Source organism: Xanthomonas sp. WHRI 6108 (assembly GCF_040202385.2).
In the GTDB taxonomy this organism is placed as follows: domain Bacteria; phylum Pseudomonadota; class Gammaproteobacteria; order Xanthomonadales; family Xanthomonadaceae; genus Xanthomonas; species Xanthomonas arboricola.
Window position 1 is genome coordinate 397,968 of record NZ_CP168198.1, and the last position, 54,861, is coordinate 452,828.

Below are 54,861 nucleotides of genomic sequence, written 5' to 3' on the forward strand. Positions count from 1 at the left end.
ACGCCGACATGCGTGACGGGGTCACCCGCATGCAGGACGCCAGCGCCGCCGCACGCGCCATGGGCGACCATGCCGCGCAGCTGGAAGATGCAGTGAGTGCGTTTGTGGCGGAGATGCCGGCAAGCGCCGACGTCGTGAGCGAACGACGGGTTGCCTGATCCCGCGGGGCGCTGCTCTGGGCTTGCGCAAGCCATAGGCTTTGCCCTTGTCATCTCTGCAGCGCTACGCGTGATGTACTGCTGCAGGGGTGGGCTGCCGTCGGCGCGGTTGTGCCGCTAGGCCGTCCGCTATCGAGCATGGTCAGCCGGCCAGCGCCAAGCGAATGACTGAGTGCGTCGCCACACTCGCTCACAGCCAGCGTCGAACGCGCGCGCAGAATTCCGCATAGGCGCCAGGAAACCGGACAGCCAACTGCCGTTCCTCCGGCTTGATCTGAAAGCGCGTCACATACAGCACAAACAGCGGGACTGCCAGAAGTGCCACCGCATGGTGCAGATACAGCGTCCAGCCCAGCAGGATTACGGCGTGACCGACATACATTGGGTTACGGCTGTAGCGATATACACCGCCAGTGATCAGTTGCGTGGCCAGCGCAGGTCTCAGTGGATTGACCGTCGTGCCGGCGCGCTTGAACGCAAGCTTGGGAAGTCCATTGAGCGCAATGCCGACACACGCCAGTACACCCGCCACAGGTGCGCGCAATGGTAGTGAAAATGAAAATGCCGGCGTCAGACGCGCGAAAACAAACGCTGCAAGGCCTAGCAACACCATCGCGACCGGCGGCGGGATCTTCGTTTCAAGCCGATGCATCGCGCGGTTGATTGACATGTTCTCTCAACACAGCTGCTCTGAGCTACCAGACCAATCAGCGATGATGCTGAGTCAGCCCGCGCACCCGATGTGGACACCTCACTTGACGAGGTGCGGATTGCGCCCAGAAATCCAGATCCAACCTGCCACTGCACCAACAAGGGAGCCCAGCAGTTCACCGATCATCAAGCGTTGGCCACAAAAGTGCGCCACTGCCGCACCTGCGACAAAGCCGGCAAGGCCTAGCCCCGCAATTTTACGCTGCTCAATCAGCCACTGTGCCTCCTTGGCACGCTTGAGCCGCAAGGCGTACTCCTCTGCCGGATCCCGCGTCAGCATTGCTTGAGCAACCGCATCAGCCTGCGACGATTTCATGTCTGCCATTGATGGGGGATGAGCGAGTTAAATCGCAGTGAGGGGATGGGTAGGTGCACTGGATACCGTGTCATCGCGTCAAGGCTTGCTGCGCAGCTCCCGCAGCTTGCCAGTGAACCAGGATTGGCTGGATACCGGCGCAGCGTCGCCGCAACGCACCTGATACGGCTTGCCCGACATGCTGCTCTTGGTGGCAGCAAGCTCGATGAAGGATTCGGTAGACGTCACCAGCCCCTTCTTCTGCAAGTAGTCGTACTTGCGCTGCAAGTGTTCACTGGCTTTGGGCGCCGCGTACCACGCCCCATTGCGCGAAAACTCGCAGTTGGATTGCGCAAGGACCTTGAAAAGCTGATCGACCTCACGCGTGGTGGCGGGCGAAACCCCTTGGGCCGAGACCGATGCACAGGCACCGAGCAGGAACACTGCAAGACAAGATTTAACGTTCATCGACCGAATGGTAGCGCATGCCAGCGCCTTGCCGACCGGCATCGAGGAGCGGTACCGAGACAGCCGCGGATCCGCTGCCATGGCTGCATTTCACAGAGTTCACCAGGCGGTATCAACGTCGGCTCCGGCAGCACAGCACAGCGCAGTCGGCGAGCGACATACGCGTGTCGCCTCATGCCGGCGTCAGATGGCACCACGCCGACGCGCCCAGGCAATGCCGAACACGGAGCCAAGCGACAGCCCCAGGCCGAGGCCTTGCGGCAGGTTGCCCATTGCTGCCCCGAGGGCAGCCCCCACGGCTGCAAAGATGCCAATGCTGATGCCGACCAATTTGGAATAGAGCTTGGTATCTGCTGGTTTCAACATGAGCATTCCTTCGTTGATAGTTGAACCGATCCACCTAACGATTACATTGCGCAGGCGGGAACTGACGCGCACCACACGTCCTGATTCTAATGTCTTGGGCTCGCGTTGCAACTCCGGAACTCCGCGCTGCGTAGCGGAAGCGTGACATCGCGCCAACAAGCAAGGCTGATCTTCAGCCCATGAGACGGCAATGCATGCTTGCTCAAGCGCATTCGGACTCGTTATAAAAGCGTTGCTTTGCGAGCTCGCACAGACCAGCGGCAATGCAACAATGGAGTCATCAGGAAGAATGCTGAACATCGGGCGGCGCGTATCGCAACAGCGTTGAACCCTCGAAGTAATTCCCGTAGTACTCGCTCGCCCTCAGCCCCGGGTTCGCCTCAAAATCGATGTAAGGCTCGGAACAATGCGGGCAGCGAAAGGGATTGAGATAGGCGTAGCTGGACCCATCCGGCGCCAACGGCAGTGCGTCTTCCAGCGCAGCAAGCGCTTCGGCATCCGGCTCGGACAGCGCTGCGGGGCTGCCAGGCAGATGGCTATCGACGGTGATGGTGTATTTGCCGGACCCCGAGTAGAAGTATCCCGCGTTGCTAAAACCCGCGTGATAGGAGCGGATCAGGAATGACCGCTTGCAGTGGTCGCATTCACAAGAAAGCAGCACGTTGCCACCGGTGATTAATCCGCTGAAGTGCAGACCCCTTGCAAAAAGCCCCTTGCCTGCAAGTGCGGAACTGCTGACGCTGGCGCCCGGCAGAAAGAACGGCTGAAACCTGATCCCGGATGCTTGGCCATTCGCAAACGCATCTGGATCGAGCTGCTCGGTCTGCGAAATGACACAGTCTGCCTGGCCCCCGAGGTTGGGATGCACGCGAACGGAAAAGTGGAACCACCCCGTCGCAGCACCAAGTTCATGCCGATGCACCTCTCCCGCCGAGTCGGCAAACTCCAGGACGCTATTGGCCTTCAACCATGCGGAAGGCTTGAGCTCACACGGGACATCGCTCTCGGTAACGCGGCACAACTCTCGCCCATCGGCGCGAACGATCAATAACGGAGCGGCTTTCTTTTTGAAGATGGAGAACATGCTTTCCTTGGCGGTATGCTTGAGTAGTAGATCGGATCGCTGGGCGATTGGACAAATTTTAAGGCTTTAGCTCCGCTCGCGGCGAGTCAGGGACCATCCCCATGAAAGAAACAAGCAGACACCAAAGAGCGTAAACAAAAAGGTGGCAAGCCCGGCCCAGGATATGCCGAATAGCCAAAAGCCAGCATGACATGCGACCGGGTCTCTCGCGATGGAGGCCGAAGTGGCACAGCGCGAGAGAGTCCTGGTGTGATGCCACCAGGTGAGCGTGACGGAAATACCGAAGAACACGAGTAGCGCAGCGAATAGCCGAAGCGCGCGATAGCCAACTGACGTCTTTGTTGATTTCGAATGTGCGCGCATGGGCAGAGCGGCCTAACGCTTAAATGAAGTGTTGGGCCCTACCACCCCTGAGCTTGGGCAAATGACTCAAGGTGTCGCTGAAGTTTGGCAGCTAGCTCGGGTGACGTGTAGAACGCAAGGTCAGGAGCATCCACGTCATCCTTGAACGCAACGATCACCAAGCGCTCGTGCTTGCCATTCAAGTTGACCGAGAACTCCCAGTTTCCGCTTGTCTCAACCGGCAACGCATCGATTGCATTTGTGAGTGCGTCGGGGTCGAGATTGGTACTGACGGAGCTAGACAACTCATGCAGGAATGGCCCAACTCCGTCTTGATCGAAGTTCATGGAAGCCTCGGACAGGCCAGAGACGTCAACCGTCGGAGTGGATGCCGAGCAGGCTGCGCCTGATGCGAAGAGGAGAAAAGCAAAGGCTGCAACGATCTTTCTCATAGGGGCGAATACCTAGGTTAAGTCGACCGGCGAATCGGCTTCGGCTCGAATGAATTGTCAGGCCGCATGCTGATACGTCACGGCGGCAAATCCAATGATTGCTGCAAGGACAAGCATGACAATCCATCCTGACCTCTGATGGAACGGTACTGGGTTGCACCCAATCTGCGCTTCCGCCGCCGAAGCGTTAACTATCCAGCCGTGGGAGCAAACGGGGCAAATGAGCTGGTACTGCTTGGAGATAACCCATCCGAAAAGATGGTAGAAGTGTCCGTACGTGTACTTGAGACGCAGTGTAAAGACTTGCTCTTGCTCGCACCTCTGGCAGTGCTCATGCTCTGCCAGGTCGAAGGTCAGCACTCGCTCGCCCCATCCCCAAAGAATCATCTGTCTCTCTCTAAATATCCTTAGCGGTCCAGCAACTGGATTAAACAGAACCGCGAACTGGATCCGGCTTGAACGACTTGCCAAGCGTCGCCACTAGTCATTGCTCCCGGCACAGCCAGAGTCCCCCGCATCGCAACCGGGAAAACCAATGTCCTGACCACCCGATGCGCCACCATCGGATGACAGATAGAGTGGGTCACTTGTATCGGACGACGTGGAGCCAGCTGCCTGAGAAGAAGCAAATGCCGCACAAACCACCGCGCCAATGACTGGAACAAGCCAGATGAGGGCAAGTTGCAATGCGCGTTGTGATGGCGACAGCACCGAAACGCGAAGCACGGCAACCGATGCGACGATATTGCCAAGCGCAAGTACCACACCTAATAGAAGCATCAACTTCATCCAAACCTCCAAGTCGCCTGACTATTGCCGGGGCTGCCCGTGTGGCGTAAAAACGATCCTCGCCGAGTCGTCCATGGCCGTCAATCGCTGCAAGCCTTTGCAACAAACGCTCGTTATGCCAGCGCGGCTGCCCATGACCATGTGCTATGCCATAGTCAAGCTAATCTAACGTGAGATGCAGGACGACGGCTTGGTGCTCCATCTTTGTCCTGCGCGAGGAGCAGTGAGCGCGCAAGGTGTGATGCTAAACGCGTTGCGCTTGATGCGGGCGTTGGCGTGCATGCTGCGCGGCGCATCTGCTTAGTCCTTGGGTGCCACCCTGACGATCAGCTCGCCGCTGCGCATGCGGATGTTGAGTTTGCTGCCGATGGTGAAGCCCAGCTGCTCCAGCCAGCGTCCGCGCAGGCGCAGCGTGGGGATGCGTTGGTGGCTGTCGGGGTAGTAGCCGTAGCCGACGGTGCAGTGTTGCGGGGCACGCGGGTGGCCTGGGCGGCGCGGCTTGCCGGGATCGGGGCGGGGCTCGGGGATGGGTGTGCGCTCCAGGTAGCGCCGCGGCGTGATCGAGGGGTCGAGCGAGTGCCAGCCGATCTCGGTAGGCGGTGGCACCGTGGCGCGCTTGCGCGCTGAGGTGGGGCGGGACGTGGGTCGACGCATGGCAAAGCCCTCCTTGACGAACAGGCCCCGCCGCCGGGCGGCGACGGGATGTCGGGAGGTTAGAAACCGCTAACAGTCGGCGGGCGTATTTCCCCGGAGGGTGTTGTATTAGCCGCCCTCCCGACGCAGGCATCGCGTCGGTTGCCCCCGCAAGACTCTGCAGGCACAAAAAACCCACCGGTTTGACGGAGGTGGGTACCGCTGTTAGGGGAGTTTCTACGCTCCTTGCCGAGGAGACTGCTACGCGCTGCGTGACATGTCAACCGGTTGATGCTGACGCTCTTGATAGCGTTGATAGAAGATCTGCACGTTGGCGCTTTACTCGACCAAGTCAGAGCTGGGCATTGGACAAGAGCGGGTCGGCCAATGCGCATTCGCTACACTCCGACAAAGGATCTTCCAGCTGCACAAGCGGTGTTCCTGGATTTGTCCAAAGTCCAGTAGCTGCCTCGTGGGTGCCGGACGGCTGATGATAGGTCTTTGGTTTGCAGTCACTGAGACTCAGGCCGTACCGCAATCGCACGTCAGATTTCCCCTACCCCAATTAGCGGCATCCTATTTGTTTGCGATGACAGAGAGCAGCGGGTCGCTGTGGATGGTCGGGGTGTGATAGAAATTTTAATTGCGCTGTGCCAAAGTCCCTAAAAGCCTGCTTAAATTTTCACGAAACTTATGACGCAGCAGGTACCCTGGCATCGCAACCTTTGGCGTCGGTCCACGCGGATGCTCATGTCTCCGCAAAGCTGCCTTCCGGCAGGCCGTCCGCTCCCAACTCCAAACGCGCAGGGCACCGAGGTGGCATGAACGTATATTTCAAAACCAAGATTGTCGGATGTCTTTTCCTAGTCCTTTTGACAGGGTGCAACCCAATGAATGCTGCGTCTGAAAAGTACGAAAAAAACGGCGAGACCACGGCTGACGGAGATCCGGTCTATCGGAAAAATCAACATCCGACGGAAGCTTACAAGCTCACCATGACGATCGACGATGCGCCGGGTCCGTTTGAGTGGATATCGGGTACCGCCTTTTATCAAATGACGAACCATGAGCAATGCACGCCGATAGAGCCTATTGCGGGTGTTTGGAGTAAGTCAAAAGAAGATGGGATACCCATCAATTTTCAAAAAATAGATCCGACGACATATGTGGCGACGATCTATGCAGACGGCATGGTCGATGCGGATTATTACGGAAAGGGTGTGTGTAATTTTGAACTCAATGGTGTTGGTATCTCGCTAAAAGCAACCGGAAAACAAGCGGATACACGCTTTCAACCAGCGCTATTCAAGAGTGAAATACTAAGTTCTACCCCTAAGGTCACTTACTTTTGGAAGGGGCGCTATCCAAAAGAAGATATGGATAACTTTCCTGATGGTGGTAAGGCGAGTATTGATCAGTTCAACGATAGTGCACGCAACAACATATTCAAGATCATCTTAACAGCTGAGAAGGTGGCCCCATGAGCCTTACAAGTCAGCAATATGCATCGCTTGCGGATGATTCCTACAAGATGCCGCGTGAGACTGGGCCTGATAGTAGTCCTGTCGATATTGGTGGCGTCTCTTACAAACGTCTTGAGTATATGGATCGCCCATCTGGCTATCAGGGCATCATCTATCAGCGAGCGGATACGGGCGAAATTGTTGTCGCCCACCGTGGAACCGAGTTTGATCGTCAACCACAGCAGGATGGTCTCTACGCCGACGGCGGCATGGTTACGGGCAGACACAACAACCAGGCCGCCGATGCGGTTGAGCTAACTCAGCACGCGCTGAAATATGCCGAAAAATTCGGCAAGGACGGCAGGACACCGGAAGTAACCGTTACCGGTCATTCTCTGGGCGGCAACCTCGCCCAGGTCACTGCCCACCACTTCGGCCTCAAGGGAGAGACCTTTAACGCCTATGGTGCGGTCAGCCTGGACCGGCGCATTCCGGAAGGTGGCAACGACGTGATCAATCACGTGATGGCAGGTGATGCCGTGAGTGCTGCAAGTAAGCACTACGGGCAGGTGAAGCTATACGCCGTGTCGCATGAGATCACTGCGTTGGATAGGGCTGGTTACGCCAACGACAGCAGTCTTTTGGATGCACGCAATCCGATGGTCGCAAAGGAATTAGGAGATTCGCATCGGATCCACAACTTCCTGCCGTTGGACGCCAACGGCAAACCGGACCGCTCGGTGTTGGAAGACCCTCAAACGCAGCTGCTGGCCCGGCAACATGCGCCGATGATCGACAAGTATCGCGGCGATGTTGAGACGTTGAGGATGGGCGTGACCTTTAATGCGAGGGTCATTCAAGGGATGAGCTTGGCGGATGGCATCGATCACTTGCGCGATCCGCTTCCCCCAGGTGCTGGACGCACGGAAATGGCTGCGACACGGTGGCAGGAGGTGCAGCAGCGCATGCAAAGCGAGGATGTGCCAGCGTATGTGCCACCGGGCTGGAAGATGCCAATTGGTGGGTCGTTGGAGCGCTGCGTTGCGCCTGCACCTGCGATGGTCTCAAACGACCCTCTGTATCGATCGATTCACAGCAAGCTGCCAGAGGGCACCTCTGATGAGGTTGCAATGCACGCCACCGTCGAAGCCAAGCGTGCGGGCATCCTTCGTGACGATCAGCTACAGAGCGTGACCCTTCACCAAGGAAGCATTTTTATTCTTGGCCAGACGCCGGGCTTCCGGGCCAAGGTAGATCTGTCTGAGGCCGTGCCTCCACTGCAGGAAAGCGTCCGCCAGTCTCAAGCCTTGGATGCGCAGCGGTCGCACCAGGATACGGTTGAGCAAGTACCTACACGATCAATGTAAAAGTCGAGCCGCGAAGTGGCTTCGGCCTGAATGAATTGTTAGGCCCCACCCGTTTTACAGGCGCGACCAGGATTGCCGAAGACCGACGGCATGAACAATGCCAAACGCCAGACAGATGGCTGAGCTGACGTACCAAAATGTCGTGCTGTTGCCCGGGAAGTGTGCCATGAGAGGGACGAAGAAAAGACCGCGTAGCAGGTAAACACCGGTAATAGCTAGTAGAACCCAGCGGAGTAGAGGGAGTCGGCGAACAAGACCAGCGCCTGATAGGGCATAAAGGGACCACACCAACAGAATGCTGACGATCACCAATGTAACCACGGTCGGGTACCAGTGTCCGGCTGATGCCATTTGAGCCATGCCGTCGCCGGCGCCGAGAAGACGGTACCCGGCTGGACCGGCAGCGATGCAGCCGAGATGCAGTAGTGCAGCGAGCGCGTTCAGACCGGCAGCTACTAACAGAAATGGATTGTGCGTCGTAGCCATATTCCTCACGTGTGGTCTAACGCCTGAATTAAGCAATGCCGCGAAGCGGCGACCTCATGACAGTCTGTGCAGCCTATGCTTTTTTTTAGCGAAGTTTAGAGCCCACTGCGACTCCTCGCGAGTGTAGAGAAATCGCATAGCGTTGTAAGCCGAGCGACGATTAAGCTCTAGTACTGTCGAACGCTCGGTCGAAAAGTATTGCGGCCTGTTTGAGTTGGCTCGCCTTGCCCAAAAGCATATCTCTGAGCCAAGCGGCAGGCTTAGCTCGGCTTTATCGGCAGCAATACCTTCAGACTCAAAGAAGAACACCGGATTGTCGCAAGTTATGAAGTGCTCCCCAGTAGTGACCAGAAAACACCACTCCATGGACAATAGACTTTGGATTGTTCTTGGAGTGGCTCCAGATTTCAGTGTGTGATGCCAGAAGTAATCTGACGGATTTTTTTTGTAAGAAGAAATGATATGATTCACTTCCTCTTTTCGTTTTTCTGCTTTCTCCGCGAGGTCTGGCTCGGCGTTCGCAAGTGCGTCAAGTTGCTGTATGACCTGGACTCTGATGGTTTCGGCGAGCTTGGGAATATGGCCTGCTACCCGACTACGTCCAGCGGGGACACGCTCCCACATGGCAATGACGTAGCTTGCGAAAAGCTCGCGATCTCCACTTCTTAGAGGAATTCGATTGCGGATGCGGTCAATCACGTCTTGAGCGGGCCCCTCCACAACATTCGCTAGGTGGCTTTCAAGCTCTTCCGTGTACATCTCTGTTTCGTTCGCAACGGATTTGACCTGGGTCGGAAAGGACCGGCCCGCTATCAGGTCATGACCCCATAACTTCTTTCCATCTGCAAAGCCCAGCAAATAATGCTGCGGAAGATAGTGATGTCCCATAGCTGCCTAACGTTCAAGCTCAGCGGGCGGCGAAGCCGTCCGCTGGAGCGAAGGGTTAGAAACCACTAGCTGAGTTGCTTGCATAGAGACCACAGTTTCGCGACAAGCACCCACATGTAGGTCGCCAACACGGCGGACAGCACTGTGACGAAGCAGTATGCCGTTCGAACGGCGTCATAGTTCCCGAGCGCCGCGATGCCACTCTGCTTGAAGGCGAGAGTTGATTCCTTCGCGAGCTTGAAGGCATCTGGTATGAAGGTAAGAGCAACCGCCAGTGCCATCAGTGCAACGGGCAGGGCTTTGCTGACAAGTACGGACGTTACCGCCTTCTTTGCAGCCACGTTATCTTCTTTGTGCGTCTTGGGTGATGTTTCAAGCGCCTTTGCAATTTCCGCATACCAAAGACTAAAAAGAATTGCGGCTATCGCCATCAAGAGGCTTGATGCGGAAAGTAAATCACTCATTGGAATCAAGGGTTCGGTTGGACACCAAACTTCGCACAAAGTCGATTGTACGAAGATGGCGATATTTCGTAGATGGAAACGCTCCCCTTCTTCTTCGCAACAGGCGACAGGCTTCCGTCGATGTCAGCGAGCGCCTTGTTCAGTTCGTCTACTACGTTCTGACTGTTGATCACAACTGAGTAGTCTTGGGCGTTGTTTTGTCGATTCGCGGCAGTCAGTGCGGCTCTCAGAGTCCGTTCAACATGTGGCTTCAGTTGGTACTGATACTTGGAGATTACAGCCCGAATGAGCGAGCGACTTTCAGTCAATGTTGTTTGAAAGAGACTACTGACTGTTCTCTCATCTGGGATCACACCGTTGAATGCTGTTTCTACGAGGAGCAGTAAGCGGTATTCGAGCATGTCGCTGCCACGTTTGAAAACCTTCTGCCCGCGGAACATGGACAGATATTCACTTATAGATGCGCCAAGCACCGAGTTAAGTCGGGCGTTTAGATCCGGGTCGCTGCAGCCAAGGATCGCGCATATCTCGACTCTCTCTGCAGCGCTGAGGTTGAGAGTGGTAGTGATCTGCAATGTTGTCTCCCTGTGGTGTCTAACACCTGAATTAAGCCGCGTCGATAAGCGGCGTCGGCATGGACGAATTGTTAGCGCCTATCCGGGAGGGCGATATATGAGTCGCTTGGTCGTTTCGCTTTGAGAAACCGCCGGACCTCGTGAAGCACGGAAAAATCTCTTGCGTGCAGCCTTTCCAAGCGTGTGCGAGCTTCCGCGATAGTCTGGTAGTGCTCCTTGGCGAACGCAATGGCTGCCACCGTGTCGGATGGGCATTGATAGAGAAGCCGATTGAGCTTGAGGGTTTCGTCTACAAGCTCGTCAGTGAGCCACATTGACTGGGCAGAGATAAGGAAGAGAGCTTTATGCGCCCGGCTGACATCCCCCTCTGCAAAGAGAAAGTGATAGACCTTGCGGTCTTGATCGTCAGCTAGGCTGGTCTTTAACTGCGTGATCAGATCTTCAACGTGCTCATATGCGTCGACTCGCTTTTTGAGCACAAGCTTGTAGTAGTCGTTGATGTACTGGTTGCGCGCGACGCGCAGCGTGACCAAGCCGCCTAGCAGGCCGCCAGTCACAGCCGTAATGACGCTGCTTGTCATTATCGAAGTCCACGTTATGTCTGGCATAGGCGCTAACCACTATTGGGCCGCCGAAACGCGGTGTTGTGGCGAGTATCTTCGATCGCGAGCGCCTTGTGAATGGGGTAACTCTTATCCCCAGTCAAGGGATCGCATGATAGTAAGCGGGCGCGACAATGCGGATGCTTGTTGCGTTATCCAGTAAGGACGCAGGCGTATGAAATATACCTATAAAAAAGAAGGCGTAACAGCGTGTCCACCGGTCCGGCTGCTCGATCAGCTGCGCGACCGCCTGCGCGTAAAGCACTACAGCCAGCGCACCGAGCAGGCGTACGTAAGTTGGATCCGGCGTTTCATCCTGGCTAACGGCTAACGGCTAACGGCATCCGGCGAAGATGGAGCAGACGGAGGTTGAGGCCTTCCTGACCCGGCTGGCGACCGACGGGTAGGTGTCTGCGGGGACGCAGAACCAAGCATTGGCAGCGCTGTTATCTCTTTATGGCGAGGTTCTGCGCACCGAGCTGCCGTGGATGGAAGCTCTAGTGCATGCCAAGCGACCGAGGCGTATTCCTGTGCTGCTCTCGCACGAAGAAGCGCATGCCTCGCCACGTCGCATTTGCTGGCCCTAGCCGTCCAACAACGCCTTGTCCCGCACCGCACCCTTGTCCGCACTGGTCGCCAGCAGCGCATACGCCTTCAACGCCGTGGTGACCTTGCGTGGGCGCACCTCGACCGGCTTCCAGCCCTTGGCATCCTGCTCTGCGCGACGAAGAGCAAGTTCCTCGTCCGAGATCAGCAGATTGATCGAGCGGTTGGGGATGTCGATCAGGATCTTGTCGCCGTCGCGTACCAGCCCGATCGCGCCGCCCGCCGCCGCTTCCGGTGAGGCGTGGCCGATCGACAGGCCCGAGGTGCCGCCGGAGAAGCGGCCGTCGGTGAGCAGGGCGCATTGCTTGCCCAGGCCCTTGGATTTGAGATAGCTGGTGGGGTAGAGCATTTCCTGCATGCCGGGGCCACCCTTGGGGCCTTCGTAGCGGATCACCACGATGTCGCCGGCTTTCACTTCGTCGGCCAGGATGCCCTTGACTGCCGAATCCTGGCTCTCAAAGACGCGCACATTGCCTTCGAAGACGTGGATGGATTCGTCCACGCCTGCGGTCTTCACCACGCAGCCGTCGCGGGCGATATTGCCGTACAGCACGGCCAGGCCGCCCTCCTGCGAGAACGCATGCGCGACATCGCGGATGCAGCCTTCGCTGCGATCGGTGTCCAGGCTGTCCCAGCGGGTGGCCTGGCTGAAGGCAATCTGGGTGGGGATGCCGGCCGGGCCGGCCTTGTAGAACGTGTGCACGGTCTCTGCGTCGGTCTGGGTGACGTCCCACTGCGCGATGGCATCGGCCAGCGTGCGTGCGTGCACCGTGGCCGCGTTGGTATGCAGCAGGCCGCCACGCGCCAGCTCGCCGAGGATGGCCATGATGCCGCCGGCGCGGTGCACGTCTTCGATGTGGTACTTCGGCGTGTTCGGGGCGACCTTGCACAGCTGCGGCACGCGCTTGGACAGGCGGTCGATATCGCGCATGCCGAATGGCACGTCGCCTTCCTGCGCGGCGGCGAGCAGATGCAGGATGGTGTTGGTCGAGCCGCCCATGGCGATATCCAGCGTCATCGCATTCTCGAACGCTTCGAACGTGGCGATGCCGCGTGGCAGGGCGGTGGGATCTTCGCCGCCGTACCAGCGGTGGCACAGCTCCACCGCCACGCGCCCGGCGCGCAAAAACAATTGCTCGCGGTCGGCGTGCGTGGCCACCACGGTGCCGTTGCCAGGCAGCGACAGGCCCAGCGCTTCGGTCAGGCAGTTCATCGAGTTGGCGGTGAACATGCCCGAGCACGAGCCGCAGGTGGGGCAGGCACTGCGTTCGAACTCGGCCACCTTTTCGTCGGAGGCGCTGTCGTCGGCGGCGATGACCATCGCGTCGATCAGATCGAGCTTGTGTTCGGCCAGCTTGGTCTTGCCGGCTTCCATCGGCCCGCCGGAGACGAACACGGTGGGGATGTTGAGCCGCAATGCGGCCATCAACATGCCGGGGGTGATCTTGTCGCAGTTGGAAATGCACACCAGCGCGTCGGCGCAATGCGCGTTGACCATGTATTCGACCGAGTCGGCGATGATCTCGCGGCTGGGCAGCGAATACAGCATGCCGTCGTGACCCATGGCGATGCCGTCGTCCACGGCGATGGTGTCGAACTCCTTGGCCACGCCGCCGACGCGTTCGATCTCGCGCGCGACCAGCTGGCCGAGATCCTTCAGATGCACGTGCCCGGGCACAAACTGCGTGAACGAGTTGGCGATGGCGATGATGGGCTTGTGGAAGTCCCCATCCTTCATGCCGGTGGCGCGCCACAGCGCGCGGGCGCCGGCCATGTTGCGGCCGTGGGTGGAGGTCTTGGAGCGGTACTCGGGCATGGCGAATTCGACGGCTGATTGGCGAGCGGTGGCTGGCAATTAGACCGCGTCGTGACTGTTGCTGCTGCAACGGTCGCGGCGCACTCCGGTGATCCGGCACGGTAGCACGCGGGCCAGGGCACGCCGTGGCGGTGGTGGAGGGCGCGGGCCGCGCGCATCGCACAGGCGGCGCCGGAGCTTCGCCGGCACGGCGCGCGAACACGCGCCTCCCGCACGCGGCGCCCGCGGGTCGGCGTGGCATGTAATGCGATGTAAACGTATGCGGGACTGCATGCAGTGCCCGGAGTGCAAACCGGAGCGCAGATTGCGCCGTTGCCACACCGGCATCATCGCCTTCAGACCGGTGCGGCAGAGGGGAGCACCACCGCCAAGGATCTCCACCAACGGCACCGCAGGAGGCGCCCATGTCCGACCATCCACACCCACGCCGCACGGCGGCGGCAGCCCCGCATCCCATCGACCAGACACCGGCAGCAACAGCCGGCATCACCCGCCGTCGCGTGCTGCAGGGCGCAGCCGGCGCGGTGGCACTGGCCGGCCTCGGGTGGGGCGGTCGCGCGGCTGCGCAGAGCGCCACCCTGCCGTTTGCGGGCCTGAACCTGTCGGGCTTGGCCTCCAACAGCTATGTGGAGAATGCGGAGATCGGCACGCACTATCGCGCCATTACCGCACAGCACGTGGCCGCCGCCGGGGCCTGCCCGTTGTTCCGGCTGCCGACCACCGCCGCGCGCTTCACGCGGGGGCAGGGCCTGGCCTTGAACGAGACCTACTGCAGCCAGGTCCAGGATGCGCTGGACCACATCGCCGCCCGCGGCAAGCGCGCCATCGTGGAACTGCATGACTATATGCGCCTGCCGCAGCGGGTGGCCGTCAAGTCGGGCTATCGGCGCGACGCCAGCGGCACGCTTGTGGATGCGCGCGGCAACCGTATCGACGACCCGGCGGCCGCCGCGGTCTGGGCCGACACCTATCCGCTGCGCAATTTCGGCTACCAGGGCTATTTCGATCGCCGCGACGGGCTGCTCAAGCTGTACGAATACCGCGTGATCGGCACGCCGGGGTGCACGCTCTACAACGCGTCCGGCCTGCCCGACCTGTGGGCACGCATCGTCAACCGGTTCCGGCAGCACCCGGCGGTGTTCGGCTGGGGCGTGATGAACGAGCCCTATCAGGGCGACGAGCGCGCCGCCGACGGCAGCGTGCTGTCGATGGCAACGCACTGGCAGAACACTGCCACTGCGTGCTGCAAGACCATCATCGATCGCGACCGCGACCACTTCGTGTTCGTGTGCGGCAACGGCTATGCCAGTGCCCGGCTCTGGCAGAAGGATTCGATGGGCCTGTTCGACATCCCCGATCCCTACAACCGCATCGTCTACGAAGCGCACAACTATCTGGACAGCAAGGGGGCTGGCGGCGGTAACTGGATCGGACCGGGCGGGCGCAACGAAGTGATCCAGCCCGATACCGGCATCATGATGGTGACGCCCTTCATCGACGCCCTGCGGGATGCCGGCAAGCGCGGTTATCTCGGCGAGCACGGCTACCCGGCCGGCAACCGCAGCGCGGAGGTCGCCACCACGCGCATGCTGGCCCATCTGCAGGCGAACAATATTCCCAGCACGCAATGGTGCTTCGGCCCCGGTTGGCCGGATGACGACGTGCTCGGCATGAGCCGCGACGTGGGCGCGGACATCCAGGCCAAGAGCAATCTCGCTGCCGTGCAGGCCTTCTTCGACGTGCGCCTGTCCAGCTACATCCCGCCGCGCTAGCCACGCCGCCGCTGCCGGCAGGTGGCGGCGGTTTACACTGGCGGCATGCGCAAGAACATCCCGTGCCGCGCCGGCTGCGCGGCCTGCTGCATCGCGCCGTCGATCAGTTCGGCCATCCCCGGCATGCCGCAAGGCAAGCCGGCGGGTGTGCCCTGCGTGCAGCTCGACGGCCAGGGCCGTTGTCGCCTGTTCGGGTTGCCGACGCGGCCGGCGGTGTGCGCCAGCCTGCGTCCGTCCGAGGACATGTGCGGCGCATCGCGCGCGCAGGCGCTGGCCACGTTGACGGCACTGGAGCACGCCACGCGGCCGTGAGCCGCGGCACGCCTCAGCTGCCGGTGCCCTGCGCCTTGCGGGAGAAGACCCGCTTGATGCCCGTACCCACCGCAAACACGCCCAACAGCACCAGCTTCCAGCCCTTGGCCAGCAACAGGCCCAGCTTGGCGAACAGCCCGGCCTTGGCCGCCAGGCCACCGCCGATCAGGCCGGCCAGGCCATAGCTGGCGATTTTGTCGGTGGACGGGTTGTGGTCGGCGTAGCGCGCGCCCTGGTCGAATTCGGTCATCGGCAGCAATTGCTGCATGCCCTGGCGGACCTGTTCGAGCTGGTCCATGCCGGCGACGGCATTGAGGCTGAGGTAGCCGCTGCGGCCCAGCACGCGGATATCGTAGTTGAGCGTGTGCTGCTGGGCGCCATCGAAGCGCAGTTCCTTGGCCCAATAGAGCTTCTTGCTGCCGGGGTCGTACCGCGGCGGCACCGCCCAGCCGAGCAAGTCGACGGTGCCGTAGCCCTGCTCACGGCGGGCGGCGTTGTCTTCGGCGGTGCCCTTCTGCATGTCGGCCAGCAGCTCGCTGTAATCGATCTTGGCGGCATCCTGGTCGGACACATAACCGTCGTCGGCATAGGTCACCACCACTGCCCAGCCACCCGGCGCATCCAGCGCGGGTGTGCGCGGCACGATCATGCCCAGCACGCTGTCGTCGAGCGGGTTGCCCCACAGCTGCTCGAGCACGCGGCGCGTGTCGGCCTTGTCCAGGTAGTGGAATGCCGGGTCCAGGTCGAAGTGCGCCTTGGCTTGCGGCACGTCGATGTGGCCGTCGCGGTACTGCAGGGCAGACAGCACCTGCGCTTCGTCGACGGCGTCGGCTGGAATGGCCAGCAGCGACTGGCTTGCGATCAGCAGGCAGGCGGCCAGCAGGCTGCCCAGGGCAAAACGCGTATGCATCGGGTCGAATCCATTCGAGGGCAGCGTCCCCACGCCGCAGGGCGCCGATCTTGCCATGCCTGCGTAGGGCGGACAACGGTTCAGCCGGTGCCGACGGTGCCCAGGTACTGGTCCTTGAGCCGCACATAATGCTGTGCGGAGTAATGCAGGCTTTCGATTTCCTTGTCGCTGAGCGTGCGGGCCAGCCGTGCGGGATTGCCCAGCCACAATTCACCTTCGCCGACGATCTTGCCGGGGCCGACGACCGCCCCGGCGCCGACAAAACCGTAGCGCTTGACGGTGGCGCCGTCGAGCACGCAGGCGCCCATGCCGATCAGGCACAGGTCTTCGATGGTGCAGGCATGCAGGATGGTGCCGTGGCCGACCGTGACGTCGGCGCCGATCACTGTCGGGTAGCCGGCCTTGTTGAACGGGCTGTGGTGGCTGACGTGGATGATGGTGCCGTCCTGCACGTTGGTGCGTGCGCCGATCTGTACATGATTGACGTCGCCGCGAATCACCGTGCCCGGCCACACCGACACGTCATCGCCCAGGCTCACCTTGCCGATGATGGTGCAGGCAGGATCGACATAGACGCGTGCGCCCAGTTGCGGGGTGTGTTCCAGGAACGAGCGAATCGGGGTCACGATGATCTCCGGCATGTCGGCGTGCCGCCCGGTGCGGGCGCGGCCTGCATGATAGCGGGCGAGCGTCGGCATGCGGAAAGCGCTGGTGCGGCAGTGGATCGATTTGGCTGCGGACGTGCCTGATGCAGCGGCGCAGCGTGTTGGAACAGCTGGCGCCAGAGCGTGTGAGGCCGCGCCTGCACATTCGCTGCCGCTTCGAACGGATCGAGGTATGTGTGGTGGTGAGCAGTCATGCATATGTCGCGTCGTTCAACCTCGCTGCCAGCAGCGTTGCATCCATGCCTGCATCACGAGTGCGGCGTTGCGCTTTGCAATCCTGATCGGGCGAGCGTGAGGGTTGCCCGGTCTGATCGCACTCGAGTCACGCGCTGCAGCGCCGCATGCGAGGTCGATCGTTTCCGTGCAGGCAAGGCGCACCCTGCAGATGCCGCTGCGCAGACAGCTCAACGAATGCGTGGAGGGGCAAGCAAAGCGCGCTGCCGGCTCGTTCGATAAGCGCACACCCGTGCAGGCCGCTGTCTTGAACGCGCCCTGCGATCGGCCTAGCGTGCCGGTGACGTTGCAGCACCCCGACTGTCGTTGCCGCGTTGCAGTACCGCTGCGCTGTCGAAGGCCGTCGCAGCGTCCAGCGTGCTTGCGTCTTCGTCGTGGCGGCGCTGCGTGAGCGCATGGCCACGCGTGAGGTTGCCAATGCAGCTGCACTCCCTAACCAGGATCACCCGATGACCCAGAGCGCCGCGACACCTGCACCCTTCGTACTGCAACGCATGACGCGGTTTCAGTGGAGGGCGGTGGCGGTGTGCGTGTTGCTGACCATGCTCGATGGCTTCGATGTGATGGCGATGGCCTTCACCGCCCCGCAGGTGTCGGCGCAGTGGCAGTTGTCGGGCAAGCTGCTCGGGGCCTTGTTCAGTGCCGGCCTGGTCGGCATGGCGGTGGGGTCGTTGCTGTTGGCGCCGCTGGCCGACCGCATCGGGCGGCGCGCGACGATCCTGGCATGCCTGGCGATCTTGACCGTGGGCATGGGCGCCTCGGCGCTGGCCACCGGGGTGTGGCAACTCGGCGCGTTGCGGGCATTTACCGGGATCGGCATCGGCGGCATGCTGGCCTGCGTTGCGGTCATCGCTGCCGAATATTCCACCGCCCAGTGGCGCAGCACGGCACTGGCGCTGCAGGCCACCGGTTATCCGATCGGCGCGACGCTGGGCGGCGCGATCGCAGCACTGCTGTTGCAGCACTGGTCCTGGCACGCGGTGTTCGTGCTCGGCGCGCTCGGGTCGCTGCTGTGTGTGCCCTTGGTGCTGGCGTTTTTGCCCGAGTCGTTGGAATTTCTGATCGCGCGTCGCCCACCCAACGCAGGCGCACGCTTCAACGCGGTGCTTGCGCGCATGGGCATGCCGCCGCAGGCGGTACTGCCGTCACCGCCGCCGCATGGCTCCGATCGGGCGCGGGGCTATGCGGCCCTGTTCGTGCCGGCATTGCGGCGGCAGTCGCTGTTGATCGCGCTGGCGTTCTTTCTGCTGATGTTTGCGTTCTATTTCGTGCTCAGCTGGACCCCGAAGCTGCTGGTCGTGGCCGGCCTGTCGGCAGAGCAGGGCGTGACCGGTGGCGTGCTGTTGAACCTGGGCGGCATCGCCGGTGGTGCGATCTTCAGCGCGCTGGCCGCGCGTGCGCGGCTGTCGTGGCTGACCGCCGGTGTGCTGGGGCTGTCGGCGCTGGCGCTGCTGTCCTTTGGCTGGTACAGCACGGTGCTGGGTTGGGCGTTCGTCATTGCGGTGCTGAGCGGCGCGGTGCTGTTTGCCGCCATCGCCGGGCTGTATGCGGTGGCGCCGGTGGTCTTCACGGCGGCGGTGCGTTCCACCGGCATGGGCTGGGCGATCGGGGTGGGCCGCTTCGATGCGATCGCCTCGCCGCTGTGCGTGGGCGTGCTGGTGGATGCGGGTTGGTCGCCGGCGGCCCTGTACCTGGCCTGCAGCGTGCCGCTGCTGCTCGCGGCCATTGCCGTGCTGGGCATGCGCCTGCCGGCGCACTGAACTGCTCAGCCAGCGGTCGCCGCGCGGCGCGAGCGAGTTCTACCGGACCAAAGAAATCCTGCGCACTGCCGATAACCCGACAGACCCTCCATCGTCGTGGCGGGCTCTTCCGCGGACCATTTGCAGATCAGCGCCGGCATGCTCAGAACCATCGATTCAGACCAACTCCGCCCCGGCATGTATGTCTACAAGCTGCTGGGCGCGTGGGTGCACCACCCGTTCTGGAAGACCTCGTTCCTGGTCGATTCGGACGACGTGGAGAAGATCCATGGCAGCCGGATCGAGCAACTGGTGATCGATACCGCGCGTGGCCTGGACCTGGACACGGCGGCGCCGGACGCGCCCGATCCGCAGCCTGAGCCGGAGCAACCGCCGCCGCCAGTACCGGAACCCCCCGAGCCGGCCACTACCACGCGCACCGCGCGGACCAATAGCGTCACCGCGCAGGTCGGCATCGAGTCCGAAGTGGTGCGCGCACGCAAGATCTTCGAAGACGGCCGCGATACGGTCGAGGCGATGTTCCGCGATGTGCGGCTTGGCCGCACCGTCGACACCGAGGCGGCGATGCCGCTGGTGGAGGCCATCAACGATTCGGTCCTGCGGCATCCGCAGGCCTTGATCAGCGTGGCAAGGCTGAAGACCGCCGACGACTACACCTATCTGCATTCGATGGCGGTAGCCGGCCTGATGAGCGGGCTGGCGCGCCAGCTCGGTCTGCCCGAAGGGCAGGTCGTCGAGGCGGCCATGGGCGGCCTGCTGCACGACATGGGCAAGGCGGTGACGCCGCTGGACATCCTCAACAAGCCCGGCAAGCTCACCGACGAAGAGATGGCGATCATGCGCCAGCACCCGCTGGACGGTCATCGCCTGCTGGTGGCCGGCGGGGTGCAGAACGCGGTGGTGCTGGAGATCGCGTTGCACCACCACGAGAAAATGGACGGCAGCGGCTACCCGAACCGCTTGGCGGGCGAGAACATCGCGCTGATGTCGCGGATGGGCGCGGTGTGCGATGTTTACGATGCCATCAGCTCGGACCGCCCCTACAAGCGCGGCTGGGATCCGGCCGAATCGCTCAAGCGCATGGCGTCGTGGCAGGGGCACTTCGACCCGGTGGTGTTCCAGGCCTTCGTGCGCCGGCTGGGGATTTATCCGGTCGGCTCGTTGGTGCGGCTGGAGTCGCAGAAACTGGCAGTGGTGATCGAGCAGACCCCCGATGCGCTGCTCAAGCCCAAGGTGCGCGTGTTCTATTCGGCCAAGCTGCGCAGCCATGTGCTGGTGCAGGACATCGACCTGTCGCGCCCGGACTGCCAGGACCGCATCGCGCAGATGGAAAGCCCCTCGGACTGGGGCTTCCGCGATCTCGAGAAGCTCTGGTTGCCGTAACCCGTAACCCGTAATCCGCTGGCCACAGGCCGCGCGTGTGCACGCGGCCTACCTGGCGCGGAGATGCGCCGGGCGAGTGGGCTGGGTCCGCAGGCGTCGTCCGGCGACGGCCGCAGCCTTGCCGTCGTGATTGCCACCACCGCTGCCAGGCCCGGCATGCCGCGCGCACCTGTGCCCGGCGTGCCTGTCGCGGGCGGTTGCCACCACGCGCGCCAGGCCCATTGGCCCGCCTAGTCAACCTGGCGAGCGCGACCATGCTGCGCTGCAGCTTGGCAATGTAGTTATGATCCATAACTATTCCGGAACGCAATCACTTGCCGACCCCGGATCCCATGTCGCAGCCGTGCCTGGATGACCGTCGCTTCCCACACCTGCGTGCCGCCGCATGCGGCCGTCATGTGCTGGCGCTGGACTGGCACCAGCCTGTGGCGACCTGCCTGCACGGCGGTGCCACGCGCTCGGCGGCCACGCCCACATCGGCATGCCTGCGCGCGTCTACAATGCAGCTCACGCCGCGGATCGGCGTTGCGGGCGGTGAGCGTTGCGCGCACCGGTCCGCCTGTCGTCTTCGCTGCGAGAACCGTCATGTCCGTCACTGCCACTGCCGTACCGCTGCCGGATGCCGTCACCACGGTGGATCAGGCACGCCTGCTGCGGCTGCTGGGCTACCGCATCACCCGCACCGAGTTGCTGGTGCGGCGGATGTTTCAGGACTGCGTGGCTGCGTTCGACCTCAAGCCGGTCGACTTCTCGCTGCTGATGCTGGTGGACGGCAACCCGGGCATCAACCAGCGCCAGATCGGCGACGTGCTGCACGTGTCGGCGCCCAACCTGGCGATCGTGGTGGCACGCCTGGTCAAGCGCCGCCTGCTGCGGCAGGTGCGGGGACGCCAGGACCGCCGCATGCAGCATCTGTCGCTGACCAGCGCCGGCGTGACCCTGCTGAGCGCTGCCGAGGCCGAAGTGCTGCGCATGGAGCAGCAGCTCAGCGTGGTGCTGGGCAGCAGCGAGGCGCCGTTGTTGCGCGCACTCGACCGGCTGGACCGTCTGGACACCGTGTAATCCGCCGCTGCCGTGCAGGCGCACGGCCAGCTTTCCTGTTGACCTGCGCACGCGCCGTTGCCGGCGTGTCGATCGCGCCTGCCTGACCGTTGTCCCGCCGCAGTTCCCGCTGTCCCTCCCAATGCTGGAGATGTTCGCAGTGAGCTATCGATCGGTCCTGTCTGGGTTGTCTTCCCGCGCGTCGGCACTGCGCCGCGCAGCGCTTGGCATGCTGTCGCTGCTTGCTGCCGGCACGGCCGGCGCACAGAGCCTGCCGCAGAGTACGACGCTGACCAACGGCATCAATACCGGCGGCACCAGCTATCTGGACGGTTTCACCCGCACCACGCCCGGCTGGGCGGTGGTCACCTATCTGCGTCAGAGCTCACTGGACGCGATCAAGGATTCGCGCGGCAACGACGTGCCGGTGTTCGACCGCCCACGCATCGATTCGACCCTGCTGCTGACCCAGGTCGCCTATGTCACCCCGTACACGCTCTTCGGCGGCGCAGTGGGCATCAACACGCTGCTGCCGCTGATCAATCTGGATGCCTCGTTCGGGCGCAACAGCATTGCCAGCTTGCGCGACAACGGCGCCGGCGTGGGTGACCTGACCTTCGGCCCGTACCTGCAGATGCTGCCGGTGATCCGCAATGGCAGGCCGGTGTTTTCGCAGCGCTTCGAAATCGATGCGATCGCGCCGATCGGCAAGTTCGACCGCGATCGCGACCTCAATCAGGGCGCCGGCTACTGGTCGCTGGTGCCGCAATATGCGTTCACCGTGTTCCCGACCCCCAACTGGGAAGTCAGCGCACGCATCAACTACATCTACAACTTCCGCAGCGAGCGCCGCCCGAACCTGCCACCGGGCTTCGAGTTCCGCAACGGCCAGGCCGGCGACGCGGGCTGGATCAACTTCGCCACCTCCTGGGAAGTGGTACCCGACATCCGGCTTGGCGTGAATGCCTATTACCTCACCCAGTTCCGCGACAACCGCACCAATGGGCAGCGCGTGGCCGATACCCGCCAGAGCGTGTTCTATGCCGGCCCCGGTGGCGTGTGGCGGATGGATGCCAACAACATGCTGTTTGCCAATGTGTATCTGCCGGTGGAGGTCAAGAACGCCGCCTCCGGCAATAACGTCAACCTGCAGTACGTCCATGTGTTCTAGCGCCGGCACGGCCGGCCTCTTCGGAGAGTGGCAATGAATTTGCAGAACAAGACCATCGTGGTCACTGGCGTGGCATCGGGCATCGGTGCCGAAGTCGCGCGTCTGGCCCGTTTCCATGGCGCCACGGTGATCGGCGTCGATCGCACGCCGGTGCAGATGTCGCTGCACGGGTTCCACCAGGCCGATCTCGGTGATCCGGCGTCCATCGATGCGCTGGTGCAGGCCTTGCCGGCGCGTATCGATGCGCTGGCCAATGTGGCTGGCGTCCCCGGTACCGCGCCGCTGGAGGTGGTGGCGCGCGTCAACTATCTGGGCCTGCGCCATTTGAGTCAGGCGCTGCTGCCGCGCCTCACGCCCGGCGGTTCCATCATCAATGTGGCTTCCATCCTGGGCGCCGAGTGGCCGCAGCGCCTGGAACTGCACAAACAACTGGCCGCCACCGACAGCTTTACATCTGGCGATGCATGGCTGCAGGCGCATCCGGTGGCACACGACACCTGCTACCAGTACTTCAAGGAAGCCCTGATCGTCTGGACGCTGCTGCAGTCGCGGCCCTGGTTCGCCGAGCACGGCGTGCGCGTCAATAACGTTTCGCCGGGGCCGGTGTTTACGCCGATTCTTGGCGATTTCGTCACCATGCTCGGCGAGGAGCGCGTCAAGGAAGATGCCAAGCGCATGACGCGGCCGGCCTATGCCGACGAGGTGGCGGAGGCCATCGTGTTTCTCGCCTCCGATGCGGCGCGCTGGATCAACGGCATCACCCTGCCGGTCGATGGCGGCCTGGCGTCCACCACTCTGTAACACCACCCCCCTCAGCAGGAGGCTAGACCATGAACGCTCTCCCCAATACCGCCATTGCCGCAAGCGCCGCTCCGGCCTGGCATGGCTGCATCTTCAATGGCGACTGGGTGCCCGGCAACGACGGCACCGCGCAGATCATCGAACCGGCCACCGGCACGCTGCTGCACGAAGTCGGCAAGGCCGACCTGGCCGATGTCGCCGCCGCCGTGGCGCTGGCCAAGAAAGCGCAGCGTGCCTGGGCGGCCACTGCGCCGCGCGAGCGCGCTGCGGTGTTTCACCGTGCCGCGCAGCTGATGGAAGCGCGCAGTGCCGAAGCGGCACTGCTGATCGCGCGCGAAACCGGCGGCATCCTGCCCAAGGCCCAGCGCGAAGTGAACGAGTCGGTGGTGATCTACCAGCAGTCTGCGGCACTGCCGCTGCAGGCGGTCGGCCAGGTGCTGCCGACGGGCGCGGGTCAGCTCAGCCTGGCGCGGCACCTCCCGCTGGGCGTGATCGCAGTGATCTCCCCGTTCAATTTCCCGTTGATCCTGTCGCTGCGCTCGGTCGCCCCGGCGCTGGCGATGGGCAATGCGGTGGTGCTCAAGCCCGACCCGCGCACGCCGTATACCGGTGGCGTGGTCATCGCCCAGGTGCTGGAAGAAGCGGGCCTGCCGAAGGGACTGCTGCATGTACTGCATGGCGATGCCGCCATCGGGCAGGCGCTGGTCGAATCGCCGGATATCCCGATGATTGCCTTCACCGGCTCCACCGCGGCCGGGCGGCGCATCGGCGAGATCGCCGGCCGGCATTTGAAGAAGGTGTCGCTGGAGTTGGGCGGCAACAACGCAGTGATCGTGCTCGACGACGCCGATCTGGACAAGGCCGCCGCTGCAGTGGCATTCGGCGCCTACATGCATCAGGGACAGATCTGCATGGCCACCGGCCGCGTGCTGGTCCAGCGCGGGATCGCCGATGCATTCACGCAGCGGCTGGCCGAAAAAGCCAGGCATCTGCCGGTTGGCGATCCGGTCAGCGGCACTGTGGCACTGGGCCCGATCATCGACCAGCGCCAGCTGCAGCGGGTGATCGATATCGTGGACGACAGCATCGCCGCCGGTGCGGTGGTGGAGGCCGGCGCCAGCAACGAAGGCCTGTTCTATGCACCGACAGTGCTGTCCAACGTGCGTCCGGGCATGCGTGCATTCGACGAAGAAGTCTTTGGCCCGGTGATCAACATCACCGTGTTCGATACCGACGACGAAGCCGCAGAACTTGCCAACCATGGCGAGTACGGTCTGGCTGCGGGCATCCTGTCGGCGTCGGTGTCGCGCGCGATGCGCCTGGGCGACAAGCTGCACACCGGCCTGTTGCACATCAACGATCAGACCGTGGCCGATGAAGTCATCAATCCCTTCGGCGGGACCGGCGCGTCGGGCAACGGCACCAGTGTCGGCGGACCGGCCGATTGGGAGCAGTACACCCACTGGCAATGGCTGACGATCAAGAACGAAGTGCCGCAGTACCCGTTCTGACCGGCGCGGCGCAACCGACCGGGGGGGCGAGGCTGCAGGCGAGCCGTGGATCAGCCGCTTTGGGGCTTATCTATCTGCGTTGTCCAAGCGCACCGCTCTTAACCTTGCCCACCGACCCTCTCAACTGGGCCTTGCTCGCACGCCGTCGCGGGACCTTACGCGGCATGGATGCCGCGTACAGGGATGTACTTGCGGCGTGTCCTGCGATGATGGGCGGGCAAGGGCCCTGCAGCAAAGCTGCAGATCAACCGCTCTACGATTGAGCTATCGCAAGGGCTCGGCAGCCAAGCTCCAGACCAGCCGCTCTTACTCGCCAGCGCGGAATTGCGTCGGCGAGCAGCCGGCATGGCGTGCGAAGTAGCGGCTGAAGTATGCAGCGTCGAAAAATCCAAGGCTGGCGGCGATCTGCTGCACGCTCAGACTGGTGTAGCGCAGGCTGCGGCGTGCTTCGAGCATGATCCGGCGCTGCAGTAACTGCAGTGCCGAGGCGCCGGCCAGTCGCTGGCATAACGCGTTGAGATGGCCCGGAGTCAGACCCAGCTGCTCGGCATAGCGGGAGATCGGCCAGTGCGCGCGATAGTGCTGGTCAATCAGGGCCTGATAACCACGCAGATGGCGCAGTGCCGGGTCGGCGTACGGGCTCACCGCAGCCGCATCCTGCGCGTGCTCCAGCGCCGTGCGGGCGGTCCAGATCAACAGCTGCGCTGCGGCGGCGTGCAATGCGGCCTCGTGGCCGATGCGCCGGTACGCGTGATCGCCGGCAATACTGGCGAACAGCACGTCGAGCAATCCGCGTGCGCGGCGTGCGTGCAGCACCTGCGGGACCGTCAGTGCGCCCTGCAATACTGGCGCGGCACTCAAGGCATTGCGTACCAATGGCATGCACACGGTGATGATGTGGCCGCGTACCTGTGGATCGAATTTGAAGCCATGCACGCATAGCGGTGGTAGCCAGATCACGCTTGCGCCACGCACGCGCTGGCTGCGGCCATCCAGCTGCAGCGTCGCCGGTCCGCGTTGCACGTACAGCAGTTGTGCCAGGTCTTCGTGCCGGTGCGGGGCGATGCGCCAGTCATGCAGCCGGCTGCGTGCGGCAATCGACTCCCAGTGCAACAGCTCGGGCGTGTCGGCATGCTGCTCGCCATACAGGCCGAAGGCGGGAACCGCGGTAGCTGCGGCAGTGGTTTGCGCGTGTGTGGGCATCGTCGAAAAGTCCAAGCACTGCACGCAATCATCCCTTCAAAGCATGTGCTTGGCTACCCACACTGGCTTGCATCCGTCGGCTGAGGCAGGAGCATTGCATGCGAACCCAGATCGCGATCATCGGCGCTGGCCCCTCCGGCCTGTTGCTGGGCGAGCTGTTGCTGCGGGCCGGTATTGATACCGTGGTGATCGAGCGGCAGACCCCGGAGCATGTGCTGGGGCGTATCCGTGCCGGCGTGCTGGAACAGGGCAGCGTGGCGCTGTTGCAGCGGGCAGGCGTTGGCGCACGCGTGCAACGCGAAGGCTTGCCGCATCACGGCTTCGAACTGTCGCTGGATGGCCGGCGCGAGCGTATCGATCTGCTGCGCGGCTGCGGACGCAGCGTGACCGTCTACGGCCAGACCGAGGTCACTGCCGACCTGATGCAGGCCCGTGCGCGCAGCGCTGCGCCAACGTATTACAGCGCGCAGGACGTGACACTGTGCGGAGTGGACAGCGACGCGCCTGCGGTGGAATTCACCCACGATGGCCAGCGCCTGCGTATCGACTGCGACTATATCGTCGGCTGCGACGGCTTCCATGGCATCAGCCGCGCCAGCATCCCGCCGGAGCGACTGCGCCTGTTCGAGCGGGTGTATCCGTTCGGGTGGCTTGGCGTGCTTGCCGACACCCCACCGGTCAACGACGAGTTGATCTACGCGCAGCACCCACGCGGCTTTGCCTTGTGTTCGATGCGCTCGCCGACGCGCTCGCGCTATTACGTGCAGGTGCCGGCCGATGCGCGGGTGGAGGCATGGAGCGATCAGGCGTTCTGGGATGAGTTGCGTGCGCGTCTGCCAGACGCCTTGTCTGCGCAACTGGTCACCGGGCCGTCGATCGAGAAGAGCATTGCACCGTTGCGTAGCTTCGTCGCCGAACCCATGCAGCACGGGCGCCTGTTCCTGGCCGGCGATGCGGCGCATATCGTGCCGCCCACGGGCGCCAAGGGCCTGAATCTGGCGCTGGCCGATGTCGGCTTGCTAGCGCAATTGTTCGAGCGCTGGAACGCGCGTGGCGATACCACGGTGCTGCAGCAGTATTCGGCGCTGGCGCTGCAGCGGGTATGGAAGGCCGAACGGTTTTCATGGTGGATGACCACCTTGCTGCATACGTTCGACGACCAGGACGCATTCACCGCACGCATTCATGCCGCAGAGCGGGATTATCTGCTGGGCAGTGAGGCCGGGCGCGCCACCCTGGCCGAAAACTATGCGGGGTTGCCGTTGGTGGAGCTGCCGGATTGAGCGTAGCGGTGGCCGCCGTCGAGATGCCTCGTACGCGCGCGCGAGAAAACCGACTACGGTGGTTATCTTCTGATTACCACCAATACCGCAGGTGCCCTGGTGCACTCCAGGGCGGCTAGCGGGCGAGCGGACGCGGCCGTTAGGCTGGCGGCGACGCGTGGAAAACCCTGTGTGCCAAGGCGCGTCGTCCCCCAATCAACGGTGCACCGTGTTGGCACCCGGCCGGCACAGCGCCCGTCTCCACATAAGGAGTCTTCCATGAATAAGCTGTTCTCACGCGCCTTGCTGCTGGTCATGCTGGTGGCACCGGTGGCTGCGTTCGCGCAGACCGCAGTGACGGAAAATCCCAACCACCAGAAGATGCTGCTTGGCTCCACCTGGTATGAAACCGCCAACAAGCGGCTGGTCTACGATTTCTGGCGCATCGTGTTCGAAGCCGGCCAGGTGCAGTATGCGCCGATGTACATGGACAAGAACTACATCCAGCACAACCCGAATGTGGCCAATGGCCGCGATGCCTTCATCGCCTTCCTGACCGCCTTCGTGAAGCCGACGCCGGTGCAGCCGCGCGTGCAGCTGCCGCTGGTGGCCATCACTGCCGACGGCGATCTGGTCACGCTGGTGTCGGTGCGCACCTTGCCCAATCCGAACAAACCGGGCACCACCTACACCACTACCTGGTTCGACATGTTCCGCATCGAAAAAGGCCTGATCAAGGAGCATTGGGATCCGGACACCATTGCCGGCCGCGCCAATAGCGGCGGCCAGTAATCGCTGCTGCATTGCAGGGCTGCAACGTGCAGCCCTGCAATGCGTGATCCATGCAGGTCGTCAGCAACCATGCTAGTTGTTGACGGAAACGACAACGCCCGCCTGATGGCGGGCGTTGTTTTTTTGAGCGCAGCGGTCAGCTGATGCGGAAGCCCATCGTCGCTTCCACTGCCTGCTGCCAGCCGGCATAGAGTTGTTCGCGCTTGTCGTCGGCCATGGTCGGCTCGAAGCGGCGATCCACCGCCCACTGCTTGGCGATCTCTTCGCGGCTGCTCCAGAATCCGGTCGCCAGACCGGCCAGGTAGGCCGCGCCAAGCGCGGTGGTTTCGGCCACTTCCGGGCGCAGCACCGGCACGTTGAGCATGTCGCTCTGGAACTGCGCCATGAAGTCGTTGGCGATCGCGCCACCGTCGGCGCGCAGTTCCTTCAGCTCGATGCCCGAATCGGCCTGCATCGCAGTCAACACGTCGCGGGTCTGGTAGGCCATCGATTCCACCGCCGCACGCACGAAATGTTCCTTGGTGGTGCCGCGGGTCAACCCGAACACCGCGCCGCGGATATCGCTGCGCCAATACGGTGCGCCCAGGCCAACGAAGGCCGGCACCAGATAGACCCCGTCGTTGTCGCCGGCGCGTTCGGCATAGGCCTGCGAGTCGCTGGCCTTGCCGAGCATGCGCAGGCCGTCGCGCAGCCACTGCACCACCGAGCCGGCGACGAAGATCGAACCTTCCAACGCGTATTCGACCTTGCCGTCGATGCCCCAGGCGATCGTGGTCAACAGACCGGCCTTGGACGCAACCGCCTTGTCGCCGGTATTCATCAACGCAAAGCAGCCGGTGCCATAGGTGTTCTTGGCCATGCCCGGCTCGAAGCAGGCCTGCCCGAACAGCGCCGCCTGCTGGTCGCCGGCGATCCCGGCGATCGGCACCTGCTCGCCGTAGAAATACTGGGTCTGGGTCATGCCGTAGATTTCGCTGGACGAGCGCACCTCCGGCAGCATTTCCTTCGGCACGTCGAGCATGGCCAGCAGCTCGGCGTCCCACTCCAGCGTGTGGATGTTGTACATCAGCGTGCGCGAGGCATTGGTGTAGTCGGTGACATGCACCTTGCCGCCGGTGAGATTCCAGATCAGCCAGCTGTCGATGGTGCCGAAGGCCAGCTCGCCGTTACGCGCGCGCTCGCGGGCGCCGTCGACGTGGTCGAGGATCCATTTGACCTTGGTGCCGGAAAAATACGCATCGATCAGCAGGCCGGTCTTGTCGCGCACCATCTGCTCGTGCCCGGCCTCCTTGAGCTGCGTGCAGATGTCCTTGGTCTGCCGCGATTGCCAGACGATGGCGTTGTAGATCGGCTGGCCGGTGGCCTTGTCCCACACCACCGCGGTCTCGCGCTGGTTAGTGATGCCGATACCGGCGATCGAGCGCGCATCGATCTGCGCGTTGTTGAGCAGCTCGGTGATCGTGGTGTAGACGCTGGTCATGATCTCGCGCGGGTTGTGTTCCACCCAGCCCGGCTGCGGAAAGATCTGGCCGAACTCGCGCTGCGCCACGCCGGCCACCTTGCCGTTGCGATCGAACAACATCGCCCGTGAGCTGGTGGTGCCTTGATCGATCGCAAGGACGTATTGCTTTTCCATCGGAGATTCCTCAAACAATGCCGGCGCTGACGCACGGCGAGAAAGGGGCAGTGCACGCCGCTGCGCGAAAGGCCGATAAAACCCGGCCTGTCTGGCGGCGGCGCTGTGCTGTCAGTCGTGCAGCAGGGCGATCAGCGCGGATCGAGCGGTTTGCCGCCCTGCAGATGGCGCACGCGTGCCGGCAGGAACGGCAGGATCAGCCACTGGTAGGCGAGCGCGCCGATCGGGCCGCCGATCAACGGCCCGACAATGGGGATCCACCAGTAATTGTCCTTGGCCGGCAATGCGGCCTCGCCCCAGCCGGCAAGGTAGGCGAACAGGCGCGGGCCGAAATCGCGCGCCGGATTCATCGCCCAGGCTTCTAGATAGCCCATCGACGCGCCCAGCGTCGCCACCAGCAGGCCGATCATCAGCGCGCCAGAGTTGGCGGTCGGCGCGGCTTCGTTGAATTGTTCGGTGATGGCGAAGATGCCGAAGATCAGGAACGCGGTGATGATGATCTGGTCGACCAGCGCATGCATCGGCGTGACTGCAAGGCCGGGAGCGGTAAAGAACACCCCGGCGGCGCCACCGGCTTCGCGGGTGAGTTGCTGCACCTGGTTGTAGTGGTCGATGACCGGGCCGTACAACTGGTAGACGATGGCCGCGCCCAGGAATGCACCGATCACCTGCGCTCCCCAGTACGGCAGCACCTTCTTCCAGGAGAAACCGCGGAACAGCGCCAGCGCCAGCGTCACCGCCGGGTTGGCATGCGTGCCGGACACCGAGCCGGTGACATAGATCGCCAGCGTCACCGCCAGGCCCCAGGCGATGCACACGCCCCAATAGGCGTTCTGGTACGGGCTGGGGTCGTAGAGGACGTACATCGCCGCGACCGAATCGCCGAGCGCAATGATGATGAACATCGCCACCGCTTCGGAGATCAACTCACCCACGAGTTGGCGACTCATGCGCGCGTCCTCGCGCCGATGGCGATGATGCAGGCAGGGTGGTGCGATGCGCGCATTGGCGCGCAGGGGTCTACGGTGATGCTCATCAGGGTGCCCTCCACGTGACTCAGGATGATGCCGGCGAATGCGCCAGGATACGTTGCCGCGCGACCCGTCCTCGCCGGCAACGTGGTTCGATCAGGCCGGCACGCCGTCCGCCTGCCGGACCGAGTGTGTCTGCAGGTACGCCTCCAGGCGTTCGCGCCCGGCCGCGTCGATGCGCAGGCCGAGTTTGCTGCGACGCCACAGGATGTCGTCGGCAGTGACGGCCCATTCGTGGGCACGCAGGTAATCCACCTCGGCCTGGTAGAGATCTGCACCGAAGTGTGTGCCCAAGGCGGCGATGTCCTGCGCCTGGCCCAGCAGCTGCTCCGCACAGGTGCCGTAGTTGCGTACCAGCCGCTGCGCGGTCGGCGCCGGCAGCCACGGGTATGCGTTGCGCACGCGCTCGAGCAGGCTGGCGATATCGCGTTGTTCGCCGCCGGGCAATGCATCGCCGCGCGCGGTCCATGCCGGCTTGCGGGCACCCAGCGCCTGGGTGAGGCGGTCGACCGCCTCTTCGGCCAGCTTGCGATAGGTGGTGAGCTTGCCGCCGAACACGTTGAGCAACGGTGCGCCGTCGGTAAGTACTTCCAGCTGGTAATCGCGGGTGACTTCGGCAGCGTTGTCCTCGGCGTCGTCCAGCAGCGGACGCACGCCGCTATAGCTCCACACCACATCGCTGGGGGCGATCTGCTGCTGGAAATACAGGTTCACCGCATCGCACAGGTACTGCACTTCGGCCGCATCGATGCTGGGCGCAGCGGGGTCGGCCTGGTAATCCACGTCGGTGGTGCCGATCAGGGTGAAGTCGTGCTCGTACGGAATGGCGAACACGATGCGCCGATCCGGTTGCTGGAAGATGTACGCGTGGTCGTGGTCGAACAACTTGGGCACCACGATGTGGCTGCCCTTGACCAGGCGCAGTGCGTGCTTGTGCGGCACTGCGGCGACCTTGTCCAGGAACGACACCGCCCACGGCCCGGCCGCATTGGCCAGCGCACGCGCCTGCACGGTGCGGCGGCGGCCGTCGCGGTCTTCCAGCTCGGCATACCAGAAGCCTGCATCGCGCCAGGCACCGACGCAGCGTGTGCGGGTGCGGATCTGTGCGCCACGCCTGGCGGCGTCCATCGCATTGAGCACCACCAGCCGCGCATCCTGCACCCAGGCATCGGAGTACACGAAGCCGGTGCGCAGCGATTCCTGCAGCGGCTGGCCAACCGGGTGCGTGCGCAGCGACAGCCGGCGCGAGCGCGGCAGGCTGCGCTTGCTGCCGCCGAGATGGTCGTACAGGAACAGCCCGGCGCGGATCATCCAGGCCGGGCGCAGATGCGGTTGATGCGGCAGCAGGAAGCGCAGCGGCCAGATGATGTGCGGGGCCAGCCGCAGCAACACCTCGCGTTCGGCCAGCGCCTTGCCGACCAGCGCGAACTCGTACTGCTCCAGGTAGCGCAGGCCACCGTGAATGAGCTTGGTGCTGGCGCTGCTGGTATGCGCGGCCAGATCGTCCTGTTCGCACAGGCACACCGACAGGCCGCGCCCGGCCGCATCGCGGGCGATGCCGACCCCGTTGATGCCGCCGCCTATCACCAGAAGATCGTATGTCTCGCCCATCGGTGTCTCCGTCCGGGCGCGCCAGTAGCGAACCCAAGTTGTCATGTTCGAACATATTCGAACATCAAATCTTTTCGGGACGTGAAGAGCCGTGAGGCCTGGGAGATAGGCGAATAAAGAGTGAATTGGCCTATCGAAGCCGGAATTTCGATAGCCAGAGCGGATCATTAGGGCGATCAGATCGGCACGCCGCACCGAAAACGCACAAAAACGAACAATTGGCTCAGCCGGCGTCGCCAGGCGAGGCCAAATGCACACGGGTGCCGGCCTCGGCCAGCACGGCGGCCAGTTCCTGCGGCGGCGGCCGGTCGGTGAACCAGTCGTGCACCTGGGCGATCGCGCCCAGTCGCACCATGGCGTTGCGGCCGAACTTGCTGTGGTCGGCGGCCAGCAGCACCTGCCGCGAGTGCTCGATGATGGCCTGGGCCACGCGCACTTCCTGGTAGTCGAAATCCAGCAGGGTGCCGTCCAGATCGATGCCGGAAATGCCGATCACCCCGAAGTCAACCTTGAACTGCCGGACCAGCTCCACCGTCGCCTCGCCAGTCACGCCCTGGTCGCGCCCGCGCACCACGCCACCGGCCACGATCACCTCGAAGCTGGGGTTGGCGCTGAGCATCACCGCCACGTTGAGGTTGTTGGTGATCACGCGCAGGCCGCGGTGCTGCAGCAAGGCGCGCGCGACCTCTTCGTTGGTGGTGCCCAGGTTGATGAACAACGAGGCATCGTCGGGAATGAAGCGGGCGACCTGCGCGGCGATGTGCTGTTTCTCGCGCGCCTGCAGCGCCTTGCGCGCGGTGTAGGCCAGGTTTTCCACGCTCGAGGGCATGCTGACGCCACCGTGATAGCGGCGCAGCACGCCGGCATCGCACAGCAGGGTCAGATCGCGACGGATGGTCTGCGGCGTCACCTCGAAGCGCGTCGCCAGCCCTTCCACCTCGGCAAAGCCCTGCTGCCGCACCAATGCCACCAATTGTTCCTGGCGCGGGTTGAGTGCCGGCGCCGGGACCGTCCTGTAGTGAGTCGACTCCATGCGCAGATGATCGCGCATGCGCGTGAGGATGCAAACACGCGCTGCGCGAGCGCCGGCGTGTGGATGGCTGCGCTCAGCCCAGCTCGCCGCGGTAGCCGGTATCGATGCTGATGCTGCCGCCCACCGCGCGCGACACGCAGGCGCACAGCTTGCGGTTCTCGCGGCGCTGTTCGTCGCTGAAGAACACATCGCGGTGATCGATATCGGCCGCGCTGTCCAGCACCTCGACCGCGCACAGCCCGCATTCGCCGCGCCGGCATTCGGCGATCAGCTCGACTCCGGCATCGGCCAGCGCATCCAGCATCGATTCGTTCTCGGCCACCGGCACTTCCAGGCCGAGCCCGGGCAGCTTGACCACGAACGCCTGCGCCGGCACCCGCCCGCTGTTGCCGAAGGTTTCGAAGTGCAGCCGCGCGCGCGGACGCCCGGCGGCGTGCCAGTGCTGGCGCACCGCCTCGAGCATGCCGAGCGGGCCGCACACGTACACCTCGGCATTGGGCGACAGCCGCGCCAGCTCGGCAGCAAGATCCGCCGGGCCGGCGCCGTCGTCGCATTGCAGCTGCAGGCGCTCGCCCAGCAGCGCTTCCAGTTCGTCGACATAGGCCATCGCACGGCGCGTGCGCCCGGCATACAGCAGGCGGAACGCGCGATGGCGGCGCGCCAGCCGCTGCGCCATGCCGATGATCGGGGTGATGCCGATCCCGCCGGCGATCAGCAGGATCTCCTCGCCGCCCTCGTCCAGCGCAAAGTTGTTGCTGGGCGGGGAGATCTCCACCTCATCGCCGGGCTGCAGCGTCCACATGTGCCGCGAGCCGCCGCGGCTGTCGGGCATCTGCCGTACCGCGATCTGGTAGTGGCCATCGGCACGCGGCTCGCCCACCAGCGAGTATGAGCGCACGTCGGCGCGGCCAAGCAGCTGCACGCGAAAATCCAGATGGCTGCCGACCTCGAAGCCGCGCGCCGCGGTCCCCGGATCGAGCACGATTTCGCGCACGCCCTCGCAGGCGTCGGCAATGCTGACCACATGGGCGCGGTGCCACTGGGTGTCTTTACGCATGGGGAACTCCAGGCAGAGGGGTGGGCCGGCTGCTGCCGGCAGTGGCGGGATGGACGCGGCCGATCAATGCGCCGCCGCGCACCTGGGTGATCGCCGCCGGGGTCTGCAGCACGTGGCGCAGATTGCGATGGGCCAGCCGTGCGTGTTCGCGCATCAGCGCTTCGGCGCGCGCGCCCTGGCGGTCTTCGATGGCGGCCAGGACTTCGCGGTGCTGGTCCTGCGCCAGGGTCAGGATCAGCCGCGCCTCGGCGCTGGTGGTCTGCGCCATGACCAGGCTGTTGGGCGAGGCGAACGGCAGCTGCAGCACGCGGGTGAGCTCGCGGCCCAGCACATCGCTGCCGGCCATGGCCACCAGCAACGCATGGAACTGCGCATTGGCCTGCACGTACGCGCTGAAGTCGATGGCGTGCAACGGCGAGCCGACGATGCGGTCGAGCGTGTCCAGCAGCTGACGTGCCTGGGCCAGCGCCGCGACCGATGCTCCGCGCTCGGCCGCCATGCGCGCGGCCAGGCCTTCGAGCGTACCGCGCAGTTCGATCGCATCGTGCACATCGCGTTCGCTGAAGGCCTGCACCGCATAGCCGCCGCCGGGCAGTGCGCTGGCCAGGCCTTCTTCGCACAGCCGCTGCAACGCGGCGCGCACCGGCGTGCGCGACATGCCCAGCCGCTGCACCACCGCCAGCTCGGACAGGCGCGTTCCGGCCGGCAGGGTGCCGTCGAGGATCAGTTCGCGTAGCGACAGCAGTGCGCGCGTGGTCTGCGCGGCACTGCTGCGAAACGGGGTGGCGGGTGACATGGAAACCTCCGGTGCGGTGCTCAGCCCACCATGCGCAGCGACAGTTCCTGCGCGCGCTGCTCCTGGGCGATCAGCCGATCGATCACGCGGCGCGCCCACATCCCGCCGGCATCGACGTTGAGGTTGTAGAAGGTGTGATCCGGATGCGCGTCGATGGCGCGTTGCTGCGCTTCCAGCACCGCCTCGTCCTCGCCGAACACGCCGGTGACGCCTGCACGGGTCAGCGTGGTCAGCGATTGGTCGTGCAGCGCGTAGTTGCGCATGAACGCCCAGAAGTAATGGCAGGTGGTGTCGGTTTCCGGCGTGATGGTATTGAGCACATAGCCGTTGACACCCTGGCTGCGGTCGCCCTCCGGCGCACCGGTGCCGGCGATGGCCACGCCGACGTCGATGGCGATGGTGCCGGGCGCTTCGAAGCGGATGATCTGCCAGCGGTCGACCTTGCCGCGGTAATCCAGATGGCGCGCGATCTGGCTGGCCCAGAATGGCGGCGCGTCGATGTTGCGCATCCAGCGCGACACCACCACCGAGCGGTCGCCATGCATCACCTCGAACGGCGCTTCGGCGATCTCGTCCTGGCCGATGCTGGAGCCATGCACGAAGGTCTCGTGGGTCAGGTCCATCAGGTTGTCCAGCACCAGCCGGTAGTCGCACTTGGCATAGATGGTGCGGCCATCGCCGGCCCAGGCCGGATCGTGCGCCCAGTGCAGGTCGGGAATCAGGCGGGTGTCGGCCTGCGCCGGGTCGCCCGGCCAGATCCACACATAGCGATGCTTCTCGGCCACCGGAAAACTGCGCACGCACGCGGAGGGATTGATGGTCTCCTGCGAGGGCATGTGCACGCAGCGGCCCTGGCTGTTGTAGACCAGCCCGTGGTAACCGCACACCACATCGTCGCCGCGCAGCTTGCCCATCGACAGCGGCACCAGGCGATGCCAACACGCATCCTCGAGCGCGATCACCGCCCCGGCAGTGGTGCGATAGACCACCACATCCAGGTTGCAGACCTTGCGCGGGGTCAGCGCGTGCTTGATCTCGTGGTCCCAGGCGACGGCGTACCACGCATTGAGGGGAAACAGCTGCTTGGACTGGGACATGACCGTGGCTCCTGGGGTTTGTATACAACCTGGGTTGCGGATCGGCAGCGGTGCGCCGGCTGGCGACCAGTTGACGCGCATGCCGGCGCTGGCGTCTGCTTGCAAGCGAAGTTATGTATACACCGGAGACAATGTTGGAGCGTCGGTTGTTCGCCGAAATTGTGCGATTATCGAATTGATGCACCGATAATCGCATTGACCGGGCCGTGCAGCTGCGCCTAACGTGACCACACGCTCGCTGCGCAGGACCGAAGCAATGGCCCAGATCGTCCCCCTTTCAGAAGCGGTGTCCCAGCTGATCGCCGATGGCGACTGCGTGGCGATGGAAGGTTTCACCCATCTGATTCCGCATGCGGCCGGCCACGAGGTGATCCGCCAGCGCAAGCGCGACCTGCACCTGGTGCGCATGACGCCGGACCTGATCTACGACCAGTTGATCGGCGCCGGTTGTGCATCGGCATTGCGGTTCTCGTGGGGCGGCAATCCCGGCGTCGGTTCGCTGCACCGGCTGCGCGATGCGGTCGAACATGCGTGGCCGCAGCCGCTGCAGATCCGCGAACACAGCCATGCCGACATGGCCAACGCGTATGTGGCCGGTGCTTCGGGCCTGCCGTTCGCGGTGCTGCGCGGCTATGTCGGCTCGGACCTGCCGCGCGTCAACGACAGCATCAAGTTCCTGCAATGCCCGTACACCGGCGAGACGCTGGCCACCACGCCGGCGGTCAAGCCCGATGTCACCGTGATCCATGCGCAGCAGGCCGACCGCCGCGGCAACGTGCTGCTGTGGGGCATCCTGGGCGTGCAGAAGGAAGCTGCGCTGGCGGCGCGCAAGGTGATCGTCACGGTGGAAGAGATCGTCGACACGCTGGATGCGCCGCCCAATGCCTGCATCCTGCCGCGCTGGGTGGTCGATGCGGTCTGCCACGTGCCCGGCGGTGCGGCACCGTCGTACGCGCACGGTTATTACGCCCGCGACAACCGCTTCTACCTGGCCTGGGATGCGATTGCGCGCGACCGCGCCCGCTTCCAGGCCTGGATCCAGACGCACATTCTCGACACCGAGGACTTTGCCGCGTTCCAGCGCGTGTACGCGCAATCGCTGCTGCAGGTGGCCGCATGAGCGACTACAGCACCAACGAGATGATGACCGTGGCGGCGGCGCGGCGCCTGCCCGATGGCGCGGTGTGCTTTGTCGGCATCGGCCTGCCGTCCACCGCCGCCAACCTGGCGCGGCTGACGCATGCGCCGGATGTCACCCTGATCTACGAATCCGGCCCGATCGGCGCGCGCCCGGAGGTGCTGCCGTTGTCGATCGGCGACGGCGAGCTGGCCGAAACCGCCGACACCGTGGTCTCCACGCCAGAAATCTTCCGCTACTGGCTGCAGGGCGGGCGCGTGGACGTGGGCTTCCTGGGCGCGGCGCAGATCGATCGCCATGCCAACCTCAACACCACGGTGATCGGCCCGTACGACGCGCCCAAGACACGGCTGCCCGGCGCGGGCGGCGCGCCGGAGATCGCGGCCAGCGCCAAACAGGTGTTCATCATCATTCGCCAATCCAGACGCAGCTTCGTGCCTGCGCTGGACTTCATCACAACGGTCGGGCATCTGGACGGTGGCGATGCGCGGCAGCGTGCCGGACTGCCCGGCGCCGGCCCCACCGTGGTGGTCACCGACCTGTGCGTGATGGAGCCCGATCCCGTGACCCGCGAACTCACCGTCACCGCGCTGCATCCCGGCAGCACCCGCGAGCAGGTGAGCGCGGCCACCGGCTGGCCGATCCGCTTCGCCGCCGATCTGGCGCAGACCACCCCACCCAGTGCTGCGGAACTGCAGGCGCTGCGCGCGCTGCAGGCACGCACCGACGCCGCGCATGGCAAGCAGGCAGCCGGAGCCGAGGCATGAGCGAGGTCTATCTGATCGATGGCATCCGCACGCCGATCGGCCGCTACGGCGGCGCCCTGGCCGGCGTGCGCGCCGACGACCTGGGCGCGATACCGATCGCCGCGTTGATGGCACGCAATCCGCAACTGGAACCGGCACTGATCGACGATGTGTACCTGGGCTGCGCAAATCAGGCCGGCGAGGACAATCGCAATGTCGCGCGCATGAGTCTGTTGCTGGCGGGCTTGCCCAGCTCGGTGCCGGGCAGCACGCTCAATCGCCTGTGCGGCTCGGGGCTGGATGCGGTCGGCACGGTGGCGCGCGGCATCCGTGCCGGCGAGCTGGAGTTGGCGATCGCCGGCGGGGTCGAATCGATGACCCGCGCGCCGTGGGTCATGGGCAAGGCCGAGAGCGCGTTCGCGCGCACGCAACAGCTGGAAGACACCACCATGGGCTGGCGGTTCATCAATCCGCGCCTGCAGGGCGCTTATGGCGTGGAGCTGATGGGCGAGACCGCGGAGAACGTGGCACAGCGCCATGCCATCGCGCGCGAAGACCAGGACGCGTTTGCGCTGCGCAGCCAGCAGCGCGCCGCCGCCGCACAGGCGGCCGGTTTCTTCGATGCAGAAATCACTCCGGTGCCGGTGGCCGCACGCAAAGGGGGCGAGGCAAGCGCGGTCGATCGCGACGAGCATCCGCGCCCGAACACCACCGCCGAGATGCTGGCCAAGCTCAAGCCGGTGTTCCGCCAGCCCGGCACGGTGACGGCCGGCAATGCGGCCGGTCTCAACGATGGCGCTGCCGCCCTGCTGCTGGCGTCTGCGCAGGCCGTGCACGCGCATGGGCTGACCCCGCGGGCACGCGTGCTCGGCTTCGCCTCGGCGGGCGTGGAGCCTGCCTACATGGGCATCGGCCCGGTACCGGCCACGCAGCGCCTGCTGGCGCGCCTGGGCCTGCGCATCGAGCAGTTCGATGCAATCGAGTTCAATGAAGCCTTCGCCGCGCAAGTGCTGGCCTGCACGCGCGCGTTCGGCCTGGCCGACGATGCCGCGCACGTCAACGCCAATGGCGGCGCCATCGCGCTGGGTCATCCGCTGGGCATGAGCGGTGCGCGACTGGCATTGACCTTGTTGCGGCAACTGGAGGCGGGCAATGGGCGGTTTGGGCTGGCCAGCATGTGCATCGGGGTCGGGCAGGGCGTGGCGCTGGCGATCGAGCGCGTGTAGTGCGCCGATTGCAACCGCCGCCGCCAAGACCGCACACCCACGTTTTGATCCTGCCGTAGCGCAACCGATGGAGATCCCGCATGCGCGACCCCAGCTCTGACACGTCGATCGATCCGCTGCTCGGCTATCGCCGGCCGCGGATCGGCACGCAGCCGGCCTACCTGCATCTGCCCTACGCATCCACCGCATTGCGCGGCCCCACGCGTGCGCCCATCGATATCCCGGCCACGCTGTCGGAAGTCACCGGCCCGCAATTGAATCGGCTCACCCTGGGTGAGCATGCCGCCGACCTCACCGCCGGCTTTGCGGGCGAGCCATTGGGCGAGCGCATCATCGTGTCCGGCCGCGTGCTCGACGAAAACGGCAAGCCGGTGCGCAACAGCGTGGTCGAGGTGTGGCAATGCAATGCCGCCGGCCGCTATCAACATGCCGGCGACCGGCATGACGCACCGCTGGATCCCAACTTCCGCGGCACCGGCCAGGTGCTCACCGACGACCATGGCCGCTACGCGTTCAAGACCATCAAGCCGGGCGCGTATCCGTGGCGCAATCACTACAACGCCTGGCGGCCGGCGCATATCCATTTTTCGCTGCATGGCGATGGCATCGGGCAGCGGCTGATCACCCAGATGTACTTCCCCGGCGACCCGTTGCTGGCGCACGACCCGATCTACAACTGCGTGGACGATGCGCAGGCGCGCGAACGCATGGTGTCCAGCTTCGACTGGGAAAACGCGGTGAGTGAATACGCGCTGGCCTACCGTTTCGACATCGTGTTGCGCGGCCGCAAGCAAACGGTCTGGGAGTGAATCGATGAGCCTGCACACCACCCCGTCGCAAACCGTTGGCCCGTATTACCGGCTCGGGCTGGAGCCGCTGTATCGCGCGCAACTCGCGCCTGCGCAGGCCGTGGGTACACACGTGCAGGTCAGTGGTTGCGTGTTCGATGGAGCCGGCGTCCCGGTGGCCGACGCAGTGCTGGAGCTGTGGCAGGCCGATGCGGCCGGCATCTATGCGCATGCCGCCGATACGCGCTGCCAGGCGCACGATCCCGGCTTCGATGGCTGGGGCCGCGTGCCGACCGACGCGCAGGGGCGTTTTTCCTTCAGCACCGTCAAGCCGGGCCAGGTCGCCGGGCCGGACGGCAAGCTGCAGGCAGCGCATCTGAGCGTGCTGGTCTTCATGCGCGGGCTGTTGCGCGGCGTGTCGACGCGGCTGTACTTCGCCGACGATCCGCAGCTGGGCAGCGACCCCATCCTGGCCCTAGTGCCGGCCGAGCGCCGCAGCACGCTGCTGGCGCACTCGCGCTGTGGCAGCGATTACGTGTGGGACATCCATATGCAGGGCGATGCGGAAACGGTGTTCTTCAACTATTGATCGCGCGGTCGGTGCGCGGGATGCCATGCATGGTTGTCTCCGTGCGAGCAGCACGCCTGCACCTGCGTGCAGGTGCGGTGCAGCTGTCGCCGCGCGCCGGGCAGGCAGGTGCCAGCGCGCGCTGCCCTCGGTGATCCATCGTGATCGCGTGGTAACCGCGCGCAATGCCGTGATCCCGCCGCGACACGCCTTGTCCAAACGTGCAGCACGCATGACCCGCACCGATCACCACGCGTGCACACCACCCGGCACCGCGCACGCCAGTTGGCACTCTTGCGCATCGGTGCCATGCTGCCGGCACGCCATCAGAGGCCATGCATGACTGCGACGTCTTCCCTGTTGGGATCCCTGTTTGGCGAGCCGGCCTGCGACGCGCTGTTCGACGACGCGGCGCGGGTGCAGGCAATGCTGCACTTCGAATCCGCGCTCGCTCGCGCGCAGGCGCAATGCGGCGTGATTCCCGCCGAGGCCGCGCAAGCCATTGCGGCCGCATGCGACGTGCAGCATTACGATCTGGCCGCGCTGGCGCAGGCCACCGCACTTGCCGGCAACCCCGCCATTCCATTGGTCAAGGCGCTGACCGCGCGCGTGGCCGCCCACGATGCGCAGGCCGCGCGCTGGGTGCACTGGGGCGCCACCAGCCAGGACGTCATCGACACCGGCACGGTACTGCAGCTGCGCGCCGCGCTCGACCTGCTGCTGCCGCGCCTGCAGGGCCTGTGCGCCGAGCTGGCTGCGCTGGCCGCGCGCGAACGCAATACCGGCCTGCCTGGTCGCACCTTGTTGCAGCAGGCGGTGCCGGTCACGTTCGGGCTCAAGGTCGCCGCCTGGCTGGATGCGCTGCAGCGCGCGCACCAGCGCCTGCAGGCCCTGCAGCACGATGGCCTGGTGCTGCAGTTCGGGGGCGCGGCCGGCACGTTGGCGTCGTTGCAGGAGCGCGGTCTGGATGTCGCCCAGGCGCTGGCAACCACGCTGGCGCTGCCGTTGCCCGCGATGCCGTGGCATACCGCACGCGATCGCCTCGTCGAGGTCGGCTGTGCGTTCGGCCTGCTGGCCGGCACGCTGGGCAAGATCGGCGGCGATGTGGTGCTGCTGATGCAGTCGGAAGTCGGCGAAGCGTTCGAGCCGGCCGCAGCCGGCAAGGGCGGCTCCTCGGCGATGCCGCACAAGCGCAATCCGGTCTCCAGCGTCGTCGCGGTTGCTGCTGCCACCCGCGTGCCCGGCCTGGTGGCGACCTTGTTCAGCGCGATGGCGCAGCCGCATGAGCGCGCCGCCGGGCAATGGCATGCCGAATGGGAGACCTTGCCGCAGATCGTGTGCCTGACTGCCGGCAGCCTGGCGCAGATGCAAGGCTGCCTGACCGACCTGCAACTGGACCGCGAGGCCATGCGCGCGCACCTGCACAGCCATGGCGGCGCGTTGTACGCCGAGGCAGCGGTGTTTGCGTTGGCACCACGGCTCGGCAAGCCACAGGCGCATGCGCTGGTCGAACAGGCGGTGGCACGCGCCCAGGCGCAGCAGCGCCATCTGCGCGAGGTGCTCGGCGACGACGTGCAGGTGAGCGCGGTACTCACGCAGGCGCAACTGCAGGCGGTGTTCGATGTGGACAGCTGGCGCGGCATGTCCTCGGTCTGGATCGATCGCGTGCTGGCCGCTTCTTCATCCCGCTGACGGTGCTCCGATGGCTTATCTCCAGTTGCCCACGCATCGCCTGCACTACCGCCTCGACGGCACCGAGGGCCGCCCCTGGCTGACCTTCTGCAATTCGCTGGGCACCGACCTGCACATGTGGGACGTGCAGATCGCCGCGTTTGCGCCGCATTACCGCATCCTGCGCTACGACCGCCGCGGCCATGGCGATTCGGACACGCCGCCCGGCCCGTATCGCGTTGCCGACCTGGGCCAGGACGTGCTGGCGCTGTGGGATGCGTTGCAGATCGCGCAGAGCGACTTCTGCGGCCTGTCGATCGGCGGACTCACCGGGCAATGGCTGGGCCTGCATGCGCCGCAGCGCCTGCGACGGCTGGTGGTGTGCGCCACCGCGCAGAAGATCGGCAGCAGCGAGAGCTGGAACGCGCGCATCGAGCAGGTGCGCAGCGAAGGCCTGCCGGGGCTGGTCGATGCCACCTTGCAACGCTGGTTCACCCCGCCGTTTGCGATCAGCCATGCGCAGCGCCTGGACATGATCGTGGCCGCCTTCGTGTCGACATCGCCGCAGGGCTATATCGCCTGCTGCCAGGCGGTGGCCGACGCCGACTTCCGCGGCGCGCTGGACACGCTGGAGCTACCACTGCTCGCACTGGCCGGCGACGACGACCCGGTCTGTCCGCCGGCTAATCTGCGCGAGATCGCCTATGCCGCCCCGCACGGCCACTACGCACAGGTGCCCGGCCGGCATATCTGCAACCTGGAGTCGCCGGCTGCGTTCAACCACAGCGTGCTGGGCTTTCTGCAGGCCGACCACGTATGACCCTCCTCCCGGCCAGGCAACTGCCGGACGCATGCAGCCGTCATCCCGATTCGGCACACACGACGCCCGGCATCCCCGCTCATGCGTTGCATCTGCGCCCAGCTGACCACGGCCAGCTGCCTGTCGCCGGCGACATCAATCGCAACCAATGCCCCTGATATCCCAGCGCTTGCCCTGCGATCGCCGCCAGCACTCCGATTCCCAATTCCCAATTCCCCATTCCCCATTCCCACGCAGGAGAGATTTCCGATGCACGAAGACGAGCGTTACCAGGCGGGCTTGCGCGAGCGCCGACGCGTCCTGGGCGATGCGCATGTCGAGCGCTCGCTGGCTGCACGCACCGAGTTCACCGACGAGTTCCAGGCGCTGATCACCCGCTACGCCTGGGGCACCATCTGGACCCGCGATGGCCTGCCCGCGCACACCCGCTCGCTGCTGACCCTGGCGATGATGGTGGCGCTGGGCCACGACGAGGAGTTCAAGCTGCACGTGCGCGCCGCGCGCAACAACGGCGTCACGCCCGAGCAGATCAAGGAAGTCCTGCTGCAGGCCGCGGTCTATTGCGGCGTGCCTGCCGCCAACCATGCCTTCGCGCTGGCCAAGCCCATCCTCGAGGAGCAGGCCGACGAAGAACAGCCGGCGCGCGAAGGCTGACGGCCACGGCGACGTGTGAGTGCAGCAGCCACGCTGCGTTGGCGCGGCATGCGGCGCAAATGCCACCGGTTCGGTTGGCTATGCCCCCTGGCCTGCACTCAGGGCACGCCGGGCAGGGTGGCGATCCAACGCGCGCACTGCGTTGCACCCTGGCCGTTCCGTAGGCACATCGCCGCTGATGACATCACCCATCGACGACGAGATGATGCACGTACCGCAACGGACCACCGCTTCCGTTCGCACAGGACATTCCCCATGAGGTTGCCGATGCTGCTGCGTACCATGTGTTTGCTTTTGCTGCTGCTCACCGCATCCGGGCTGCAGGCACAACCGCATCCCGGGCCCGGAACCGAGCTGGCGCAGGTGCGCGCCGACGATGGCCAGACGCTGGCGGTGTGGTCGCGCGTCCCCGCGCAGCCGCGCGGCACGATCCTGCTGGTGCATGGGCGCACCTGGAGTGCGTTGCCCAATTTCGATCTGCAGGTTGCCGATGAGCCACGCGATGCGCGCTCGGTGCTGGCGGCATTGGCGCAGGCCGGCTACGCCGCCTACGCGGTCGATCTGCGCGGCTATGGCGGCAGTGCGCGCGATCGCAGCGGCTGGAACACGCCCGCGCGCGCCGTGGCCGATGTCGATGCGGTGCTGAGCTGGGTTGCCCACCAGCACCCGCAGCTGCCGCCGCCGGCGCTGCTCGGTTATTCCAATGGTGCGCGGGTGGCGCTGCTGATCGCCCAGCAACATCCGCAGGCAGTGTCGGCGCTGGTGCTGTACGGCTTCCCGGACGATGTCGACGCAGCGCCCGACACCACCCCGGCGCCGGCACAGCCATTGCGTGCGCGCACCACGGCCGCGGCGGCCGGCGAGGATTTCATCACCGCCAACGCCGCACCGCCCGGCGTGCGTGCGGCCTATGTGGCGCAGGCGGTATCGGCCGACCCGGTGCGCACCGACTGGCGCGCGATGGAGCAGTTCGCCTTCCAGCCCGAGCAGGTGACCACGTTGCCGGTGTTGCTGCTGCGTGGCGTCGACGATCCCATCGCGACCCAGGCGGACAACGCGCACCTGTACGCACGCCTGCGCAGCGAAGACCGCAGCTGGGTCACGCTGCCGCACGCCGATCACGTGGCGCATGTCGAGGACACCCATGCCGCCTGGGTGGATGCGGTGGTGAGCTTCCTGCGCCGGCCGCGCTGAGCGCGCCCGCCACTCACTAACTCAACAATGCACCCAGCCGCTGCGCCGCCTGCTTCAACGGCTCCAGCAGCGTCTGCATCGTCTGCACGCTCACGCGCCCGGCCTGGGCGCCGATGTTGAGCGCGGCGATCACCTCGCCGCGCAGGTTGCGCACCGGCACCGCGATCGAGCGCAGGCCGATCTCCAGTTCCTGGTCGGTCAGGCACATGCCTTCGCGGCGCGTGCGTGCCAGCACTTCCAGCAGCGCAGAAGCTTGGGTCACGGTGCGGTCGGTGCGCGGGCGCAGCGTGGTGCGCTCCAGGTACGCCTGCAGAGTGTCGCCGGGCAGGGCGGCCAGCAGGACGCGGCCCATCGAGGTGCAGTAGGCCGGCAGGCGTGTGCCCGGGCGCAGCCCGATCGACATGATGCGCACCGTCTCGGCGCGCGCCACGTACAGCAGGTCGTCGCCGTCCAGCACGCCCAGCGAGCAGGATTCGTGCAACTGGTCGCGCAGCCCGTCCAGCACCGGCTGCGCCGCTGCGGTCATCGACGAAGACGCTGCATACGCACCGCCGATCCCCAGCACGCGCGGCAGCAGCACGTAGCCGCGGCCCTGCTCGCCGACATAGCCCAGCCTGGCCAGGGTATGCAGCACCCGCCGCACCGCCGCACGCGAGATGCCGGTTTCCAGGCTGATCTGCGACATCGTCACCTCGCGCGCGTGCTGGGCGAACACGCTCAGCACCACCAGCCCGCGGCCCAGCGAGGTCATGAAGTCCGGGTCGCCCTGAGCGGCGGCGATCTGCTGCATCAACTCATGCGGCAGGCCGCGTTCGCTCCCGGCGGTGGCCACGGTGGTGGTGGGTTTGCGGCGGCTGGAGGCGGGCTCGGGCATCGGATCGCAGCTTGGACGGGTCCGTGCATGGTAAGCGCTCACGCCGATACATGCCCCCGGTCGCAGCTTGCGCCTGGACATGTAAGCGCTTCACCCTGGTTGCCGCATAATCGTTGCTGGTTTGTTTCGGATCGGTCTCCTTAGTCCATGAAAACCCCCAAGGGCCTGCAACCGCTGATCGACGACGGCATCATCGACGAAGTGTTGCGACCACTGAAGAGCGGCAAGGAAGCATCCGTCTATGTGGTCAGTACGGGCGCCGACATCCTGTGCGCCAAGGTCTACAAGGACATGGCGCAACGCAGTTTCCAGGCGCGCGTGCAGTATCAGGAAGGCCGCAAGGTGCGTGGCAGCCGCCAGGCGCGCGCGATGGGCAAGGCCACCAAGTTCGGCCGGCGCGAAGCCGAGACCGCATGGAAGAACACCGAAGCCGAGGTGCTCTATCAACTGATGGACGCCAGCGTGCACGTGCCTAAGCCGCGCGGCTATTTCCACGGCGTGCTGCTGATGGACCTGGTCACCGACGAGGCCGGCCACAGCGCACCGCGGCTGGGCGAAGTGGACCTGGAGCCGGAGCAGGCGCGCAGCTTCCACGCCAGCCTGATCGGCGATGTGGTCAAGATGCTGTCGCTGGGCCTGGTGCACGGCGACCTGTCCGAATACAACGTGCTGGTCTCGCCCGAGGGCCCGGTGCTGATCGATTTCCCGCAGGTGGTCAGTGCTGCCGGCAACAACGCCGCACGCGACATGCTGCTGCGCGATGTGCACAACCTGCGCGATTGCCTCGGCCGCTTCGCCCCGGAGTTGCTGGACACCCATTACGGCGAAGAGATGTGGGCGCTGTTCGAAAAGGGCGAGCTGCGCCCGGACAGCGTGCTGACCGGCCGCTTCAAGTTCGACACCCGCCGCGCCGACGTGCGTGCTATCCGCGCCTCGATCGAGGACGCACGCCAGGAAAACCTCATCCGTCAGCAGGGCCGCGAGGCCGCTGCCGAGGACGACGACTAGGCCGCTGTTGCGTTCGCGCGCGATGCGGCGTCACAGCAGCGACACAGTTGGCGCGCATGCCGGCATGCATCGCTCACGACTGTCATGCAGGTGCGTGCCGATGCAGGCGCGCAGCCACGATGCAGTGCAGCAAAAAACCAACAGATGCTGATGATGCGACTGTTCGCCAGGCATCGCCATGGCAGGCGCATGCATCGGCAGCACGGGGTTTTTGCGGTACTGCCGCGCATCTCCGGCACCGCCATTGAAATAATTGATGGCGTTGAATGGTGATTGATCATAAGTATCTGGCAGGCTCAGCCATCGTCTCCTGGAGAGTCCGCCATGTCGTTTGATCCCGATGTCGTGCGCCTGTTTGCCCAGCTTCAACACGCCGCTCAACCACCGATGGAAACCCTGCCGATCGAGGGCGCGCGCGCAATGATGCGTGCACTCGGCACGCAGCTGGGCTTTTCGCGTGTGGAGATGGCCGAGGTGCGCGACCTGCAGGCCGGCACCGCTGCCGGCCCGGTGCGTCTGCGTCTGTATCGCCCGTCCGGGCTGGCTGCCGGTCCGGCCCCGACCTGCCTGTTCGTGCACGGCGGCGGCGGTGTGGTGGGCGACCTCGACTCCCACGACGACGTCTGCCGGCAACTGGCGGCGCGCGCCGGCTGCCAGCTGCTGGCGGTCGACTATCGCCTGGCGCCGGAACATCCCGCACCGGCCGGCGTGGAGGACGTGATTGCGACCCTGCATTGGCTGGTTGCCCAGCCCGATGCGGTCGGTGCCGACGTGCAGCGCCTGGCCGTGGCCGGCGACAGCATCGGCGGGGCCATGGCCGCAGTCGCGGCGCTGGCCGCGCGCGATGCCGGGATCGCATTGCGCTGCCAGGTGCTGGTGTATCCGCTCACCGATGCGCGCGAGGACAACGGCCAATACCCGTCGCGATCGCATAACGCCGGCCTGCCGCCGCTGACCACAGAGGCGGTGCGCTTCTTCAATCGTCATCTGTTGCCCGACCCGGCCATTGCACAGGACTGGCGCGTCTCGCCGATGCTGGTGCCGGAGGTGGCCGGCGTTGCGCCCGCACTGGTCATCGTGGGCGAGCGCGACATGCTCTACGACGAAGGTCGCAGCTATGCCGAACGCCTGCGCGCCGCCGGTGTGGAAGTCACCCTGCACAGCTTTCCCGGCATGATCCACGGCTTCATCAATATGGGCGGCGTCCTGCGCGCCGCCGGCGAAACGCTGGAGATGGCAGCGCTGCTGCTGCGCCAGCGCTTGCTGCCCGCCGTCGAGCGCAGGGCCGCATAAGGGCGTGCGGCAGGCGTGCCATGCGCGCGCTGCCGCAGCGCGGCAGCCATGTCCGCATGTGGATCACCGCGCGAGGGAAAGACGACGATGCAGGCTTGCAGGTACGCAAGTCTTGCGGGCCGCCAGCAGGCTCAGAAGTTGAAGCGGAACGTGGTCATCAGCACGTGGTTTTCGCGGTCCACGGTGCTGGTGTTGACGAACTGATTCAGATAGCCGACGTCGACATTGGCAACGTCGTTGAACTTCCAGTTGATGCCGACGAAGACGCGGTTCTGGTCCAGACCGCGTCGGGTACCCCACTCGGTGTGGTCGAGATTGACGAACAGTTCGTTGAAGGCCACCCACGACAGTTGCGCAGACAATGCGCTGGGCCGGACCGCCCTGATCATCTGGCGCACCCGATACCCTTCGTCACTGAAACCTTCGCGGTGACGCTGCTCCAGGCGGGTGCGACTGGTGATGGTGATATTGGCAATCGGATCGAACTGATATTGAAACTGCCCCCACCAGCGATTTTCGCGGTTGGAGGACTGCCCGGCCGGGTGGCTGATGATGGTGTCATAGCCCATCCAGACACTGGCCTTGGGAGTGAACCGGTAAAACACCGCAGGGCGCAGGATCAACTGGTCGAACTGTGCGCCCTCTTCGCGCCAGCGTGGATGCACGTCCATGCTCCAGTACAGGTTTTCGACCGGCAGCTTGCCCTGGGCATACACGCTCAGCCAGTAACGCCCGTCTTCCTCGGTCTGCGCGGCCGCTTGCGAGGTGCCGCCCAGCATCAGCAGCAGGGCGGGGCAGGCGATCCGGTAGCTGGCCGTCAGCAGCGCGCGCAGTCTGTTCATCGTCATGAAGTCGTCGGTGGTGCCGGAGCATACCAACTCGTTCGCGACCTCCATCGCGCTTTTCGGCACCGCCGCTGCGATACCGGCGTGTTGCTTCGCTTGCGGCGACATGCCGTCGCGCCATGACATCCGCTGACAAACATTCACGCGTGTGCCGCGTGTAAACGCATGCGTCCGAACAGGCAGCCGCCATGCAGCTGCCCACGCACCGGCGAGCGCTTAAGCCACCTGGCTGCGGCGCGCCCGCTCCAGATGCACCAGCAGCAACGAGATCGCCGCCGGCGTCATGCCGGCAATGCGTTGCGCCTGGCCGATGCTTTGCGGGCGCACGCGCTCGAGTTTCTGCTGCACCTCGATCGACAGCCCGCGCACGCCGGCATAATCGAATCCATCCGGAATCGGCGTGGTTTCGTGGCGCTGCTGGCGTGCGATGTCGTCGCGCTGGCGGTCCAGGTAACCGGCGTATTTGACGCTGATCTCCACCTGCTCGGCCACCTGCGCATCGTCCACGCCTGGCCCCAGCGTCGGCACGCGCATCAGCGCGGCGTAATTGAGTTCGGGGCGCTTGATCAGGTCCAGCACGTTGGTTTCGCGGCTCACCGCCACGCCTAGGGTCTGGGCCACTTCGCGGCCCAGTGCATTACCCGGGGTCGCCCACAGCACCGACAGGCGCGCGCTTTCGCGCTGCACCGCCTCCTGCTTGGCGGAGAAGCGCGCCCAGCGCGCATCGTCGACCAGGCCCATCGCGCGGCCGACGCCGGTGAGGCGCGCATCGGCGTTGTCCTCGCGCAGCTGCAGGCGGTATTCGGCGCGGCTGGTGAACATGCGATACGGCTCGGTGGTGCCGTGGGTGATCAGATCGTCCACCAGCACGCCCAGGTAGGCCTCGTCGCGGCGCGGCGACCACGCCGGCAAGCCCTGCACATGGCGCGCGGCATTGAGCCCGGCCAGCAGGCCCTGTGCGGCGGCCTCCTCGTACCCGGTGGTGCCATTGATCTGCCCGGCGAAGAACAGCCCGCCCACCGCCTTGGTTTCCAGCGAGGCCTTGAGCCCGCGCGGGTCGAAGAAGTCGTATTCGATCGCATAGCCGGGGCGGGTGATATGCGCCTGTGCAAACCCCTGGATCGAGCGCACCAATGCCAGCTGCACGTCGAACGGCAACGAGGTGGAGATGCCGTTGGGATAGATCTCGGCCACTTCCAGGCCTTCGGGCTCGACGAAGATCTGGTGGCTGCTCTTCTCGGCAAAGCGCACCACCTTGTCTTCGATCGACGGGCAGTAACGCGGGCCGATGCCTTCGATCTGCCCGGAATACAGCGGCGAGCGATGCAGCGCACTGCGGATGATGTCGTGGGTCTGCTCGGTGGTCTGGGTGATCCAGCAGCTGACCTGGCGCGGGTGATCGCCGAGCTGGCCCATGAACGACATCACCGGCAGCGGGTCGTCGCCCGGCTGTTCCTGCATGACGCTGTAGTCGAGCGTGCGCCCGTCGATGCGCGGCGGGGTGCCGGTCTTGAGCCGGTCGATCGCGAACGGCCGCTCGCGCAGACGCGCGGCCAGCGTGGTGGCCGGCGGGTCGCCCATGCGTCCGGCCGCGTACTGGGTCTCGCCGACGTGGATCTTGCCGGCCAGGAAGGTGCCGGCGGTCAGCACCACCGAAGGCGCTTCGAAGCGCAGCCCGGTCTGGGTGATCACGCCGCGCACGCTGTCGGCTTCGGCGGCGCCGTTGTGGATGATCAGATCGTCCACCGCCGCCTGGAACACGGTCAGGTTTGGCTGCGCCTCGACGATGCGGCGGATGGCGTTGCGGTAGAGGTTGCGGTCGGCCTGGCAGCGGGTAGCGCGCACCGCCGGCCCCTTGGAGGCATTGAGCGTGCGCCACTGGATGCCGGCCTGATCCGCCGCGCGTGCCATCGCCCCGCCCAGCGCGTCGATCTCCTTGACCAGATGGCCCTTGCCGATCCCGCCGATGGCCGGGTTGCAGCTCATCGCGCCCACCGTCTCGATGTTGTGGGTCAGCAGCAAGGTGCGCGCACCGGCGCGCGCGGAGGCCAGCGCCGCCTCGGTGCCGGCATGGCCGCCGCCGATCACGATGACGTCGTAGCGATAGAAGGAGTCGGACATGGGCGTGGACCAGGAGCAGAAGGAGGTTGGCGGCCGCGAAAGTATCGGCTGAAGGGCGAGTAAGGTCACTCGACGGATAAAAATGTGATGTAGATCACATTATCGAACACTGGCTCTCAAGTTGGCATGTTCCGTGCGGATATCCCTAGTGCACCCGTCGTGGCATTGCGACATGGGCGCAAGGCTGGAATTGGAACAGGGGCCAGCCACGCGTGCGATGGGGTAGCGTAAGGGTCGGTAGTCGGGGGACTGCCGACCCTTATTTTTTTTCCGCGCTCCACCGCCCGCCGCAGCCCTGGCTGCTCGAACGGGGTGCCCAGGCGCGCCAGAGCGGACCGCACGACAAAAACATAAAGCCCCGGCATGCCGGGGCTTTATGCGTTGGAGGCGCCGATATCCGACAGGGCCGGAACAGGGGGGATCCAGATTTCCCTGTCGGACATCGACATAAGTCGGTCAGTGCGCCCGGCCGGGTCAAAACATGACGTGGCGGGTCACACAGAGCGCCTAGCTTGCGACCAAGTGCCGGCTGAACGCAAGCCCCCAACATCGCCATTTGTGGGCCACGTCGCAGTCAGCAACTCAGGGAATCTGCTCACGTGTGTTGCGCGGCGCGGTCTGCCGTTGAATCTCGCGGATCACCCGCGGCGGCGCACCGATACGAGGTGGCCGCGACGGCGGAGCGCCAGTCGCCGGTGGGCGATTGGGCTGTTGCGGGCGCGGGCCGTTGGGACGGGGCCCATTGTTGAACGAGCCGTGCGGACGTGGCGGCCGGTACTGCGGGCGGCGATCGTTCTGGCGGTAGTAATAGCCACCGCGGTAGACCGGATACGCCGGGTAGTCGTACAGCCCGATCGAACCGGCGCCGTAAGGGTAACCGTAGGGATTGCCGTAGAAATATGGCGAGTACCCCGGCGGGTAGCGGTACTGCACCGCAGGCGCGCCGCGGTAATAGCCGCCCGACCCCGCACCGGTGTAGTCGTAGGTTGCGCAGCCGCCCAGGGCCAATAGCCCGGCGGCGAAGATCAGACGGAATTTCATGGATGGTGCCCTCCTGCAACCATGGTGTCACTTTCGAACCGATGCATTGAATCGGTCCTTAACTGTGCCGCAATGTGGTGCTTCTGCATCGATCCAGCATGCGCGGGTGCCGCGCGTGCAGCCGTGAAGGCGGGGACGATACGTTAATCTTGCAGGCATGATCGAGACGGTCCCGCTTGCCCATTCCGACGTCCTGCAAGCTGCTGCGCGCATCGCGCCGCAGTGCGTGCCGACACCGCTGCTGACCTCGCACAGTCTGGATGCCCTCTGCGGTGCGCAGCTGTTCTTCAAGGCCGAACACCTGCAGCGCAGCGGCGCGTTCAAGTTCCGTGGTGCCTGCAACGCGGTGTGGTCGTTGCCGGAGGAGCTGGCCGCGCGCGGGGTGGTCACCCATTCGTCCGGCAATCACGGCGCCGCACTCGCGCTCGCCGCGCGCACGCGCGGGATCGGCTGCCACGTGGTGGTGCCCGAAGGCGCGGTGGCCGCCAAGTTGGCCAATATCTCCCGTCACGGCGCCACGCTGTGGCGTTGCGCGCCCACCATCGCGGCGCGCGAGCAGATGTGTGCCGACGTCCAGGCCGGCAGCGGCGCGACGCTGGTGCATCCGTATACCGACCCGGCGGTGATCGCCGGGCAGGGCACCGCCGCGCTGGAGCTGCTGCTGCAGAGCGGCGGGCTGGATGTGCTGGTGGCACCGGTCGGCGGCGGTGGGCTGGCCGCCGGCAGTGCGCTGGCGCTGCAATCGGCGCCGGGCTGTGCGCTGGTGCTGGCCGAGCCGAGCGGGGCGGCCGATACCGCGCGCTCGCTGGCGGCCGGCGAGCGCCTGGTCGACTTCGTGCCCGACACGCTCTGCGACGGCCTGCGCGGCACCCTGGGTGCGCCCAATTTCGCAGTGTTGCAGGCCGCCGGCGCGCAGGTGATCACCGTGGACGATGCGGCGGTGGTGCAGGCGATGCGGCTGATCTGGCAGGTGCTCAAACAGGTGGTGGAGCCGTCCTCGGCGATTGCGCTGGCAGCGGTGCTGGGCGACCCGGCGCGCTTTGCCGGGCGGCGGGTCGGGCTGATCCTGTCCGGCGGCAATGTCGATCTGGATGCGCTGCCGTGGGCCGCGGCGTGAGCAGGCGGTCGCGTGGGATCGGTCTGTGGGGCTGGTGCTGGCGCCTGTGCATGCTGACGCTGATCTGGCTGGTGGGCGTGGCCGGCTGGATCGTCTGGGTCGGCGATCGCGACCAGGCCGCGCCGGCCGACGTGATCATCGTGCTGGGCGCGGCTGCCTACGACGCGCGCCCTTCGCCAGTGTTCGAAGAGCGCATCCGGCATGCGCTGGACCTGTACGCGCAGGGCTACGCGCCGCGGCTGCTGTTCACCGGCGGCTTCGGCAATGGCGCGCGCTTTGCCGAATCGCAGGTGGCGCGGCGCTACGCGCTACGCCACGGCGTACCGCCGGAGGCGATCGTGATCGAGACGGTCTCGCGCACCACCCGGCAGAATCTGCAGCAGGCACGCGCGCTGATGGACCGGCACGGCATGCACCGGGCGATCATCGTCAGCGACCCGTTGCACATGGCGCGCGCGCTGCGGCTGAGCGATGAGCTGGGGGTGGACGCGCTGGCCTCTTCCACGCCCAGCACGCGCTTTCGCAGCTTCCACACCAGCTGGCGCTTCCTGCTGCAGGAGGTCTATTACTTCCATCGCGATCTGGTGGTGCAGGGCGCCTGACGCCGGGTATGCCGCAGGGCAGGCGTGTTGAAGCGCAAAACGCGCTCTATGATGCGGCTTTCCCAGCGGCAGGTTCGAGCATGAGCGAGCGCAATCGGCAACACGCCACCGGCCTGGTCCAGGCCTATTACGCGGCATTCAACCGCGGCGATTGGGACGCCATGCTGGCGTTCCTGGCCGAGGACGTCGCGCACGACCTCAACCAGGGCCCGCGCGAGATCGGCCGGGCGGAATTTGCCGCCTTCCTGCAGCGCATGAACGACAGTTACCGCGAGCAGCTGCGCGACATCGTGATCACCGCCAACGACGATGGCACCCGGGTCGGTGCCGAGTACGTGGTGCACGGGGTTTACCACACCACCGACGAAGGCCTGCCGGAAGCCAATGGGCAGACCTATGTGCTGCCGGGCGGTGCGTTCTTCGATGTGCGCGACGGCAAGATCACCCGCGTCACCAACTACTACAACCTGCAGGAATGGATCGCGCAGGTGTCGCGCTGAGCGCATCGACCG

The 54,861-nt window shown here is 65.0% G+C and carries 55 protein-coding genes and 1 pseudogene (1 of these 56 cut by a window edge); 28 read left to right on the forward strand and 28 right to left on the reverse strand.

Annotation, left to right across the window (positions count from 1 at the left end; all coding sequences use genetic code 11):
• A protein-coding gene (locus ABQ039_RS01680; RefSeq protein WP_260297427.1) for a methyl-accepting chemotaxis protein crosses the window boundary here: on the forward strand, positions 1–158 show its 3' portion. 1,939 nt of this gene lie to the left of the window's left edge; 158 of the gene's 2,097 nt are visible here — the last part of the coding sequence; the start codon falls outside the window, past its left edge; the stop codon is at positions 156–158.
• Positions 159–348: 190 nt separating this feature from the next.
• On the opposite strand, the gene ABQ039_RS01685 is transcribed toward ABQ039_RS01680, so the two are convergent.
• The 8 genes from ABQ039_RS01685 to ABQ039_RS01720 all read right to left on the reverse strand — a co-directional run bounded on the left by ABQ039_RS01685 (position 349) and on the right by ABQ039_RS01720 (position 5,319).
• Entirely contained in the window at positions 349–810 is a 462-nt protein-coding gene (locus ABQ039_RS01685) for an isoprenylcysteine carboxylmethyltransferase family protein (RefSeq protein WP_047129530.1), read from the reverse strand.
• 99 nt (positions 811–909) lie between these two features.
• Positions 910–1,185, reverse strand: coding sequence for a hypothetical protein (locus tag ABQ039_RS01690; protein ID WP_184609913.1), 276 nt, complete (start codon positions 1,183–1,185; stop codon positions 910–912).
• A 78-nt stretch (positions 1,186–1,263) separates the two neighbouring features.
• Positions 1,264–1,632 (reverse strand): YfeK family protein, encoded by a 369-nt coding sequence (locus ABQ039_RS01695; RefSeq protein WP_184609915.1) that lies wholly within the window; start codon positions 1,630–1,632, stop codon positions 1,264–1,266.
• Positions 1,633–1,815: 183 nt separating this feature from the next.
• Positions 1,816–2,298 (reverse strand): hypothetical protein, encoded by a 483-nt coding sequence (locus tag ABQ039_RS01700; RefSeq protein ID WP_260297429.1) that lies wholly within the window; start codon positions 2,296–2,298, stop codon positions 1,816–1,818.
• Positions 2,279–3,082, reverse strand: coding sequence for a hypothetical protein (locus tag ABQ039_RS01705; protein WP_184609917.1), 804 nt, complete (start codon positions 3,080–3,082; stop codon positions 2,279–2,281). Before ABQ039_RS01705 ends, ABQ039_RS01700 begins: the two co-directional genes overlap by 20 nt.
• A 401-nt stretch (positions 3,083–3,483) precedes the next feature.
• A complete protein-coding gene (locus ABQ039_RS01710; protein ID WP_065047094.1) occupies positions 3,484–3,876 on the reverse strand; it encodes a hypothetical protein in 393 nt (130 codons plus the stop codon).
• 480 nt (positions 3,877–4,356) lie between these two features.
• Positions 4,357–4,665 carry a hypothetical protein gene (locus tag ABQ039_RS01715; protein ID WP_349778549.1) on the reverse strand — a complete coding sequence of 103 codons (309 nt, stop codon included), beginning with the start codon at positions 4,663–4,665 and terminating at the stop codon, positions 4,357–4,359.
• Positions 4,666–4,965: 300 nt separating this feature from the next.
• The gene (locus ABQ039_RS01720; RefSeq protein ID WP_184609920.1) at positions 4,966–5,319 is read right to left on the reverse strand and encodes a SymE family type I addiction module toxin; all 354 of its coding nucleotides are present in this window, start codon (positions 5,317–5,319) and stop codon (positions 4,966–4,968) included.
• Positions 5,320–6,119: 800 nt separating this feature from the next.
• On the opposite strand from ABQ039_RS01720, the gene ABQ039_RS01725 reads away from it, so the two are divergent.
• On the forward strand, positions 6,120–6,782 hold the full coding sequence (locus tag ABQ039_RS01725) for a hypothetical protein (protein ID WP_184609921.1): 663 nt from the start codon (positions 6,120–6,122) through the stop codon (positions 6,780–6,782).
• Positions 6,779–8,128 (forward strand): DUF6792 domain-containing protein, encoded by a 1,350-nt coding sequence (locus ABQ039_RS01730; protein ID WP_349778550.1) that lies wholly within the window; start codon positions 6,779–6,781, stop codon positions 8,126–8,128. The genes ABQ039_RS01725 and ABQ039_RS01730 overlap by 4 nt, the downstream gene beginning before the upstream one ends.
• 540 nt (positions 8,129–8,668) lie before the next feature.
• On the opposite strand, the gene ABQ039_RS01735 is transcribed toward ABQ039_RS01730, so the two are convergent.
• The 4 genes from ABQ039_RS01735 to ABQ039_RS01750 form a co-directional block, all read right to left on the reverse strand.
• Positions 8,669–9,502: a DUF4238 domain-containing protein gene (locus tag ABQ039_RS01735; RefSeq protein WP_184609923.1), complete on the reverse strand. Its 834-nt coding sequence runs from the start codon at positions 9,500–9,502 to the stop codon at positions 8,669–8,671.
• A 65-nt stretch (positions 9,503–9,567) separates the two neighbouring features.
• A complete protein-coding gene (locus ABQ039_RS01740; RefSeq protein WP_146095358.1) occupies positions 9,568–9,966 on the reverse strand; it encodes a hypothetical protein in 399 nt (132 codons plus the stop codon).
• Positions 9,967–9,971: 5 nt separating this feature from the next.
• Positions 9,972–10,541: a hypothetical protein gene (locus ABQ039_RS01745; RefSeq protein ID WP_184609924.1), complete on the reverse strand. Its 570-nt coding sequence runs from the start codon at positions 10,539–10,541 to the stop codon at positions 9,972–9,974.
• A 71-nt stretch (positions 10,542–10,612) separates the two neighbouring features.
• Positions 10,613–11,122, reverse strand: coding sequence for a hypothetical protein (locus ABQ039_RS01750; protein ID WP_184609925.1), 510 nt, complete (start codon positions 11,120–11,122; stop codon positions 10,613–10,615).
• 196 nt (positions 11,123–11,318) lie between these two features.
• Between ABQ039_RS01750 and ABQ039_RS01755 the strand changes: the two are divergent.
• A pseudogene (locus tag ABQ039_RS01755) lies at positions 11,319–11,694 on the forward strand (phage integrase N-terminal SAM-like domain-containing protein); the annotation flags it as partial.
• Between the two features lie 32 nt (positions 11,695–11,726).
• Here ABQ039_RS01755 and ilvD read toward each other — a convergent pair.
• Positions 11,727–13,565 carry a dihydroxy-acid dehydratase gene (ilvD, locus tag ABQ039_RS01760; RefSeq protein ID WP_046345393.1) on the reverse strand — a complete coding sequence of 613 codons (1,839 nt, stop codon included), beginning with the start codon at positions 13,563–13,565 and terminating at the stop codon, positions 11,727–11,729.
• 404 nt (positions 13,566–13,969) lie between these two features.
• Here ilvD and ABQ039_RS01765 point away from each other — a divergent pair, with 404 nt between their 5' ends.
• Positions 13,970–15,337: a glycoside hydrolase family 5 protein gene (locus ABQ039_RS01765; protein WP_046345394.1), complete on the forward strand. Its 1,368-nt coding sequence runs from the start codon at positions 13,970–13,972 to the stop codon at positions 15,335–15,337.
• Positions 15,338–15,382: 45 nt separating this feature from the next.
• Positions 15,383–15,649 (forward strand): YkgJ family cysteine cluster protein, encoded by a 267-nt coding sequence (locus ABQ039_RS01770; RefSeq protein WP_080959949.1) that lies wholly within the window; start codon positions 15,383–15,385, stop codon positions 15,647–15,649.
• A gap of 13 nt (positions 15,650–15,662) precedes the next feature.
• On the opposite strand, the gene ABQ039_RS01775 is transcribed toward ABQ039_RS01770, so the two are convergent.
• Together ABQ039_RS01775 and ABQ039_RS01780 are read right to left on the reverse strand one after the other, a co-directional pair.
• A complete protein-coding gene (locus tag ABQ039_RS01775; RefSeq protein WP_349778551.1) occupies positions 15,663–16,559 on the reverse strand; it encodes a DUF2167 domain-containing protein in 897 nt (298 codons plus the stop codon).
• Positions 16,560–16,639: 80 nt separating this feature from the next.
• A complete protein-coding gene (locus ABQ039_RS01780; RefSeq protein ID WP_024938808.1) occupies positions 16,640–17,185 on the reverse strand; it encodes a gamma carbonic anhydrase family protein in 546 nt (181 codons plus the stop codon).
• Positions 17,186–17,907: 722 nt separating this feature from the next.
• On the opposite strand from ABQ039_RS01780, the gene ABQ039_RS01785 reads away from it, so the two are divergent.
• The 6 genes from ABQ039_RS01785 to ABQ039_RS01810 all read left to right on the forward strand — a co-directional run bounded on the left by ABQ039_RS01785 (position 17,908) and on the right by ABQ039_RS01810 (position 25,125).
• Positions 17,908–19,218 (forward strand): MFS transporter, encoded by a 1,311-nt coding sequence (locus ABQ039_RS01785; protein ID WP_349778552.1) that lies wholly within the window; start codon positions 17,908–17,910, stop codon positions 19,216–19,218.
• 138 nt (positions 19,219–19,356) lie between these two features.
• On the forward strand, positions 19,357–20,601 hold the full coding sequence (locus ABQ039_RS01790) for an HD-GYP domain-containing protein (protein ID WP_046346170.1): 1,245 nt from the start codon (positions 19,357–19,359) through the stop codon (positions 20,599–20,601).
• A 585-nt stretch (positions 20,602–21,186) separates the two neighbouring features.
• Positions 21,187–21,663, forward strand: coding sequence for a MarR family winged helix-turn-helix transcriptional regulator (locus ABQ039_RS01795; protein ID WP_065033065.1), 477 nt, complete (start codon positions 21,187–21,189; stop codon positions 21,661–21,663).
• Between the two features lie 121 nt (positions 21,664–21,784).
• Positions 21,785–22,813: a transporter gene (locus tag ABQ039_RS01800; RefSeq protein ID WP_374057838.1), complete on the forward strand. Its 1,029-nt coding sequence runs from the start codon at positions 21,785–21,787 to the stop codon at positions 22,811–22,813.
• Between the two features lie 33 nt (positions 22,814–22,846).
• A complete protein-coding gene (locus ABQ039_RS01805; RefSeq protein WP_184457909.1) occupies positions 22,847–23,614 on the forward strand; it encodes a coniferyl-alcohol dehydrogenase in 768 nt (255 codons plus the stop codon).
• 29 nt (positions 23,615–23,643) lie between these two features.
• Positions 23,644–25,125 (forward strand): benzaldehyde dehydrogenase, encoded by a 1,482-nt coding sequence (locus ABQ039_RS01810; protein WP_349778553.1) that lies wholly within the window; start codon positions 23,644–23,646, stop codon positions 25,123–25,125.
• Positions 25,126–25,431: 306 nt separating this feature from the next.
• Here the strand turns inward: ABQ039_RS01810 and ABQ039_RS01815 are convergent, their stop codons facing one another.
• Positions 25,432–26,328: a helix-turn-helix domain-containing protein gene (locus tag ABQ039_RS01815; protein ID WP_184609935.1), complete on the reverse strand. Its 897-nt coding sequence runs from the start codon at positions 26,326–26,328 to the stop codon at positions 25,432–25,434.
• A 98-nt stretch (positions 26,329–26,426) separates the two neighbouring features.
• On the opposite strand from ABQ039_RS01815, the gene pobA reads away from it, so the two are divergent.
• Both pobA and ABQ039_RS01825 read left to right on the forward strand, forming a co-directional pair.
• On the forward strand, positions 26,427–27,611 hold the full coding sequence (gene pobA, locus ABQ039_RS01820; protein ID WP_184609937.1) for a 4-hydroxybenzoate 3-monooxygenase: 1,185 nt from the start codon (positions 26,427–26,429) through the stop codon (positions 27,609–27,611).
• 258 nt (positions 27,612–27,869) lie between these two features.
• Positions 27,870–28,382, forward strand: coding sequence for a nuclear transport factor 2 family protein (locus tag ABQ039_RS01825; RefSeq protein ID WP_016903479.1), 513 nt, complete (start codon positions 27,870–27,872; stop codon positions 28,380–28,382).
• A 136-nt stretch (positions 28,383–28,518) separates the two neighbouring features.
• Here the strand turns inward: ABQ039_RS01825 and glpK are convergent, their stop codons facing one another.
• From glpK to ABQ039_RS01860, 7 genes are all read right to left on the reverse strand, one after another.
• Entirely contained in the window at positions 28,519–30,018 is a 1,500-nt protein-coding gene (gene glpK, locus ABQ039_RS01830) for a glycerol kinase GlpK (RefSeq protein ID WP_039517354.1), read from the reverse strand.
• 131 nt (positions 30,019–30,149) lie between these two features.
• Positions 30,150–30,968 (reverse strand): MIP/aquaporin family protein, encoded by an 819-nt coding sequence (locus ABQ039_RS01835; RefSeq protein WP_016904933.1) that lies wholly within the window; start codon positions 30,966–30,968, stop codon positions 30,150–30,152.
• A gap of 177 nt (positions 30,969–31,145) precedes the next feature.
• Positions 31,146–32,660 (reverse strand): glycerol-3-phosphate dehydrogenase, encoded by a 1,515-nt coding sequence (gene glpD, locus ABQ039_RS01840; RefSeq protein WP_024938797.1) that lies wholly within the window; start codon positions 32,658–32,660, stop codon positions 31,146–31,148.
• A gap of 223 nt (positions 32,661–32,883) precedes the next feature.
• Positions 32,884–33,711, reverse strand: coding sequence for a DeoR/GlpR family DNA-binding transcription regulator (locus ABQ039_RS01845; protein WP_184432386.1), 828 nt, complete (start codon positions 33,709–33,711; stop codon positions 32,884–32,886).
• Between the two features lie 55 nt (positions 33,712–33,766).
• A complete protein-coding gene (locus ABQ039_RS01850; protein WP_349778554.1) occupies positions 33,767–34,750 on the reverse strand; it encodes a PDR/VanB family oxidoreductase in 984 nt (327 codons plus the stop codon).
• A complete protein-coding gene (locus tag ABQ039_RS01855; protein ID WP_349778555.1) occupies positions 34,743–35,546 on the reverse strand; it encodes a GntR family transcriptional regulator in 804 nt (267 codons plus the stop codon). The genes ABQ039_RS01850 and ABQ039_RS01855 overlap by 8 nt, the downstream gene beginning before the upstream one ends.
• Before the next feature lie 20 nt (positions 35,547–35,566).
• Positions 35,567–36,643, reverse strand: coding sequence for an aromatic ring-hydroxylating dioxygenase subunit alpha (locus ABQ039_RS01860; protein WP_016904721.1), 1,077 nt, complete (start codon positions 36,641–36,643; stop codon positions 35,567–35,569).
• Positions 36,644–36,899: 256 nt separating this feature from the next.
• Between ABQ039_RS01860 and ABQ039_RS01865 the strand changes: the two genes are divergently transcribed.
• The 9 genes from ABQ039_RS01865 to ABQ039_RS01905 all read left to right on the forward strand — a co-directional run bounded on the left by ABQ039_RS01865 (position 36,900) and on the right by ABQ039_RS01905 (position 45,448).
• Entirely contained in the window at positions 36,900–37,763 is an 864-nt protein-coding gene (locus tag ABQ039_RS01865; protein WP_024938793.1) for a CoA transferase subunit A, read from the forward strand.
• On the forward strand, positions 37,760–38,548 hold the full coding sequence (locus tag ABQ039_RS01870) for a CoA-transferase subunit beta (protein WP_039517333.1): 789 nt from the start codon (positions 37,760–37,762) through the stop codon (positions 38,546–38,548). The genes ABQ039_RS01865 and ABQ039_RS01870 overlap by 4 nt, the downstream gene beginning before the upstream one ends.
• Complete coding sequence (gene pcaF, locus ABQ039_RS01875) at positions 38,545–39,753, forward strand: 3-oxoadipyl-CoA thiolase (RefSeq protein WP_349778556.1); 1,209 nt, start codon at positions 38,545–38,547, stop codon at positions 39,751–39,753. The genes ABQ039_RS01870 and pcaF overlap by 4 nt, the downstream gene beginning before the upstream one ends.
• Before the next feature lie 80 nt (positions 39,754–39,833).
• A complete protein-coding gene (gene pcaH / locus ABQ039_RS01880; RefSeq protein WP_024938790.1) occupies positions 39,834–40,562 on the forward strand; it encodes a protocatechuate 3,4-dioxygenase subunit beta in 729 nt (242 codons plus the stop codon).
• A 4-nt stretch (positions 40,563–40,566) separates the two neighbouring features.
• Positions 40,567–41,130 (forward strand): protocatechuate 3,4-dioxygenase subunit alpha, encoded by a 564-nt coding sequence (gene pcaG, locus ABQ039_RS01885; RefSeq protein WP_349778557.1) that lies wholly within the window; start codon positions 40,567–40,569, stop codon positions 41,128–41,130.
• Positions 41,131–41,418: 288 nt separating this feature from the next.
• Positions 41,419–42,801, forward strand: coding sequence for a 3-carboxy-cis,cis-muconate cycloisomerase (locus tag ABQ039_RS01890; protein ID WP_349778562.1), 1,383 nt, complete (start codon positions 41,419–41,421; stop codon positions 42,799–42,801).
• Between the two features lie 10 nt (positions 42,802–42,811).
• Entirely contained in the window at positions 42,812–43,600 is a 789-nt protein-coding gene (gene pcaD / locus ABQ039_RS01895) for a 3-oxoadipate enol-lactonase (protein ID WP_184609948.1), read from the forward strand.
• Positions 43,601–43,849: 249 nt separating this feature from the next.
• A complete protein-coding gene (gene pcaC, locus ABQ039_RS01900; protein ID WP_104553193.1) occupies positions 43,850–44,254 on the forward strand; it encodes a 4-carboxymuconolactone decarboxylase in 405 nt (134 codons plus the stop codon).
• Positions 44,255–44,521: 267 nt separating this feature from the next.
• The gene (locus ABQ039_RS01905; protein ID WP_184610441.1) at positions 44,522–45,448 is read left to right on the forward strand and encodes an alpha/beta hydrolase; all 927 of its coding nucleotides are present in this window, start codon (positions 44,522–44,524) and stop codon (positions 45,446–45,448) included.
• Positions 45,449–45,464: 16 nt separating this feature from the next.
• Here ABQ039_RS01905 and ABQ039_RS01910 read toward each other — a convergent pair whose 3' ends face one another.
• Positions 45,465–46,322, reverse strand: coding sequence for an IclR family transcriptional regulator C-terminal domain-containing protein (locus tag ABQ039_RS01910; protein ID WP_184609950.1), 858 nt, complete (start codon positions 46,320–46,322; stop codon positions 45,465–45,467).
• A 147-nt stretch (positions 46,323–46,469) separates the two neighbouring features.
• Here ABQ039_RS01910 and ABQ039_RS01915 point away from each other — a divergent pair, with 147 nt between their 5' ends.
• Complete coding sequence (locus tag ABQ039_RS01915; protein ID WP_039517307.1) at positions 46,470–47,330, forward strand: PA4780 family RIO1-like protein kinase; 861 nt, start codon at positions 46,470–46,472, stop codon at positions 47,328–47,330.
• A 30-nt stretch (positions 47,331–47,360) separates the two neighbouring features.
• Here the strand turns inward: ABQ039_RS01915 and ABQ039_RS01920 are convergent, their stop codons facing one another.
• Positions 47,361–47,699 (reverse strand): hypothetical protein, encoded by a 339-nt coding sequence (locus ABQ039_RS01920; RefSeq protein WP_184609951.1) that lies wholly within the window; start codon positions 47,697–47,699, stop codon positions 47,361–47,363.
• Here ABQ039_RS01920 and ABQ039_RS01925 point away from each other — a divergent pair.
• Entirely contained in the window at positions 47,655–48,623 is a 969-nt protein-coding gene (locus tag ABQ039_RS01925) for an alpha/beta hydrolase (protein ID WP_024938782.1), read from the forward strand. The genes ABQ039_RS01920 and ABQ039_RS01925 overlap by 45 nt on opposite strands.
• A 131-nt stretch (positions 48,624–48,754) precedes the next feature.
• On the opposite strand, the gene ABQ039_RS01930 is transcribed toward ABQ039_RS01925, so the two are convergent.
• From ABQ039_RS01930 to ABQ039_RS01940, 3 genes are all read right to left on the reverse strand, one after another.
• Positions 48,755–49,465, reverse strand: coding sequence for a DUF2490 domain-containing protein (locus tag ABQ039_RS01930; protein WP_374057839.1), 711 nt, complete (start codon positions 49,463–49,465; stop codon positions 48,755–48,757).
• 219 nt (positions 49,466–49,684) lie between these two features.
• Positions 49,685–51,589 (reverse strand): tRNA uridine-5-carboxymethylaminomethyl(34) synthesis enzyme MnmG, encoded by a 1,905-nt coding sequence (mnmG, locus tag ABQ039_RS01935; RefSeq protein WP_184609953.1) that lies wholly within the window; start codon positions 51,587–51,589, stop codon positions 49,685–49,687.
• Between the two features lie 582 nt (positions 51,590–52,171).
• Positions 52,172–52,630 carry a hypothetical protein gene (locus ABQ039_RS01940; RefSeq protein WP_024938779.1) on the reverse strand — a complete coding sequence of 153 codons (459 nt, stop codon included), beginning with the start codon at positions 52,628–52,630 and terminating at the stop codon, positions 52,172–52,174.
• A 157-nt stretch (positions 52,631–52,787) separates the two neighbouring features.
• On the opposite strand from ABQ039_RS01940, the gene ABQ039_RS01945 reads away from it, so the two are divergent.
• From ABQ039_RS01945 to ABQ039_RS01955, 3 genes are all read left to right on the forward strand, one after another.
• On the forward strand, positions 52,788–53,747 hold the full coding sequence (locus ABQ039_RS01945) for a pyridoxal-phosphate dependent enzyme (protein ID WP_126965386.1): 960 nt from the start codon (positions 52,788–52,790) through the stop codon (positions 53,745–53,747).
• Positions 53,732–54,349: a YdcF family protein gene (locus tag ABQ039_RS01950; RefSeq protein ID WP_026064498.1), complete on the forward strand. Its 618-nt coding sequence runs from the start codon at positions 53,732–53,734 to the stop codon at positions 54,347–54,349. The genes ABQ039_RS01945 and ABQ039_RS01950 overlap by 16 nt, the downstream gene beginning before the upstream one ends.
• Positions 54,350–54,429: 80 nt before the next feature.
• Entirely contained in the window at positions 54,430–54,849 is a 420-nt protein-coding gene (locus ABQ039_RS01955) for a nuclear transport factor 2 family protein (RefSeq protein ID WP_104593800.1), read from the forward strand.
• Positions 54,850–54,861: the final 12 nt, after the last annotated feature.

What these genes read in the sequence shown, in the direction of transcription:
- pobA (WP_184609937.1), top strand. Translation starts at nt 26,427, where the DNA reads ATGCGAACCCAGATCGCGATCATCGGCGCTGGCCCCTCCGGCCTGTTG.
- ABQ039_RS01725 (WP_184609921.1), top strand. Translation starts at nt 6,120, where the DNA reads ATGAACGTATATTTCAAAACCAAGATTGTCGGATGTCTTTTCCTAGTC.
- ABQ039_RS01870 (WP_039517333.1), top strand. Translation starts at nt 37,760, where the DNA reads ATGAGCGACTACAGCACCAACGAGATGATGACCGTGGCGGCGGCGCGG.
- pcaH (WP_024938790.1), top strand. Translation starts at nt 39,834, where the DNA reads ATGCGCGACCCCAGCTCTGACACGTCGATCGATCCGCTGCTCGGCTAT.
- pcaD (WP_184609948.1), top strand. Translation starts at nt 42,812, where the DNA reads ATGGCTTATCTCCAGTTGCCCACGCATCGCCTGCACTACCGCCTCGAC.
- ABQ039_RS01860 (WP_016904721.1), bottom strand. Translation starts at nt 36,643, where the DNA reads ATGTCCCAGTCCAAGCAGCTGTTTCCCCTCAATGCGTGGTACGCCGTC.
- ABQ039_RS01740 (WP_146095358.1), bottom strand. Translation starts at nt 9,966, where the DNA reads ATGAGTGATTTACTTTCCGCATCAAGCCTCTTGATGGCGATAGCCGCA.
- ABQ039_RS01695 (WP_184609915.1), bottom strand. Translation starts at nt 1,632, where the DNA reads ATGAACGTTAAATCTTGTCTTGCAGTGTTCCTGCTCGGTGCCTGTGCA.
- mnmG (WP_184609953.1), bottom strand. Translation starts at nt 51,589, where the DNA reads ATGTCCGACTCCTTCTATCGCTACGACGTCATCGTGATCGGCGGCGGC.
- ABQ039_RS01800 (WP_374057838.1), top strand. Translation starts at nt 21,785, where the DNA reads ATGCTGGAGATGTTCGCAGTGAGCTATCGATCGGTCCTGTCTGGGTTG.
- ABQ039_RS01825 (WP_016903479.1), top strand. Translation starts at nt 27,870, where the DNA reads ATGAATAAGCTGTTCTCACGCGCCTTGCTGCTGGTCATGCTGGTGGCA.
- ABQ039_RS01750 (WP_184609925.1), bottom strand. Translation starts at nt 11,122, where the DNA reads ATGACAAGCAGCGTCATTACGGCTGTGACTGGCGGCCTGCTAGGCGGC.
- ABQ039_RS01835 (WP_016904933.1), bottom strand. Translation starts at nt 30,968, where the DNA reads ATGAGTCGCCAACTCGTGGGTGAGTTGATCTCCGAAGCGGTGGCGATG.
- ABQ039_RS01710 (WP_065047094.1), bottom strand. Translation starts at nt 3,876, where the DNA reads ATGAGAAAGATCGTTGCAGCCTTTGCTTTTCTCCTCTTCGCATCAGGC.
- ABQ039_RS01890 (WP_349778562.1), top strand. Translation starts at nt 41,419, where the DNA reads ATGCTGCCGGCACGCCATCAGAGGCCATGCATGACTGCGACGTCTTCC.
- ABQ039_RS01685 (WP_047129530.1), bottom strand. Translation starts at nt 810, where the DNA reads ATGCATCGGCTTGAAACGAAGATCCCGCCGCCGGTCGCGATGGTGTTG.
- ABQ039_RS01865 (WP_024938793.1), top strand. Translation starts at nt 36,900, where the DNA reads ATGGCCCAGATCGTCCCCCTTTCAGAAGCGGTGTCCCAGCTGATCGCC.
- ABQ039_RS01925 (WP_024938782.1), top strand. Translation starts at nt 47,655, where the DNA reads ATGTCGTTTGATCCCGATGTCGTGCGCCTGTTTGCCCAGCTTCAACAC.
- ABQ039_RS01795 (WP_065033065.1), top strand. Translation starts at nt 21,187, where the DNA reads ATGTCCGTCACTGCCACTGCCGTACCGCTGCCGGATGCCGTCACCACG.
- ABQ039_RS01785 (WP_349778552.1), top strand. Translation starts at nt 17,908, where the DNA reads ATGACCCAGAGCGCCGCGACACCTGCACCCTTCGTACTGCAACGCATG.
- ABQ039_RS01905 (WP_184610441.1), top strand. Translation starts at nt 44,522, where the DNA reads ATGCTGCTGCGTACCATGTGTTTGCTTTTGCTGCTGCTCACCGCATCC.
- pcaF (WP_349778556.1), top strand. Translation starts at nt 38,545, where the DNA reads ATGAGCGAGGTCTATCTGATCGATGGCATCCGCACGCCGATCGGCCGC.
- ABQ039_RS01910 (WP_184609950.1), bottom strand. Translation starts at nt 46,322, where the DNA reads ATGCCCGAGCCCGCCTCCAGCCGCCGCAAACCCACCACCACCGTGGCC.
- ABQ039_RS01790 (WP_046346170.1), top strand. Translation starts at nt 19,357, where the DNA reads ATGCTCAGAACCATCGATTCAGACCAACTCCGCCCCGGCATGTATGTC.
- ABQ039_RS01805 (WP_184457909.1), top strand. Translation starts at nt 22,847, where the DNA reads ATGAATTTGCAGAACAAGACCATCGTGGTCACTGGCGTGGCATCGGGC.
- ABQ039_RS01940 (WP_024938779.1), bottom strand. Translation starts at nt 52,630, where the DNA reads ATGAAATTCCGTCTGATCTTCGCCGCCGGGCTATTGGCCCTGGGCGGC.
- ABQ039_RS01715 (WP_349778549.1), bottom strand. Translation starts at nt 4,665, where the DNA reads ATGAAGTTGATGCTTCTATTAGGTGTGGTACTTGCGCTTGGCAATATC.
- pcaG (WP_349778557.1), top strand. Translation starts at nt 40,567, where the DNA reads ATGAGCCTGCACACCACCCCGTCGCAAACCGTTGGCCCGTATTACCGG.
- ilvD (WP_046345393.1), bottom strand. Translation starts at nt 13,565, where the DNA reads ATGCCCGAGTACCGCTCCAAGACCTCCACCCACGGCCGCAACATGGCC.
- ABQ039_RS01845 (WP_184432386.1), bottom strand. Translation starts at nt 33,711, where the DNA reads ATGCGCGATCATCTGCGCATGGAGTCGACTCACTACAGGACGGTCCCG.
- ABQ039_RS01955 (WP_104593800.1), top strand. Translation starts at nt 54,430, where the DNA reads ATGAGCGAGCGCAATCGGCAACACGCCACCGGCCTGGTCCAGGCCTAT.
- ABQ039_RS01705 (WP_184609917.1), bottom strand. Translation starts at nt 3,082, where the DNA reads ATGTTCTCCATCTTCAAAAAGAAAGCCGCTCCGTTATTGATCGTTCGC.
- ABQ039_RS01815 (WP_184609935.1), bottom strand. Translation starts at nt 26,328, where the DNA reads ATGCCCACACACGCGCAAACCACTGCCGCAGCTACCGCGGTTCCCGCC.
- pcaC (WP_104553193.1), top strand. Translation starts at nt 43,850, where the DNA reads ATGCACGAAGACGAGCGTTACCAGGCGGGCTTGCGCGAGCGCCGACGC.
- ABQ039_RS01690 (WP_184609913.1), bottom strand. Translation starts at nt 1,185, where the DNA reads ATGAAATCGTCGCAGGCTGATGCGGTTGCTCAAGCAATGCTGACGCGG.
- glpD (WP_024938797.1), bottom strand. Translation starts at nt 32,660, where the DNA reads ATGGGCGAGACATACGATCTTCTGGTGATAGGCGGCGGCATCAACGGG.
- ABQ039_RS01775 (WP_349778551.1), bottom strand. Translation starts at nt 16,559, where the DNA reads ATGCATACGCGTTTTGCCCTGGGCAGCCTGCTGGCCGCCTGCCTGCTG.
- ABQ039_RS01850 (WP_349778554.1), bottom strand. Translation starts at nt 34,750, where the DNA reads ATGCGTAAAGACACCCAGTGGCACCGCGCCCATGTGGTCAGCATTGCC.
- ABQ039_RS01855 (WP_349778555.1), bottom strand. Translation starts at nt 35,546, where the DNA reads ATGTCACCCGCCACCCCGTTTCGCAGCAGTGCCGCGCAGACCACGCGC.
- ABQ039_RS01810 (WP_349778553.1), top strand. Translation starts at nt 23,644, where the DNA reads ATGAACGCTCTCCCCAATACCGCCATTGCCGCAAGCGCCGCTCCGGCC.
- ABQ039_RS01945 (WP_126965386.1), top strand. Translation starts at nt 52,788, where the DNA reads ATGATCGAGACGGTCCCGCTTGCCCATTCCGACGTCCTGCAAGCTGCT.
- glpK (WP_039517354.1), bottom strand. Translation starts at nt 30,018, where the DNA reads ATGGAAAAGCAATACGTCCTTGCGATCGATCAAGGCACCACCAGCTCA.
- ABQ039_RS01770 (WP_080959949.1), top strand. Translation starts at nt 15,383, where the DNA reads ATGCGCAAGAACATCCCGTGCCGCGCCGGCTGCGCGGCCTGCTGCATC.
- ABQ039_RS01730 (WP_349778550.1), top strand. Translation starts at nt 6,779, where the DNA reads ATGAGCCTTACAAGTCAGCAATATGCATCGCTTGCGGATGATTCCTAC.
- ABQ039_RS01765 (WP_046345394.1), top strand. Translation starts at nt 13,970, where the DNA reads ATGTCCGACCATCCACACCCACGCCGCACGGCGGCGGCAGCCCCGCAT.
- ABQ039_RS01720 (WP_184609920.1), bottom strand. Translation starts at nt 5,319, where the DNA reads ATGCGTCGACCCACGTCCCGCCCCACCTCAGCGCGCAAGCGCGCCACG.
- ABQ039_RS01735 (WP_184609923.1), bottom strand. Translation starts at nt 9,502, where the DNA reads ATGGGACATCACTATCTTCCGCAGCATTATTTGCTGGGCTTTGCAGAT.
- ABQ039_RS01915 (WP_039517307.1), top strand. Translation starts at nt 46,470, where the DNA reads ATGAAAACCCCCAAGGGCCTGCAACCGCTGATCGACGACGGCATCATC.
- ABQ039_RS01700 (WP_260297429.1), bottom strand. Translation starts at nt 2,298, where the DNA reads ATGTTCAGCATTCTTCCTGATGACTCCATTGTTGCATTGCCGCTGGTC.
- ABQ039_RS01930 (WP_374057839.1), bottom strand. Translation starts at nt 49,465, where the DNA reads ATGAACAGACTGCGCGCGCTGCTGACGGCCAGCTACCGGATCGCCTGC.